The sequence below is a fragment of the Gammaproteobacteria bacterium genome (assembly GCA_035279405.1).
GTDB lineage: Bacteria > Pseudomonadota > Gammaproteobacteria > Natronospirales > REEB76 > REEB76.
The window spans coordinates 230,687-275,490 of sequence record DATEHU010000033.1; the positions used below are offsets into that span (position 1 = coordinate 230,687).

Consider the following 44,804-nt stretch of genomic DNA (forward strand, 5'->3'; position numbering starts at 1 on the left):
CCAGCAGGATGGAATGCACCGGGCGCCGGCCGTCCGCAATGTCGTCAATATTCAGGGAATCAATGCCGACCAGCGCGGCGCTTTTCTCATGGAGCCACTGCGCGGCCGCTTTGGTGAGAAACGGGTGGCCTTCGAAGTACCGGTCAGTGCCCCAGTGCCTGGCCCAGCCGGTGTGCACCAGAACGGCCTTGCCCTGTACATCCGCTCCCTTGAACAGGCTCGGCCCGATGGCGCGCATATCCTCCGCGGCATGGAATACCAGGCCTTCAAGATTCGCGAGTGACGCCAGCGGCAATTCGGACAAATCCTTGCCGTGCGCGTAGCGATGAAACGGCGCGTCCACGTAGGTACCGGTATTGGCCACCATCTCGATCTTGCCGATGTGAAAGCTGGTACCGTCACTGTAATGGCTCTGCGATGCTTCCCGCGACAGGTAATCGCAAATCACCGGCGCCGGCAGACCCTTGTAGGTGATCAGGCCGTGTTCGACACTGTGACTGAGATCGATTATGCGGGACATCGCATCGTCCACCGATCAGGATTTAATCAACATGGATTACGCCGGCCCGGACCATCACGGTTCCCGCTGCGGCGGCCCCGCGAAACTCCGGGCCTCCGCTATGGCGTCCACCCACGGCGGCCTGTACTCGGAATAAATGTTGACCGGCGCCGCCGGTCCTGGATGATTCCGCACGGCGCCGAGATACAGCATGGCCAGCCCGGGATACCTGACTGGGTTGGTATTGAACAGGGGCGTGCCGCAGGCGGAACAGTAATGTTTTACTGCCCCTTCCGTTACTTGGTAACGGGAGATTTTTTCCTGGCCCGTGTACACGGCAAGACCTTCCGGGGCAACCACCACATAGGTGGAAAATGCGCTGCCGTTAATTCCGCGACACAGATTGCAATGACAATTGACCACGCTTTTGATGCCCCCGGTTGCACGGTATCCCACCGCTGCGCAGCGGCATTGCCCGCTGATGCGGTTCAGATTAGTTACTTCCAGGCGATGGCCATGCGGTATTCAATAATCTCATTGCAACGTTTCACCATCGCCGGTTGATCTGGCGGCGGCGCGTTTATGCAGTTTCAGCAATATCCAGGCCCAGAGGCTGAGCACGCCGCTCAGCACGATCACCGCGGATGTGCTGATCGTGAACCACTTGTCCGACTCCAGTGTTCGCCAGTGGGTAATCAGTTCGAAAACATTCCAAAGGGCGAACAGGCCGAAAATCGCACCGCTGATCATCAAGTAGGCTTTCATAACAGTACTCCAAAATTGGATTTCATTGCTTGCGCTTCTTCGCGATGCGTAGCATCGCCTTCAATGACAATTCCACGTCATCGTCAGTAGTGGCGAAAGAGCATACGCTGATACGCATGGCTGTCCTGCCCTGCCAGACGGTGCCGCCGCACCAGCAAGTGCCGTCCGCCTGGATAGCGGCAATTACCTCGTTCGTCATTTGTGCATCTCCGAAGCTCACCAGCACCTGGTTAAGCACCACGTCGTTGAGGATCTCGTAGCCGGCAGCACGCAGGCCTTCGGCGAAGCGCCGCGCCTGGCGGCAGTTGCGCTCGACCAATTCAATCACACCCGCACGCCCCAGCGCGCGTAACGCAGCCCAGACCTCGACGCCGCGCGCCCGGCGCGAGAGTTCCGGCACGTAATCGGCGGGGTTGCGGAACATACTGCCGGTCGGCAGATATTCGGCGGTGATGGCCATGGCGGCACGCAAGGCCTCGGCGTCCCGGACCAGCGCCAGACCGCTGTCGAACGGCACGTTCAGCCACTTGTGGAAATCCGTCGCCCAGGAATCGGCCTGCGCGATACCCGTAACGAGCCGGCTCATCGCCGGAACCGCTGCGGCCCAGAGGCCGAAGGCTCCATCCACGTGCAACCAGGCGCCCGCGCGATGTGCCGCCTCGCCGATATCGCTCACCGGATCGAAAGCGCCGGTATTCACGTTGCCAACCTGCGTACACACGATGGTCGGGCCTGATATCCGCGGCAGCGCCGTGGCGCGCATGCGCCCCTGTGAATCAGTCGGCACACGGACGGCGCGGTTGCGGCCGAAGCCCAGCAAGCCCAGCGATTTCGTGACGGACGGGTGAGCTTCGTCGCTGATCACCAACGTCACCGGCGGCGCGCCGATGAGGCCGCTGGCTTCCACGTCCCAGCCGGCGCGCTTGAGCACCACATGACGTGCCGCCGCGAGCGCGCAGAAATTTGCCATCGTGCCGCCGGTGACAAACGCACCGCCGCAGGCCGCCGGCAAATCAAACAGCTCAAGTACCCAACGCAATGCGACCTGCTCGACATAGGACGTGGCCGGCATCGCCTGGTAATAGGCGCTGTTCTGATCCCAGGCGCTCGCAAGCCAGTTGGCGGCGAGTGCCACCGGCAGCGAACCGCCAATGACAAAACCGAAAAACCTCGGACCGGCCATCGCCATGGTGGCATCGGAGCAAGTCTCATCCAGCACCCGCAAAACCTCTTCGGGCCGGCTTGGCTGTTCCGGCAGGGGTTGATCCAGCCGCCCAAGTCCGGCCACCGCCTGCGGCAACGGCGCCACGCTTCTCGTCTGCACTCCGTCGAGATAATTCAAAGCACGGGCCGCCGCGTCATTCAAAAGATCCCGCATTCGCTGCTCCTCGTACAAAGCGCGGCACCGCGTCCAAACGTAATTGTGCCCGGCGCGCGGTTCATCCGCGTACCAGCTGTCTTGATTTGAAACGCCATTCGCCGAGTATCACGGCGGCCACTACCAGCGCGCCGCCAAAGAGTCCGCGCACACCCAGGGTTTCGTGCAGCCACAGCCAGGCGAACAGCGCGGCAAAAACCGGCTCCATGGTAAAAATCACTGCGGCCTTGTCCGGTGCGACGTGGCGCTGCCCGACCGCCTGCAAAAACAGCATGCCCGCGCTGGCGACCACGCCCAAATACACGAGCGAGGTCCAGATCGGCCGCGCATGCTCGCCCAACGTGATGAGCGCGGACCCCGACGGGTGGGTAATCAGGAGCCAGGCGGTACCAATGGCCGCCATGAGCACAATCTGGGTGGCCACGAGCGTGCGTGATTCATGGTGCTTGATGAACCGCGACAACACAATCACGTAAACCGCATAGGCAAATGCGCCGGCCACCGTCAGGCCGTCGCCCAAAAGATTGCTGCCGCCTTCCCAGGACATGAGACCAATGCCGATGCAGGCAAGCACCGCCGCACTCACGACCTGAGCGCTCAGGCGGCCGCCCCACAGCAGAGCCAGAAAAGGCACCATCAGCACGTTGAGGCTGGTGAGAAACGCGCTGCGATTGGCCGAAATATATTCCAGGCCGATTGCCTGCGTGGCGTAGGATGCCAGCGCCACTACGCCCAGCAGTGCGCCGTCGCGCCACGCCCTGCGCGAGGCCTTGACCGCGAACGGCAGCATGCACACGCCCGCGATCAGGAAACGCAGCGCCGTGATTTCCGCCCCGTTCAGATGCGCAGTGGCAGCCTGAATGACGGGAAAGGTCGTGCCCCAGACCAGGGTCACGAACAGCAGCACCAGTACGCTGGGATTCATCAGTTCTTCCTCAATTAGCAGCAGCGGCCTCTAATACGTCCATTTTCCCTGCGAGAGCGGTGCGCGATTTAATTCATCTTTCAACGTCCGCCAATACGAGAATGCGTTATCCATGAATTTCCGGAAGCATTCGTTGTGCCGTTGCTCCCGCAAATGCAGCAACTCACGCACGAACAAGTCACCGAGGTAACGGTAGCCCAGCACTTCGCGGAACAACGTTATCGCGCGGTACTGAGTCGAGCGCTCCGGTTTGTCCACTTCATTCATATCCTGGCTCGTGCTTTTTCGCGGGCACCTTAATTCCATGCGTACAGCCGGAGAGGCTACGGCACGCAGTCCGGGCTGCGGCCGCTACTTGGTTATACAACATTTGGTCAAAATGTTGTATAACTGGCCGTATGCTTTATACCGAGCTGCCCCTCACCGCCCAGACCACCTTTGCCCAGCTTCAGGACGTGGTCCTGGCCGAACATGTGTCGCGCAGCGTAGCGCAGTTGCGCGGGAATTTCGCCAGGAAATCCGTCAAGGGCCGCGACTACTGGTATTTCGTGTTCCGGGAAAGCGGCTACCATCGCCAGATCTACGTCGGCCCGGACGAGCCGCGTGTACGCGCGCTGGTAGAGAAAAAGCGCGACGCCAATTCCAGCCAAATTGCCGCGCTGGCGCGCGCCTATGTTGCTCAAGGCGCAACTACATTGCTCGCCAAGCACTTGCGCGTGATCGCGCGCTTGACCGATTTCGGATTTTTCCGCGCCGGCGGCGTACTGGCCGGCACGCACGCCTTTGCCGCGTTCGCCAATCTGCTGGGCGTCAGATGGACCGGCGGCGACCGTACCATGGACGTGGATGTGGCCATACCAGGCAAAAACGTCTCCATCGCCCTGCCGGATGCGCCGCAAGCCAATCTGCACGATGCGCTGAGCACGTTCGAGGCCGGGTTCATTCCTACGCAAACCTTCACCGGCGGCACCGGCCCGACCTATTCACTGCGCGGCGAACCGGACCTGCAGATCGACTTCCTGACCACGCTGCACCGCGGCGGTGAGGCGCCGCGCCGCATCGAAGCGCTCTCGGTCACCGCGCAGCCACTCAAGTTTCTGGACTACCTGCTGGAGGCGCCCACGCAAGGCGTGCTGCTGGACCGGACCGGGCATTGCACGGTCGCCAACCTACCGGAACCGGCGCGCTATTCCGTGCACAAACTTATCGTGCACGGTGAGCGTACGACCCGCCAGCGCACCAAAGCGCGCAAGGACCTGGAACAGTCCGCAGCACTGTTGCAGTGGCACGCCGCGCACGACGCAGAGCGGTTGATGCAGTCATGGAACGATGCGCTCGAGCGTGGGCCTGGTTGGCGCAGCCGCCTGCGTGCCGGCATCGCGGCGCTGTCAAAATACCGGCCGCTGGATGAAATCGGCTGGGTGCTGGGCAAAAGCTCAGCGCTGCGCCCCACATAAACAATTTGTACCCCGCTCGCACTGAACGAAGCGCCGACTACGCGAGGCCTTGACCGCGAACGGCAGCATGCACACGCCCGCAATCAGGAAACGCAGCGCCGTGATTTCCGCCCCGTTCAGATGCGCAGTGGCAGCCTGAATGACGGGAAACGTCGTGCCCCAGACCAGGGTCACGAACAGCAGCAGCAAGACACTCAGATTCACCGCCTTCTCCCAGGGAGCAGGCGGCGATTCTACAGCACCGAACAGATATTGCTGATCAAACTATAACCCGTGATCTCCGCCCTAAATATCCACGCGAGCGAATAGGCGGTACAACTACTTGCAGGCAACTACGTTGTCTTGGGCTGCAATAATCTGCCATTCCCCATCCCGCTGCAGCCAGGTGTCAGTCCATACCAAGCAGCGTTTCCATGTCTTGCCGTCCTTGTTTGTGACAAGGCTGCTCTCATTGCCATATGCCATCGCCAATGAGTCCCCAAAGAGATGAATCTTGATCTGTCCCGTCTGACAATCGCGTTGGCCATCAGATTCCAAGGCATGCAACCTGTCATAGCGTTGCCCATTCGGGGATGTGCCTTGGAAATCCTCTGCTATGGCAGCCCGGAGCGCTGGCTGTGTCGGACCGCAGTTTGCATCTGTCCACAGCGTCTCAATGGAGGTTATGTACTTGGCAGTGGCATCATCGGGCGAAGCCCATCGGGCCAACTGCTCCTTGGCGTGGGCAGTGCCAAGACCAACCAACATGGTCACCGCCATCACACAAGCCATTGCTCTCATTGGCGATCTCCTCAGTTCGTGAATCTGACAACGGATTCTCGCAATAAACCGGCTAAAACCACACCCGCGAATCACGGTCAGCCAGTCATTCCGGCTATTCGCGGCGGTAAATGTCCCCGCCCTGTTCCAGGAATTCTCGCGCCTTTTCCGCCATGCCCTTCGCGGCATACTCGCGCACATCCTGGGTGATTTTCATGGAGCAGAAATGCGGGCCGCACATGGAGCAGAAGTGCGCGGTTTTGGCGGCCTCTTTCGGTAAAGTCTCGTCATGGAATTCGCGTGCTTTCTCGGGATCCAGTCCCAAGTTGAACTGGTCCTCCCAGCGAAACTCGAAGCGCGCCTTCGAGAGCGCATTGTCACGCAACTGAGCGCCGGGGTGGCCTTTTGCCAGATCCGCCGCGTGGGCCGCAATCTTGTAGGCGATGATGCCGTCGCGCACGTCCTGTTTGTTGGGCAGGCCCAAGTGCTCCTTGGGCGTGACGTAGCACAGCATCGCCGTCCCGTACCAGCCGATCTGCGCGGCGCCGATGGCCGAGGTGATGTGGTCGTAGCCGGGCGCGATGTCGGTGGTCAGGGGCCCGAGCGTGTAGAACGGTGCTTCGAAGCATTCGGCCAGCTCCTTGTCCATGTTCTCCTTGATGAGCTGCATGGGCACGTGGCCGGGACCTTCGATCATCACCTGGCAGTCGTGCTCCCAGGCGATCTGGGTCAGCTCGCCCAACGTTCTCAACTCCGCGAACTGCGCCTCGTCGTTGGCGTCGGCGATGCAACCGGGGCGCAGGCCGTCACCCAGCGAGAACGACACATCGTAGGCGCGCATGATGTCGCAGATGTCCTCGAAGTGCGCATACAGGAACGACTCTCGATGGTGTGCGAGACACCATTTGGCCATGATCGAGCCGCCACGCGACACGATGCCGGTGACACGCGTCGCGGTCAGCGGCACGAACGGCAGGCGCACGCCGGCGTGGATGGTGAAATAGTCCACGCCCTGCTCGGCCTGCTCGATGAGCGTATCGCGGAACATCTCCCAGGTAAGTTCCTCGGCCCTCCCGTCCACTTTTTCCAGCGCCTGGTAAATCGGCACGGTGCCGATGGGCATGGGCGCATTGCGGATGATCCATTCGCGGGTCTCGTGGATGTTTTTGCCGGTGGACAGATCCATGAGTGTGTCGCCGCCCCAGCGCGCCGACCACACCATTTTCTCCACTTCCTCGGCGATCGAAGACGTCACGGCTGAATTGCCGATGTTGGTGTTGATCTTCACCAGAAAGTTGCGCCCGATGATCATGGGCTCGAGTTCCGGGTGATTGATGTTGGCCGGGATGATGGCGCGGCCGCGCGCGACTTCGGCGCGCACAAATTCCGGCGTGATCTCTTCCGGGATCGTCGCCCCAAAGGATTGGCCGCGATGCTGCTTTAGTAATTGTACGTAGCGTGGATCAATTCGCAGGTCGTTCAAGCGCAGATTCTCGCGGATGGCGATGTATTCCATCTCCGGCGTAATCATGCCTTGGCGCGCATAGTGCATCTGCGTCACGTTGGCACCGGCTTTGGCGCGGCGCGGCTTGGGCGGAGCGGGGAAACGGACGTCGGCGAGCTTGGGATCGCGGTTGCGGCGCCGCGTATATTCGGAAGTAAAATCGCCCAACTGTTCGGTATCGCTGCGCTCGGCGATCCACGCCGCACGCAGCGGCGGCAGGCCGGCGAGCAGGTCAATGTGCGCTGCCGGATCGGTGTACGGTCCGGAGGTGTCATATATAGGTATGGGCGGATTGGCCTCGGCACCGTGCAATGCCGGAGTGTCCGACTGCTGCACCTCGCGTATGCCGACTCTCAGATCGGTACGCGTACCGGACACGAAAATCTTGCGGGAGTTGGGATAAGGCCGCGTGGCGTCACTGGAAAGCTGCGCGGTGCGGCGGATGAATTCTTCGGGTACGGCGCTCATGTTCTGTCCTCACGGGACCGAGCGCAGGCATGAATGAGCGACGCGGCTGGACCGTCGGAGCATTCCCTGCGCCGGTACTAACCGGGTTCAGGTTCCAAGGGTTCAAATCATCGCGGCATCGCCGGATGCTTCAATCTCAGCCCCAGTAGGGGCACCCCCAGCTCGACGCGTGCAACTATAGCAGAAAGCGCCGCTGGCAGCGGCGCTTTTGGGTGAACTCAAACTTGGATTCGAAAGGTTTAAAGCGAGGCCGAGGCCAGAGCGTCGCGTGCCTGTTTGAATTCCGGATCGAGATTGAGCGCCGCCACGTATTGGGCCTTTTCATTGGCCTTGTCGCCGGCGACGGCGTAGAGCATGCCGAGTTCGTAATGCGCCTGCTTGTAGGTAGGCGTGCCGGGCAACCAGTCGTGCGGCATGGTCAGGAATTTCTGCAAATCCTGGATGCCTTTCTGCACGTCGATCTTGCCGAGCGCGGCGGCCTGGCCCATACCGTAATAATTGTTGCTGTTGGCGGGGTTCCTGTTGATGCCGTCTTCGAACGCGGCGATCGCATCCGCGTAACGATTCTGCTCAACCAGATACTGCCCCAGCCAGTAATCCCCGTCGCCGGTATTGTCGAGCTTGGCGGCGGTACGCAGGTAGGCTTCCGCCTGCGCCTGCTTCTTCTCATGTTCAGCCCAGGTGGCACGCACCGCCGCCGCCTGGACGGGATCTATCCTGTCGAGTGCGGCCAGCTGCGCGTCTGCTTTCTGAAAACTGCCGCCGGCGATGCCCGGCGCCAGGATGTAATACTTGGCGAGGCCGGCGCGCGCACGTGCATCCTGCGGATCCAGCTGCACTGCCTGCTGGAACGCGTCACGGACTTTGTATGCGACGCCCAGCTGGCTGAAGATGCTGACATCGTGCACGTACTGGCCGTACGCGACGCCCAGCAGCATGTGGTAAAGCGCGTCCGCAGGCGCCATGGCAATGGCCTTCTGCGCCCAATCCACACCCGCTTTGTTCTGATCCTGCGCGAGGCTGAGCAAGGCCATGCCGGCGGCGGCATCGGCGTCACCTGGATTCTGCTGCAACGTGGTTTCAAAGTACGCGCGTGCGCCCGTGTAGTTTTCCATTCCCAGCATCTGCATGCCCGGACCGTTCAGCCCCGCCGCATGCGCACCCAGACTGAAAAACAGAACCACGCTCGCCACCACCGCAATCAGCTTCGCTCTCATCAACTCGTTCTCCGTTGCCAAAATCCGACATCCAGCACACCGCACACATTCAGCGGCACGCACTTCACCGCCAGCCAACGCGCATGCACGCTGGCCATACACCTCTCCGGCCCTGCTCTCAGGGTTTCAGAGGCGCCTCCGCTAAATCCAGGGATTCTTGTTCTTGAAGGGGATAAAACCTGGGCGCAGGCATTATACCTAGGATGCCACTGAAACTCACGCGGCTCGGTCTCATCAGACCGACGGTGGAATCACGGCGACTGTCGGGGCTGATACCCCAGCCTGCGAAACATTTCGCATGCTCGCGCCCGGACCGAGCGCTTGTTTATGTGCGAACTAAAGACCGCAAGCCAGGCCCTGCGGTGCCGCCGACCCGATCCCGTTCCGAGGACACGCAGGTACTTGGGAAATGCCCGCGATCGGTGCTTCAGGTTTCCCGCAAGGCCTGCGCCACCGGCAGGCGTGCCGCGCGGATCGCCGGGAACAGGCCGCCAATGAAACCCATGAGGATCGCCAGAATCAACGCGCTCACGATCAACGCAGGCGTGACGGAGAAGCTGAATGCCATCATCGCGCCGTTGGTGTTGGTGCTGGCCTGATAGCCGTTGAACACCAAGTACGCGATGATCGCCGCGGCGATCCCGCCCGCCAGTCCCAACACGATGCCTTCAACAATTACCGCGAACAGGATCGGCAAGCGCGCAAAGCCCAGTGCGCGCAACGTGGCGATGTCCTGCATGCGGCTCGCGACGTTCGCATACATGATGTTGAGCGCGCCGAAAATCGCGCCGATGGCCATGAGCAACGTGACCAGCCCGCCAATCAAGGCAATCGGCGTGTCCAGCCCGTTGGCGTTCTGCTCCCAGCTCACATCCTCGCGCGTGGTGGTCACGTTCAACTGCGGATTGCTCTCCACCCATTTCTTGAACGCCGGGAAGGCATCGGGCGAAGTCAGGCGCACGTAGGCAATAGAATAACTGTTGGTGGCGTTATACGCGGCCTGCAACTGGTTGACGTCGGTCCAGATTTCCGATTCGCGGATGCCACCGCTCTTCGAGAAGATGCCCACGACTTTCCAGTGGTGATGGTTCCAGTCGAAGGTATCGCCGATACCCAGACCGGGAAACAGCCGCTCCGCCTGGCGGCCAACGACAATCTCGTCCACGCCGGTCTTGAACATGCGCCCCTGGATGATGTGGAAGTCCGGCCACACGCCGGTAATGTTCGTCGGTACGCCGCGCATGTTGACGCTGCCGAGCGTACCGCTGCTGCGCAGCGTGATCTGCGCGGTAGCCGCAAACACGCCCGCCACCAGCGGCCCGCCAGGGCCATGCGCCACGCCCGGCGCCTGGCCAATGACATTCAGTGCATTGTTATCGAGATTGGTATTGTTGCCGTTCACGTAAGCCACGTCCGGCGAGCCACTGTTGGTCATGACCGAGGCAAATCCCTGGCGGATGGACAGCACCGCCACGAATACGAGCACCACGCCGAAAAATCCGGCCACCGCCACGGCGGACGGCTTGAGCCGCCTGCCGAGGCTATGGAAATTCCAGATGCTGGTCGCCGCCGTTTGCCGCAATAGGTTTGACATGTCAGCTCCCCCGCAAGGCTTCGGCCACCTGCAGGCGCGCGATGCGCTGCATGGGTACCAAGGCCGCTAAAATTCCGAAGACGATGGCCAGCCCAATTCCCACAGCCGCGGAATTCCAGGTCATCTGGAAAGTCTGCAGGAGACTCCCGACGCTGGGATACAACGCGCGCGTCGCCAGCCACGCGAGGATCAATCCCGCGATGCCACCAGAGAAAATCAACAACAAGGCCTCTTGAAACACCAGCACAACGATCCAGCCGCGTGTGAAACCCAGCGCCCGGAACATGGCAAATTCCGCCGTGCGCTCGCGTACCGATTGGGCCAGCGTATTGCCCACGATCAACAGCAGGCTGAAGAACACCGCGATGCCGACGTAAATCACCATGGACGTGATATCGCCGAATTGGCGTATGAAACTCACCGCCTCCTCCACTTCCGACTGCGTCAGCGTCTGCGGCGATGAATTGGCAAACAGCGCGTCAATGGCATTGGCAATACGCGTGACATTGCGCGGATCGTCAATACGTTCGACGTACTGGAACACGACGTTCTGCGCCTGCTGATTCGCCACGCCCTCGTTGAAATACTGGTAATGCCCGATGAAGAAACTCTGATAGGCCGTGGGCAGGTCGGCGTGGTAAATCCCGCGCAGATGGAAATACCAGGTGGTACTGCCGTCTTTCTGCGGAACTTTGGACTGGATGGGAATGGTGTCGCCCACCTTCCAGCCCATGCGTTTCGCCAGATCCGGTCCGGCGATCACACCCTGCCGATCGGCCTGCCAGGCCTGCACCTGCTCCGGCGTTAATTTAGCTTCCGGATACACCTTCAAGAACATGGGTGAAAATGCCAGCACCTGGAAGGAGTTTTTGGGATCCTTGTAATAACCGTTGAAACCGGTCAGGTAAGCTACTGCCGTCACGCCCGGCACCGTGACGATCCTGTCGTAATAGCTCAGCGGCAGGGGACCTTGACCCTTGTTGTTCGTATCCAGGCGCTCCGCCACCGACACCGTCAACTGGCCCATCATGCCGTAGCGCACTGCCGCGAGAATCCCGAACAACACGAAGGCCACCACCACCGACAACCAGGTGAATATCGTGCGCGCCTTGCGGCGCTTGAGCGCGCTCCACACCAAAGTCATGTTGTTCATGCCAGAACTCCCTCGTTCAACTTGGGAGCAGTTGTATACACCGTGGGAGCGGCTCTAGCCGCGATTCCAAATCCTGTCGTGGCCGGGACGGCCACTCCCACAATACAATCGCTCATATAAAATCACACCGCTCTTTCGAAATCACGCTTCCCGCAGCGCGCGCGCCACCGGCAGACGTGCGGCGCGGATGGCGGGAAACAGGCCGCCGATCAGCCCCATGACCAGCGTGAGCGCCAATGCGGATACGATCAACCACGGCGAGACCGTGAATTGGAACGCCATCAGTTCATGGTTGCCCACGGTGCTGGCCTGATAGCCGTTGAAGCTGAAATAGGCAATCAGGATGGCGAACACGCCTCCGATCAGGCTCAGCAGGATAGCTTCCAGCAGCACGGCAAACAGCACAGGCAGACGCTGGAAGCCCAGCGTGCGCAGGGTGGCGACATCCCCCATGCGGTTGGCGATGTTGGAATACATGATTTTGACGGCGCCGAACACCGCGCCGATCGCCATGAGCAAGGTCACGATGCCGCCGACCTCGGTAATCAAGGTACTCAGGCCGTGAAAACTTTGCTGGAAATAGCTGCTTTCCTGTACCACCGACACCCCCAACTGGGGGTTGCTTTCCAACGCGTTCTTGAAGGCCGGGAAAGCGGCGGCGGATGTGAGCCGCACGTCGGCGCCCGAGTATTGATTGGCGGAGTTGTAGGCCGACTGCAATTGATTGACATCGGCCCAGATTTCCGATTCGCGGATGCCACCGTCCTTGGCAAACACGCCCACGACTTTCCATTGCCGGTGGTTCCAGTTGAAGCTGTCGCCCAACGCCAGGCCACGATAAAGCTGTTGCGCCTGCCGACCGACAATGATTTCATCCAGACCGGGCTTGAACATGCGACCCTGCACGATGCGAAACCCGGTCCAGACAGCGGGCATTCCCGCGCCCACACCGAGGAATTCCACGGTGCCGAGCAGGCCGTCCTTTTGCAGAGGAATGCGCGCGGAAGCTCCGAACGTGCCCATCACCAGCGGTCCATGAGCGCCTTGGGCCACGCCTGGCGCCTGGCCGATAGTGTGCAGGGCATTGCCATCCAGAGAACTGTTGTTGCTTTTCACCAGCGCGATTTCATTCGAACCGGTGTTGGCGAACACCCTGCTGATTCCCTGGCGGATGGACAGTACCACGACGAACACCAGCACCACGCCGAAAAAGCCCGTCACTGCCACCACAGAACGCCGCAGCCGCGCACGCATGTTGCGGAGATTCCAGGCGGTAAGAATCCAGCTTTGACGAATTGCATTTTTCATATCAAGCTTTCCGCAGCGCGTCGGCTACGCGCAGCCGCGTGACCCATTGCACCGGTATCAGCGACACCAGCAATCCGAACAACACGCTGAGGATCAGGCCGCCTGCAACCGCGTTCCAGCCCATGCCGAAAGTCTGCAAAAAATTGCTCGCGCCGGGCGTGAGCAGGCGCACGGCTTCAAGTCCCAGAATCAGGCCGGCGATGCCGCCCGCCACTACCGGCAGCAGAGTTTCCTGCATGACCAGCAGGCTCAAGCGCAGGCGCTTGAAACCCAGCGCTCGGAACATGGCGAATTCCGCGGTGCGCTCTTGCACCGATTCGATCAGGGAATTGCCGATGATGAGCAGCAGACTGAAAAATACAGCGATGCCCACATAAATCACCATGGCGGTGACATTACCGAATTGACGCGCATAATCCACCGCCTCGGCGGTTTCCGGTTCCGTCAGCGTCTGAATGGAGGCATTCGCGAACAATTTATCTATCGCATCTGAAACCTGCGTAACATCACGTGGATCGCCGACTCGTACGCTGTAGGTGTTCACTTGGTCCGGCAGCGTGCCGCCGATGCCTTCCTGGACATACTGATAATGTCCCAAGAACAGACTCTGGAAAGTCGCGGGCAAGTCGGCTTGGTAAATGCCATCCACGTGAAAATACCAAGTGGTGCTGCCATCCTTGTGAGGCAGCTTCGACTGGATGGGAACGGTGTCGCCCACTTTCCAGCCCATGCGCTTCGCCAATGTCGGGCCGACAATCACGCCCTGACGGTCAGCGAACCAGGCTTCTCTTTGCGCCGCTGGCAGTTGGTATTCCGGATACACCTTGAGATAGTCGCGCGCTTGGGTGACGATGACATGCACGGCGTTTTTCGGATCCCTGAAATGGCCGGGGAAACCGTTAAAGTAGTCGACCGCAACCACGCCCGGCACGCTCACAATCTTGTCGTAATAACTAAGAGGCATGGGCGCACCCGGGGACACTGCGCTCAGCGTGTTCAGTCTTCCCGCGCTGGCGATACTCATCTCCGAGGTACCTTGGCGCACCGCCGCCAGCACGCTGAACAATACAAACGCCACCACCACGGACAGGAAGGTGAACAGTGTTTGCGCCTTATGACGTTTAAGCGCGCTCCAGATCAGCGTGGCGATATTCACGCTTCCGGCTCCTGGCCGAGCACACCCTTGTTCATGAACAGCGTGCGCTGTGCCTTGGCGGCGGCATGCGGGTCGTGCGTCACCATGATGATGGTCTTGCCGTGTTCGGTGTTCAGCAGTTGCAGCAACTCCAGGATTTCATCGCCGGCCTTGCGGTCCAGATCACCGGTCGGCTCGTCGCAGAGCAGCAGCGTGGGATCGGTGACGATGGCGCGCGCGATACCGACGCGTTGTTCCTGTCCGCCGGAGAGTTCCGAAGGCTTGTGCTTGGCGCGCTCCTCGAGACCCACGAGCGTCAAGGCCGCGCGCGCGCGTTTCTTGCGCTCGCCGGCACCGAGATGCGTGAGCATCAGCGGCAGCGCCACGTTCTGCTCGGCGGTCAGTACCGGCAGCAGGTGATACAGCTGGAACACGAAGCCCACGTGACGCGCGCGCCAGGCGGAGAGCGCGCTGTCGCTCAGTTTGCCGATGTCCTGGCCGTCCACGATCACTTCGCCGGCGGTCGGACGGTCGAGACCGCCGAGCAGGTTCATGAGCGTGGTCTTGCCGGAGCCGGACGGCCCCATGAGCGCAAGGAAATCGCCGCGCGGCACTTCGAGATCGAGGCGCTTCAGCACCTCGACGGTTTCGGAACCGCGCTTATAGAGCTTGGTGACGCCGCGCAGGCTCACCACTGTATCGGATTCTGTCTTCTTGCCAGCCACCACTGCGTTCATAGCGTTCTCCTGAAAACATCGCCCAAAGGTTCAAACTTCAAAAGCAGGTACACCAAGGTTTGCTCGGGATGGAGTTCTGCCTGCTGCAAAAACTGCCGGGTGTGATGCAGCGCCTGCGATATCCGCGGGGAGCACAGTACCGGCAGACAATACCATGCGATCGCGACGCCCAGCGTCAGCACCATGCCATGGCGCGCTTCCGTGCTCATGGCAATTCACTGCGACGCCACGCGCACGGCTTCACCGTCGTGCAATGTGGAGGGCGCAGTGGTTACCAGAGTTTCCCCGCCATTCAGGCCGGACACCACCGTCACCTGGCCATTGGCGCCGGGCAGGGTTTTCACGCTCTGTTGCTTCACCTTGCCGTCCACCACCAGATACACGTACTGACCGGAGCCGCTGCCGTGCAGCGCGCTTTGCGGGATGGAAATCGTGGCGGTCTGCGCCTGCGCCTTGGTGTTGGGCTCGGCGTAGAACCACACCTGCACGCCCATCTGCGGCAGGATGCGCGGGTCGAGCTTGTCGAAGGCGATGCGCACCTTGACCGTGGCTTTCTCCTTGTTGGCGGTCGGCACCACGCTGATGACGTGCGCGGGAATGTGCCAGTTGGGGTAGGCATCGAGCACCGCGTCCACGCGCATGTTGTTGTGCACGCGCTGGATGTAGGCCTCGTTCACGTCCACGTCGATCTCGAGCGACGTCATGTCCACCAGCGTGCAGATGCCGGTCTGGGTAAAGCCGCCGACCGCGGCGGGCGAAATCATCTCGCCGGGGTGCGCGTATTTCTCGGTGACCACGCCGTTGAACGGTGCGCGAATCACGGTGTAACTCAGAGCAATCTGCGCCGCCTGCAGGTTGTCCCGATCCACCTTGACCTGACCTTCGGCGTGTGCCAGCGCGGCCTTGTCCATGTCCACCGCCGCCTGGGCATTGTCCAAGTCCGCCTGGCTCATGAGGTGTTGCCTGGCCAGCGCCTTGGTGCGCGCGAGATTCTGCCGGTCCTTGAGCAGCTGCGCCCGGTTCTGGGCCACGAGAGCCTGATCGGCCAGCAACACGCTTTGCGCGGCGGCCAATGCGGCGCGCATTCCACGGTCATCGAGTCGCGCCAGTACCTCGCCCTGCTTCACGCGCATGCCTTCCTGCGCATACACCTCGGTAATCATGCCGGTGATCTGTGAGGACACCGTAGCCTGCTGTTCCGCCACCACGTAGCCGGAGGCGTTCAGGATGCTGCCGGAATTGGAATCGCCGCCCTGCACCGCCACCGTCTGGGCCTGAACGGCCACGGTACGCGGATAGAAGATCCACCCGCCGGCCACGATCAGCAACACGACCAATACGGCAATGATGCCGCCCAGCCACCATCCACGGCCGCCGCGGCCGGGCGCCGGGGCCGCGTCGCGGTCAATTTTCAGGGCGTTCAAAGCATCTTTCTTGTCCAAGGGCAGCGGCCTCGTATAAACATGGCGCTAAATCTAGATAGATACGGCAAGTCTCACAATCGAATTGTGACGAACCGTGGCCGGCATGGGACGAAGTGCGGGTTCACCCAAACAGATGCAACAACGGATCCCCCTTCGGCAACGATGTGTTGCATTACGCCGTCCAGACCGGCCGCTTGGTGGCCAACCACGGCACATCGCGATAGGTGTCGGCCACGAGCCAAACGCCAGCAGCGATCAGGAACGAAATGATGAATGCAGTGGTTGCCGTCCGGCCGGTATAAAGATCAGGCGCCCAGTAGGCGACGGCGATGATGCCCAGCATGACAGCTTCCGTGGTCGCGGCAAGCCGTGGCCAGACCCCGAACAGCAATGCCAGACACGTCGCGATGCTTCCAACCCCGGTCAGGCAAGCCCAGGCCATCGGGTCGGGCAACCACTGTAACCACGGTTGCATGACCTTGTCGCCGGCCTTCACCGCATCCACGATGACCTCGACGCCGATCATGGGCAGCGCGACGACGAGCAACCAGCGCGCGTCGCGAGTGCCACCCGATCCGGCCGCGAAATCAAAGCTTCGCGTCCCCGCATGCTTGGCGAACAGACACCACGCTCCGGCCGTGATGATCGCGATCTCCCCGAAACTGCCCCAACTGCCTGCATCCCGCGGGAAATGCACCACGACCGGGACGACCAGCAGCACGAGCCAGAGCACCATATATGGGAACAACACGCGGCACGTCGGTGTCAGCGTGCGTTTGAAGAGCAAGCCGAGGCCCAATGCCAGCTCAATGATGGCGCAGGCATACGCAATGATGGCGCGTGCCGGCAGGTGATGAATCGGAACTCGCTGCCACGCGAGCGCGAAATCGCCGTTGACGAGGCCCGTGATGCCCAAGGCAATCATGGCTGCGGCAAACAACACACGGCTGGGCTGTAGCATCGTATTCACGTTGTCACCTCCTGGTTCGTGGCTGGGGTGGGACGGAATGCCGGGCCGGAACAGGCCGGCTACGGAGTTATCACACCGCACCCAGGGCGGCGCGGGCTTTTTCGCGGTAGGAACGGCTCATGGTCAATTTGGCGCCGTCGTGCAGGATCACCACGCGGTCGCCGTTGAACAGCGGCTGGATTTCGCGGATGGCCTCGATGCGCACCATGGTGGAGCGGTGGATGCGCACGAACTTCGCGGGGTCGAGTTGGGTTTCGAGCTGATTCATGGTTTCACGCACCACGTGGGTGTCCTTGCCGGCGTGCAGGCACACATAGTTGCCGGCGGTCTCCAGCCAGTCCACGCTCTCGGAATTCACGAACACCGTGCGGCCCACGGATTTGACCGCGATGCGGCTCAAAAAGGTCGGTGCCGGAGCGCTTTCAGGCGCCGGCACGGGCGCGGCCGGCGGTTGCAGGTGTCGCTCGGCAAGATACTCACGCACGCGCTTCAATACCTGCGTCAGGCGCTCGCGATCGAAGGGCTTGAGCAGGAAGTCCACCGCATGGGCCGCGAACGCCGGCACCGCAAATTCGTCGAACGCCGTCACGAACACTACCGCCGGACGGCGCGGCGCGGGAATCTTCTCCAGCAGGGCCAGGCCGGTCATGCCCGGCATCTGCACGTCCAGCAGCAGCAGATCCGGCGCGAGCCTGTCAATGGCCGCGAGCGTCTGCTCGCCGTCGGCGCACTCGCCCACGATCTCCACGTCCTCGACCTCGGCGAGGTAGCGGCGGGTACGCTCGCGCGACAGCGGCATGTCGTCAACGATCAGCGTGCGGATTTTCATCGAACGCATAAGCCTCGTGGAAGGGAATGTAGATACGCGCGGTCAAGCCCTCGCCCGGTTGGCTGTTCAATTCGAGCCCGGCCAATTCTCCATAAAGATAGCTCAGCCGCGCGCGCGTGTTGCCAATGCCGATGCCCTCGCGCCCACCGCGCGGCGCCGCGATCACCAGGCCCCAGCCATTGTCCTCGATTTCGATCACCAGGCGCTCGTCTTCGCGCTGCGCGCGCAACCGGATACTGCCGCCGCTGCTGCTGCGGCCGATGCCGTGGGTCACGGCATTTTCCACCAGCGGCTGCAGGATCATGCCCGGCACGCGCGCGTTCAATACGTTGTCGGCAACATCGAACTGGATCTGCATGCGCCCGCGTTGCAGGGTTTGCTGGATGTCGAGATAGCGGCGCAGGAAATCCAGCTCGTCGCGCAAGGCGATTTCCTGCTGATGGCTGTCATCCAGCGACTTGCGCAACAGCCCGCTCAACTGGGTGATGGTGCGGTCCGCGGCTTCGGGATCCGTATAGCCAAGTTCGGATATCGCATTCAGCGTATTGAACAGGAAATGCGGATTGAGCTGGGTGCGCAGGCGGCGCAGCTCGGCGCTCACCAGTTGCGCCTTGAGACGCGTGTAGCGGCGCCACGACCACCCAATCTGACATGCGCACCAGAGCGCGACATACAGCGCGAGGCCGCGTGGCCAGCCTGAGGCCAACGCCGCGGATAAATCCGGCATCTGCAACACGTCCGCGAGTCCCAGCACCGGCCAGCTCCACCAGCGGACCAAAAGCAGCAGTACCAGTATCAGCACCACGCCAAAGGCCAGATGGGTTGCCAGCCAGGCGACACCCTGCAACCGGCGGCGGTTCAGCCAGGCACTGAATACCAGCAACACAAGTGCGCACGCAGCCCAACCCAGACTGGCCACAAAGGCTGCGCCGAGCGCCGTGTCCACGTACGGCGTCTCTCCGGCCGCCGCGCTGCGCAGGTAAAACCCGGGTGCGCACAACAGCGACAGGATGATCCAGCCGAGGACGACATACGCCACGTAGCGCATCCTGAAGCCCTTGCCGTCAGTGGACACTCGCGCCTCGCTTTATCCAGCTGCCGCGGAACCTGACAATTGTCACACCATTGGATCGTTAAAGACGCCTGCCGCTGCGCCCGAAACCGGCGACTCGCCCCATGCCGGCCACACTTCATCACATTCCGGTAGCGGTCGCCGCACCCGTACACTAGAGTCGCCGCAGGCCCGGCAGACGGCGGCACATATTCCGACATACGGCCGCGCCTTGCCAAGCTGAACCGAAGTCCTTACGCTTGGCGGCTCTTTTCAGCCTGTTTTTCGCGGGAAACCTCATGGATACTGAACTCGCGCGCGCGCAAATGGTCAAGCAACAGGTGCGCGCCTGGGACGTGCTGGACCTGCGGGTGCTCGACCTGCTGGACGTGTTACCGCGCGATCAATTTGTGCCACCCGCCTACCGCAAGCTGGCCTATGCGGACATGCAGATACCCCTGGCGCACGGCGAGGTGATGATGGCGCCCAAGGTGGAAGGCCGGCTGCTGCAGGCGCTGGACCCGCAGGCCGACGAGAGCGTGCTCGAGATCGGCACCGGCAGCGGTTTCGTGACGGCGTGTCTGGCCAGACTGGCGGGCGAGGTATTGAGCCTGGACATTCATGCGGACTTCAACGCCGGGGCGGGCCGGCTGCTCGCGGATCTCGGTATCCGCAACGCGACCCTGGAAACCCGCGACGGCACGCGACTCGACGGCATGACCCGCCGTTTCGACCTGGTTGCAGTCACCGGCTCACTGCCGGCCTATGACGCACGCTACGCCGAGCGCCTGAATGTGGGCGGCCGGCTGTTTGTCATCGCCGGCCAGCCGCCGATCATGGAAGCCCTGCTGATCACGCGGGTGACGGAAACCGCGTGGGCACGTGAAAGCCTGTTCGAGACTTCACTGCCGCCGCTGGTGAACGCACCCGTGCCCGCGGCGTTCCATTTCTGAGGGCATGCACGTGCCGGTGCGCTCGTTGACGCCGCACGAGGTCGCGGAACTGCAAGCGAAATCCGGCGACAGGCTGACGCTGCTCGACGTGCGCGAACCCTGGGAATATGAACGCGTGCATCTGCCCGATTGCCTGCACATTCCCATGGATGAAGTGCGCGTACGGCTCGCCGAACTGGATCCGCAGCGAACCTATGTGGTGCTCTGCCATCATGGCAACCGCAGCCAGCAGGTGGCTGCGTTTCTGCAGGCGCACGGTTTCAGCCAGGTGATCAATCTGGCGGGCGGCATCGAAGCCTGGGCCACGGAGCTGGCACCGCAAATGCCGCGCTATTGATTGGCGGCACCGCCGGTGTGCGCACGCAGCGAGTGGAAACAGTTTTTGCGGTCTGGCCGGCGACCGTTGCGCGGCACACAATTTAAGTGTTATATATGACTAATACACCCAGGTGTACAGGAGTTCAGGTGAACGCATTACGCAGTCTAGTGGTCATCCTCGTGGTGGCCGGATTCGCCGCTGCCACGCAGGCGCGCGGCGCAGATTTGTGGGACGTCTATCAGCTTGCGCTCAAGAACGATCCCACCTTCCAGCAGGCCGAGGCCAATTACCAGGCCACGCTCGAGAACAAACCGATCGCGCGCGCCGGTTATCTGCCGAACCTGAGCCTGAACGCTTCGAAGTCCTGGTCCACGACGTACGGCACCTCGCTCAACCAGACGGGCACCACGCCGACCGGCCAGCCGATCTTGGGCAACGTCTATAACAGCACGCCGGGGCGCGACACGCAGTACGGCCTGCAATTGACCCAGCCGATTTTCAACTGGGCCGCGTGGGAAAACATCAAGCAGGCAGACGCCTCCGTGGCGCAGGCCGAAGCCCAGTACTTTGCGGCGCAACAGGATCTGATCGTGCGCACCGCGACCGCCTACTTCAGCGTGATCACCGCGCGCGACACCCTGTCCGCCGACCATGCCGCCACCGAGGCCAACGGCAAACAACTGGAACAGGCCAAGGCCCAATACAAAGTCGGCACTGTGGCCATCACCAACGTGGAACAGGCGCAGGCCGCCTATGATCAATCGGTGGCCAACGAAATCGGCGCGCGCCAGCAGGCCATCAACGCCGAGGAATCGCTGCGCGCCATCACCGGCGAACCGGTCGGCGAACTGCAGGAGCCCGCGCCTGACATGCCGTTGCACAGTCCGGATCCCACCAGTGCGCAGCAATGGGTGGACACGGCACTCAAACAGAATCCCAACCTCATGGCGGCACAGGCCGCGGCCGAAGTGGCCGCCCGCACGGTCTCCATCAAGCGTGCGGGCCACCTCCCGACTCTGGGCCTGACCGCGAGTTACGGGCGTGACAATGCGACCGGCACCATCTTCAACACCTTCCAGACCAACCAGAAGCAGCTCATGCTGAATTTCAGCATGCCGTTGTTCTCGGGCGGCGGTGTAAGCGCGCAGGTGAGCCAGGCGCAGCATCAATACGACGCCGCGCAGGATCAGGCACAACTGGTCACGCGCCAGACGGTCCAGCAGGCACGCACCGCCTACCTGAGCGTGCTCACCGGCATCTCCCAGGTGCAGGCCTTGCGCCAGTCGGTGAAATCCAACCAGACCTCGTTGCAGGCCACGGAAACCGGCCTGCGCGTCGGTACCCAGACCATCGTGAACGTGCTGTTGGCCGTGCAGAATCTGGCCACCGCGCAGACCAGCTTTGCCCAGAGCCGCGACAACTATCTGATGAGCGTGCTGACACTCAAGCAGGCGGCCGGCATCCTCACGCCCAAGGACCTGCAACAGCTCAATGCGCTGCTCGTAGTACCCGCGCCCACCCCGGACCTGAATAGCATGGATGTGCCCCCCGAGGCAGCGACTTCGGTGCCGCCGCTGGGTGGCGGCGGCTGACCGGAGCCCGGGTCCGGCAAGCCTGACACACGCTGCGCCCGGTCACGACCGGGCGAGTTGTTCTTCCACCAATTTCATGGTGCGGGCGAGCGTGCCGCGGTTGGCATTCACGCTTTGTTGCGCCGCCTGCCCGATATGCTTGCGCGTGACCGGGTTGGCCGCCAGCCACAGGAACGCCTGAGCGAGCGCGGGCGCATCGGGCACGACGATCAACCCTCCGGCAGCGCGCAAGAGTTCCGCGATGTCCGTCACATTGTCGAGATGCGGACCGGCCAGGACGGGCAGACCGAGAGCCGCCGGCTCCAATAGATTGTGGCCGCCCACCGGCACCAAGCTGCCGCCTACATAGGCGACATCCGCCGCCGCGTAAAACCGCAGCAGCTCCCCGAGCGTATCCAGCACCAGCACCTGACCAGCCTTGAGCGGCGCCGCGCCCGCGCTGCGCCGGTGGACAACCAGACCTGTCGCCTTGACCAACTCGGCCACCAAGGCCCCGCGCTCGGGATGGCGCGGCGCCAACACCAGCGTGCAATCCGGTTGTTTGGCGAGCAGCGTCTGAAAGGCCTGCAGCAACAGCGGCTCCTCCTGTTCGCGCGTGCTGCCCGCTACAATCACGGTGGCGGCCGGGAACAGCCCGGCGCGCAGTGCCTGACCTTCGCCCATCAGCGTGTCGGGAAATTGCAGATCAAACTTCAGATTGCCGCCCACGCACAGACGTTCGGGAACCGCACCGAGCTGGCGAAAACCCTCGGCGTCGCCCTCGGTCTGCGTCGCGATCATCGCCACCTGGCGTGTGGCGCGGCGCATGAGCCGGCGAAAACGCCGGTAGCGATCCAGCGCCCGCGGCGACAGGCGTGCGCTCACCATGAGCAGCGGCACGCCGCGGCGCGTGCAGGCCGCGAACAGGTTCGGCCAGATTTCGGTTTCCATGATGATGCCGAGTGTCGGGCGGATGCACTTGAGCCAGCGGTTCACGCAAAACGGCAGGTCGTAAGGCAGCAGCGCGATCAGCGCGCGCCCGCCGAACAACGCCTGCGCCTGGTCACGGCCGGCGGCGCTGAAACTCGTGATCAGCAACGCGTGCTGCGGATAACGCTGGTGCAGAGATTTCACCAGCGGTGCGGCTGCACGGATCTCACCCACCGACGCACCGTGTACCCAGATGAGCGGGTTGCCGGACAACTGCGGCGAGCTGCCGAGGCGTTCACCGAGTTTGTCGGCATGTCCGGTCTGGCGTAGGCTGCGCCACATGAGCCAGCCCAATGCGAACGGCAGGAGCAACAGCAGGGTCAGCGAGTACAGCAGGCGCACGGTTATTGCTTGAGCACTTCGATGATGCGCGAGGTGGAGCGGCCTTCGAGGAACGGCAGCACGCGCACCTCCCCGCCGTTCTTGGTGACGCACGCGTAGCCCGCGACCTGTTGTGGCCGGTAATCGCCGCCCTTGACCAGGACATCCGGCAACACCCGGCAGATCAGGCGTTCCGGCGTGTCTTCCGAAAACGGCACCACCCAGTCCACGCATCCGAGCGCCGACAGCACGCGCATGCGATCGGCGAGCGCATTCACCGGCCGTTGCGCGCCTTTCAGGCGCTTGACCGAGGCGTCGTCGTTCACCGCCACGATCAAACGGTTGCCGAGCGCGCGCGCCTGCTCGAGATAACTCACATGTCCGGCGTGCAGGATGTCGAACACTCCGTTGGTCATGACCACGCGTTCGCCCAGGCTGCGCGCGTGACTGACGGCGTCCATGATCGCCGCTTCATCCAACACCCCGCCGCCGTTGCGCGTGTGGGCCGCGAGACGCAGCTCCGCCGGCGTAACGGAAGCGGCGCCGAGCTTGGCCACCACCAGGCCGGCGGCAAAGTTGGCCAGTGCCGCGGCTTCGGCAAACCCAAGGCCCGCGCCCAACCCGGCCGCCAGCAGCGCAATTACGGTGTCGCCGGCGCCGGTAACGTCGGAGACCTCGAGTGCATCGGCCGGCAGATGCAGGGGCGCGCGGCTGGCTTCGAGCAGCGTCATGCCACGTTCGCCGCGCGTCACCAAAAGCGCCTGCAAACCGAGCTCGGCGCGCAGCTTGTCGCCTTTGCCGACAATGGCGGCGTCGTCCGGGCAGTCACCCACCACCGCCTCGAGTTCGGCCAGATTCGGCGTGATGGCACTGGCGCCGGCATACTTGCCGAACTCGTGTCCCTTGGGATCGACCAGCACCGGCTTGCCGGCTTTGCGCGCCGCGGAAATCAGCTCCTGCACGCCGCTCAGGCTGCCCTTGCCGTAATCGGACAGAATCACGACCGCGGCATCGGCGAGCGCGCGCTTGAATTCCGGCAATAGCGGTGCGCCCGCAAGCCCGCCGAAGCTCTCTTCGAAATCCAGACGGATCAACTGCTGATGACGCGATAACACACGCAGCTTGGTGATGGTCGCGGAATTCTTCAAGCGTGTAAGCCGGCAGCGCACGCCGCGCTGCTGCATGCTCTCGGTCAGGGCCGCGGCCGCGGCGTCGTCGCCGGTGATGCCGAGCAGCGTGCAGTGCGCACCCAGGCTCGCCAGGTTCACCGCTACGTTGCCGGCGCCGCCGGGGCGTTCTTCGATGTCGCGCACGTGCACCACCGGCACCGGCGCCTCGGGCGAGATGCGTGCGGTCGCGCCGAACCAATAACGGTCCAGCATCACGTCGCCCGCCACCAGCACGCGCACCTGGTCGAATTGCGGGATGCGGATGTTCATGCCTGCCCCAAGCGCCGTGGGAAAACGCGCCGCATCATAGCATGCGGCCGGTGGCAGTCCGGCCCCTGTACCCGGTGTGGCGCGTGCCGCTACACTGCACGCATCCCGGCAGTATTTCATCCGCATGTCCGAACACCGACTGCATCCGCGTTACTGGTCCACCTGGCTACTGTATGGCCTGCTGCGCACAGTGGTACATCTGCCCTACGCCGGACAGCGCTGGCTGGGTGCTGGCTTGGGCACCATCCTCAGGACCGTGTCGCCGCGGCGCCGGCGCATCGCACAACTCAACATCGCACGCTGTCTGCCGGAACTCGATGCACGCGCGCAACGCGCTCTCGTAAAAAAACATTTCCACGCGCTCGGGTTGTCGTTCCTGGAAACCGCGGACGCGTACTGGATGCCGCGCAGGCGACTGCGCGCACTCGTGGAGTTTTCCGGCCTGGAAAACCTGCACGCGGCGCTCGCGCTGCAACGTGGTCTGTTGATGCTGACCGCCCATTTCACCACGCTTGAGATCGGCGGCGCGCTCATCCATTTCGAAGTGCCGCGTCTGCATGCCGTGTACCGGCCCAACCGCAACGCGCTGCTGGATGCACTCATCAAGCGCGGGCGCGAGCGCGTCGCTGAGCGCGCCATCCCGCGCCACGATGTGCGCGGCATTCTCAAAAGCCTGAAAGATCACATCCCGCTGTGGTACGCGCCCGACCAGGGCTACCGCGGAGCGCAAAGCGCCATGATCTCGTTCTTCGGCCATCCCGCACCCACCACCACAGCAACCTCACGGCTGGCGCGCACCAGCGGTGCGCCGGTGCTGCCGTTCTTCGCCGAGCGCCTGCCCGGCAACCGCGGCTATCGCCTGTGGATCGAACCCATGCTTGCGGATTTCCCCAGCGACGACCCGGTGGCCGACACCGAACGCCTGCATCGCGTACTGGAGCGGCAGATCCGGCGCGCGCCCGAGCAATATCTGTGGAGCCACGACCGCTTCAAAATCCTGCCCAGAGCTTAACCGCCGCGGTAACCTTCCAGCAGTTTGTTCCAGACGTTGGTCTGGATCACGCTGGACGGCGCAAGCTTGCGCAGCGAACGCCGCAGCCTGCGCAGGTTGGCGTGCTGCCACGCGGCGGCCGGCGTGCGGCGCAGGCTCTTGTCGAAATCAATCAGAAAAACACGCTCATGGTCATCGAGCAGGATGTTGTGCGCATTCAGGTCAGCGTGCTGCACGCCGGCCGCATGGAAGCGCTGCAGGCATGCACCGATGGCGCTCCACGGGAGGCCTTCGATGCCGGAAGTTTGCAGGCGGTTCGCCAGCGAGCGGGTGTCCGGAATCCGGCGCGTGATCAAATCGCCGCGGTACAGGAATCCGTGACGCCGCACCTGGGCCGCGAGCGGCTGCGGCACCGGCAATCCCTCTCTATATAAGGAATACAGCAACCGCCATTCGCGCCACGGCCGGCTGCGCTCCAGCCCGGTCCACGCGTAGTAATCGGTACTGAGCTTGGCCGCCCAGCCGCCACGGCGGTAGTGGCGCAGCACCCAATCGCCGTCCGTGCCCGTGACCATCCAGGTGTCGCCGCGCCCGCCGCCGGCGCCGCCACGTAAACGGCGTTGCCGTGCCCAATGCTGCGCGGAAAACCAGTCTGCGCCCGCATGGCCCGCGAGCTCATCCTCGTATAGGATGAATCCCCGTTCCGTAACCAGCGTGCGTTCAGCCATCCCGCATGTCCCTTGACCTGTCCCTGCCCGCTTCGGTGTGCATCCTGCGGCTCTCAGCCGTGGGCGACGTGTGCCACACGCTGCCGGTGGTGCGCAGCCTGCAGCATGCCTGGCCGGATACGCGTTTCACCTGGATCATCGGCAAGCTCGAAGCCACGCTGCTCGGGGATATACCCGGCATCGAGTTTATCATCTTCGACAAAAGCCTAGGCTGGAAAGCGACGCGGCAACTGCGACGCACACTGCAGACGCGCCGGTTCGATCTGCTGCTGCACATGCAATTGTCGCTGCGCGCGAGTGTCGCGAGCCGCGGGGCGCACGCGCCGATCCGGCTCGGCTTCGACCGCCAGCGCGCGCACGACTGGCAGTGGCTGTTCACCAACCGGCGTATTCCTTATATACCGCGCCAGCACGTCATGGACAGCCTGTTTGGTTTTGCCGAGACCTGCGGCGTCAAACAAAGGGTGTTGCGCTGGGACATTCCGCTGCCGCCCGAAGCCCAGGCCTTTGCGCAGCTGCAGATTCCAGATGGAACCCCGGCACTGATCATCAGCCCCTGCGCCAATGCACGCTTCCGCAATTTTCGCAACTGGCGTGCAGAGCGCTACGCTGAGGTCGCGGATTACGCTGCAAAGAAACTGGGTCTGCGGGTAATCCTCACCGGCGGACCGAGTGCGGCGGAACGCGAGTACGGCGCGCACATCGAAGCGCGCATGCGCAGCGCGCCGCTCAACCTTATCGGTCAGACCAATCTCAAACAGTTGCTGGCCCTGCTGCAACGCGCCGCAGTCCTGGTGGCGCCGGACTCAGGGCCGGCGCATATGGCCACGGCCGTCGGCACGCCGGTCATCGGCCTGTACGCCAGCACCAACCCGGATCGCGCGGCACCCTACTTCAGCCGGCGCTGGTGTGTGAACCGTTATCCGGATGCCATGCGGGAATTCAATCGTCAGGACGTCGCAACCGCGCGCTGGGGCACGCGTGTGCGCGATCCACGCGCCATGGATTTGATTACGGTTTCAGATGTAACGGAACAGCTTAACGGGCTTTTGAAAGCACGTGCGCGCGGTGAAATGCTTGCCGGGACGGCATACTAATTCTTTCTCGTACAGTACGTAACAAAAAAACCTGGTTCCGGCAGTCCGACAGCGGTACATAGGCGTGACTTACGTGGCTGAACTTCACAGACCCATCCCTGGTGTGTTGACCAGCCCGGATATCCTATCCGGGCGTGAAGCCGGAGCAAACAGCCACCGGCTGTTTGCAAAAAGCACCGGCTTCACCCTCACCCCTCACCCCTTACTTCTTTTACCCGCGGCAATTCCAGCACGGCTTCCAGGCCGCCTTGTGGATGATTGCGCAGCGTGAGGCTGCCGCCGTGCAGTGCGGCAATGTTGCGCGCGATGCCGAGTCCAAGGCCGTTGCCGCCGAGCTCGCGGCTGCGCGAGTCGTCCAGGCGGTAATACGGCTCGAATGCCTTTTCCAGCTGCACCTCCGGAATTCCCGGACCTGCATCGCGCACGCGGATGATCACGTCCGCCGCGCCTTCCTCCACGCGGATGTCCGCACGCTTGCCGTAGCGCACCGCGTTGCCCACCAGATTTTCGAGGCAGCGGCGCAGCGCCTGCGGCCGAGCGTCGAAGTCGCCGTGCACGCGGCCGCTGACCGTCACCGTCTGGCCGATTTCTTCCGCGTCGGCCTGCACGCTCTCCAGCAGCGCCATTAAATCCATGGGTTGCGGCGCTTCGCTCACGTCCAGCCCGCGCAGGAAATCCAGCGTGGCGTTGGTCAAGTGCTCCATGTCGTGCAGGTCATGGATGAATTTGCCCTTGAGCTTCTCGTCTTCGAGCAATTCCGCGCGCAGACGCATGCGCGTGATCGGGGTTTTCAGATCATGTGAAATGGCGGTGAGCAGGCGCGTGCGGTCCTCGATGTAACCTACGAGCCGGGTCTGCATATCGTTGAAGGCGCGGGCCGCATGCCGCACTTCCGTGGGGCCAGTTTCCGGCAGCGGCGGCCGGCGGATGTCGCGGCCGAGTTCACTGGCCGCGTGCGACAAGGACGACAGCGGGCGCGTCACCCAGCGCACGGCGATCAGCGACAACAGTATGATCGCGATCAGCAGCACCGCGATATCCGCAAGCAGCGGATACGGCCAGCCGGCGAGCTGCAGCGGCCGCAGATAATCCATGCGCAGCCAGGCGCCATCCGCCAGCTGTACCAAAGTAATGCTGCGGGTGCGGTAACCCACCTCGAAGGGAGCGGTACGGCTGGCGCGCGGCACCGGTACGTGCAGCATGTAACCGCGAACCGTGTGACCCGGCAATTGATGGCGGAGTCTTGCCTGAAAGTCGGCGGCATCTGCGTCCGGTGACAGAGCGCCCGGCGGATCGTCACCCTGCGGCGTGAGTGTGACCGTAAGTCGCGGACCGGTGAGAATGCGTACCACCTGCTCACGGTCTGCGACCGGAAGATTTTCCATCAATCGCACGGTATCCACATCGCGCTGCACGAATTGCTCGTCGCTGAACGTCACCAACGCCTGATCACGCTCGTGCAGACTGAGGTAGGCAGCGGCGATCTGTGCCACGATCAAGCCGATGACCAGCACCAGCACCAGCCGCCCGAACAGCGAACGCGGCCACAGGCGTTTCATCTTTCCACTTCCACGGGCAGCGCGAACACATAACCCTGGCCGCGCACCGCGCGCACGATGCCGGGTTCGCGGCCGTCGTCGCGCAACCGCTGACGCAGGCGGCTCACCTGCACGTCGAGACTGCGGTCGAACGGCAAATTGTGCTCGCGGCCGTGCAGCAATTCGGTAAGCCGGTCGCGCGACAGTACGGTGCCTGGATAGCGCAGGAAGACGCTCAGCAGCCGGTATTCGGCGCCCGACAAGGGCACAGCCACGCCGTCGGCGGTCTGCAATTGACGCGTAGCGGTGATCAGGCGCCAGCCGCCGAAGCGGAACGTGCGTACGTCCTCGACCGCCAGATCCTGCGGCAGGCTGCGGGCGCGCCGCAGCACGCTTTTGATGCGCGCCAGCAGTTCGCGCGGATTGAAGGGTTTGGCGAGATAATCGTCTGCGCCGGTTTCCAGACCCGCGATGCGATCACCCTGTTCGCCACGCGCGGTGAGCATGATGACCGGAAGATTGGAATGCAGCCGCAGTTTGCGGCACACGCTGATGCCGTCTTCACCGGGCAACATCACATCCAGCACCACGAGATCGAAATGTGCGTCCTCCATGGCCTGTTCCATGGCCGGCCCGTCGGCCACCGCGGTCACGCGCAAACCCTGGCGCGACAGAAACTCTTCCAGCAATGCGCGGATTTCGCTGTCGTCATCCACCACCAGGATATGGTCAGGCGTACTCATGTGTGCCGTAATCGCAGGATCAGGCGCTGCGATTGTAGCCCGCCACGGCACGCCCTCTTTGTATCAAAGTGTAACAAGCCGCATGCCGCCGCCTGTGCATGGGAAAATAGCCTGCCGGTGAGCTGAACTAATGCGCGTACCGGGCGTCACAGCTTCACCACCCTTGCCGGGTTTGCACATTCCGCGGATACCACTACGTCATGTCCTGGCTTCGAACCCTTGGTTATCTGTCCATGACCACGCTGCTGAGCACCTGCCTCGCGGGCGCGGCGCTGGCCGCAGCGGATACCGGCACCGGACCCGCGCCGCAGTTCTCGCATCCTTTCACACTGGTGGAACTCACCGACATGGCGCTCAGCAACAATCCGCAGACCAAACTCGCCTGGGCCGAGATCCGCGCAAGCCAGGCGGGCGTGGAGCTGGCGCGCGCCGGCTACTGGCCGCAGATCAGCGCCGATTACAGCATCACGCGCAGCCGCACGGTGAATTTCTCCGGTGCGTCCAACAGCGCCCAAACCCGCTATTCGCCGAGCATCAGCCTGAGTTATCTGCTGTGGGACTTCGGCAACCGTTCCGGCTCGCTGGATGCCGCCCAATATGCTTTGACGGCCGCCGAATTGAGCAACAACCAGACCATGCAGGACGTGATCCTCGCGGTCGAACAGGATTACTACCAGGTGCTCGGCCTGCAGGCGCTCGAACAGGCCGATGAATCAAGCGTTAAGGACGCGGAAACCAGCCTGGATGCCGCACAGCAAAACCAGAAATCCGGCCTGGCCACGGTCGGCGACCTGTACCAGACAGAAGCCGCACTCGCCGGCGCGCAGCTCGCCTTGCAAACCGCGCAGGGACAACTCGCCGTGGCAATGGGCACGCTGGCCGTGGAAGTTGGTCTGCCGGCCAACACCGGCATCACGCTCGCGCCCTGGGACAAAACCGTGACGCCAGTGATGCCTACGCAAACCATCGAAGAACTGCTGGCGCAGGCGCGCCAGGCACGTCCCGAATTGCTGGCCTCCAAGGCGAGCGAACAGGCGGCCATCGGCAATCTGGAAGCCACCAAAGCCCGCGGACTGCCGACGCTGGCCTTGAGTGCGTCTGCCGGGCAGACGCGCACTGCGAGCGCCGGTTTCAGCCAGACTGCGAACAATTACAGCGCCGGCCTGACGCTCAGCATCCCGCTGTTCGCCGGCTTTGGCGACGAGGCCGCCAACAAGCAGGCGCAAGCTGCGGTGGACATCAGCCAGGCCACCACGGCGCAGTTGCAACAGACGGTGGAACTGGAAGTGTGGCAGGCATATCAAAACCTGCATACCGCCGCGGTGACACTGCGCACCACCGAGGTGCAGCTCAAGAGCGCGCAGCAAGCAGAAGCCGTGGAAACCGCGCGATACCACATCGGCCTGGATCCCATACTGAATCTGCTGACCGCACAGACCACGCTCGCGAGCGCGCGCGTCCAACAAGTGCAGGCGCGCCTCAACTGGTTCACGGCGCTGGCCGCACTCGGCCACGCCATCGGCGGATTGAATGCGCCCAGCGAAACCGCGACTCCGGAGTCACCTTGAACAAGAAAGCCAGAATCCTGACTGTCGGCGGACTGATCGTCGCCATCCTCATCGTGCTCGTGGCCTGGCGCGTGGTCAGCTACTCGCACGCGGGACGCAACAAACTCGATGATGCCCCACTCACGGTCGACACCGCCATCGTCACCCGCAAGCCCATGCCGGTTCAGTTGCAGGCCGTGGGCCAGGTGCAGTCGGAACACACGGTGAACATCCAGCCGCAGGTAAGCGGCGTGCTCAAGCAGGTGTTCTTCACCGAGGGCCAGTACGTGCACAAGGGCCAGCGGTTGTTCCAGATTGATCCCGCGCCGTTTGCAGCCGCGCTGGCATCCGCCAAATCCGCATATATGACCGCCAAAGCCCAGGCCGACCGCGAAGCGCCGCTCGCGGCCAAGGATTACATCTCGCCCCAGGACTACCAGAGCGCCGTGGCCACCGCCACCCAGGCGCAGGCCGCGCTGCAGCAGGCCGAGATCAACCTTTCCTACACCAGCATCGTGTCGCCGATTGACGGCCTGACCGGCAACCTCGCGGTCAAAGCCGGCAATGTGGTGTCGCCTACCGGCACCACGCCGCTCGTGACCATCAACCAGATGAAACCTATCCTGGTGCAGTTCAACATTCCGCAGAACTTCCTGCCGCAGGTGCGCCAGTACGACAGCGGACGCGGCATCCAGGTGTTCATCACGCGCGAGGACGGCACCAGCGACCTCGGCCAGGGCAAGCTGGTATTCATCGACAACACCGTCAACACCAGCACCGGCACGGTGATGCTCAAGGCCGAGGTGCCCAACAAAAACGTGCAGCTCTGGCCCGGCCAGTATGTGGGCGTGACCATGCAACTCACGGTGCAACCGAATGCGGTGGTGATACCGAGCACCGCGATCCAGTCCAGCGAGCAAGGTAATTTCGTTTATAAAGTGGTCGATGACACCGCGGTGGTGCAGCTGGTCACCGTCAATCGCCAGATCGGCGACCTCGTGGTCATCAACTCGGGCCTGAACGGCGGCGAACGCGTGATCACGCGCGTATCCCGCAATCTGCGGCCCAACATGAAAGTGAAGCCCAACACCACAGCCGCACCTGCCGCCGGGGCGCCGGGCATAGCACTGCCATGAAAGCCAATCTCTCGGCGCCGTTCATCCACCGGCCGGTGATGACCACGGTCATCATGTCGGCGCTGCTGATTTTCGGATTGGTGGCCTACTTCACTCTGCCGATCAGCGAACTGCCAAATGTGGATTTCCCCACCATCCAGGTGCGCGCCAGCCTGCCCGGTGCCGATCCCAAAACCATGGCCTCGTCCGTGGCTACGCCGTTGGAGAAGCAGTTCACCACCATCGCCGGCCTGCAGTCCATGAATTCGACCAGCAGCACCGGCTCCACCGAAATCACCCTGCAATTCGATCTGTCGCGCAACATAGATGCCGCCGCCCAGGACGTGCAGACCGCGATTTCTCAAGCGACCCGCCAGTTGCCGAACAACATGCCGACGCCACCGACGCTGCGCAAGGTGAATCCAGCGGATTACTCAGTGGTGTACTTGGGCCTGACTGCAGAGCATGTGCCACTCACGCAACTGGACGAATACGCCGAAACCATCGTGGCTGAGCGCCTCTCCATGGTCCCGGGCGTGGCCCAGGTGAACGTGTTCGGCTCACACAAGTACGCCGTGCGCCTGTACATGAACCCCTACGCACTCGCCGCACGCAACCTGTCACTCAACCAGGTGGTCACGGCGGTGCAGAACGGTAATACCAATCTGCCCTCGGGCACCATGTATGGCGCTACCAGCACTTACACGGTGCAGGCCTCGGGACAACTGACCAACGCCAACGCCTACAACAAGTTGATCGTGGCCTATCAAAACGGCGCGCCGGTGCACCTCGACGACGTTGGCCAGGCGGTCAACAGCATCCAGCAGGACAAACAGGTCACGTATTTCTTTGACAACACCCAGGGCAACCATCAATTGCAGCCGGCTATCGTCCTTGGCGTGCAGCGGCAGCCTGGTTCCAATACCGTGCAGATCGCCCAGGATATCAGCAAGCTGCTGCCAGACCTGACGGCGAATGCACCGGGCGACGCCAGCCTGCATCTGATATATAGCCGCGGCACCTATATCAGCGCCTCGATTCACGAGGTCAAGTTCACGCTGATCCTGGCCATTTTCCTCGTGGTCATCGTGATCTTCGTGTTCCTGCGCAACATTCGCGCCACGGTGATCTCGGCACTGGCGCTGCCGACCTCCATCATCGGCACCTTCGCGGTCATGAAGGCGCTCGGCTTCAGCCTCGACAACCTCTCGCTCATGGCGCTGGTGCTGGCGGTGGGCTTCGTCGTGGACGACGCCATCGTCATGCTCGAGAACATCGTACGCTACCGTGAGAAGGGCGAACCCACGCTGCGCGCCGCGCTCATCGGCAGCAAGGAGATCGGCTTCACGGTGCTGTCCATGACGCTGTCGCTGGTGGCGGTGTTCCTGCCAATCCTGCTCATGGGCGGCCTGCTGGGGCGTCTGTTCCGCGAGTTCGCCATCACGGTATCGGTCGCCATCCTGATTTCGGGGCTGGTATCGCTCACGCTCACACCCATGTTGTGCAGCCGCTTCCTCAAGGAGAGCGGAACGCACGGCAAGCTCTACGCCACGCTGGAAAAGGCCTTTGACAAATCCCGCGACTGGTACGTGAAGACGCTCAGCTGGTCGGTGGACCACTGGCGCAGCATGCTGGTGGTGGCGGCGGCCATGCTGGTGCTCACCTTCTATTTCTTCGCGGTAGTGCCCAAGGGCTTCATTCCTTCGGAAGACACCGGCCAGGTGTTCATGAGCACCGAGGCGCCGAGCGGCATCACCTTTGACGAGCTCAAGGCTTTGCAGACGCGCGTTACCAAAATCGTGCAGCAGAATCCCGGCGTAGCGAGCGCCATGTCGAGTGCCGGCCAGGGCCACGGCGCTTCGGCGAGCAGCTACGGCGGCTGGGGTATGATCGGTTTGAAACCCGAGAGCGAGCGGCGCTACAGCGCCGACCAAATCATCCAGCAGTTGCGCAAGGCGGTGGCGCCGGTGCACGACATGCAGGTGTACTTCCAGAATCCGCCCGCCATTCGCATTGGAGGTTTCTCCGGCAACGGCGATTTCACCTATATATTGCAAGGCTTGGACGTGGATTCCCTGGACCAGGCGGCCACAAAATTCCTGCCCAAACTGCAGGCGGTGCCGGGTCTGCAGGACGTGGATAGCGATCTGGTGCTCAATAATCCGCAGATCAATATCAACATCCTGCGCAATACCGCCTCCACCCTCGGTGTGAATGCCACCGCCATCCAGTCCACGCTCTACAACGCTTACGGTGGCAACGAGATCAGCACCATCTTCGGTTCCAGCGACGAGTTTTACGTGATGATGCAGTTGGCGCCGCAATACCAATCAGACATACAGGCGCTGAATGCCTTGTACGTGCCCTCGGACACCGGCAATCTGGTGCCGCTGCGCACGGTCGCCGATCTCACGCCCGGCGTGGGTCCGACGCAGGTGGACCATTACCAGCAGCTGCCGTCGGTGGCCTTCTCCTTCAACCTCGCGCCGGGAGTGTCGCTGGGTGAGGCCGCAAGCCGCGTGCAACAACTTGCCGCGAGCGCTCTACCCTCCGACATCACCGGCGTGTTCGCCGGCAACGCCGCCACCTTCCAGGATTCCCTGGTGCAACTTCCGATCCTGCTGATCATCACCGTGCTGGTGATCTACATGGTGCTGGCGATCCTCTACGAGCACTTCATCCACCCGATCACCATTCTCACCGCCCTGCCGCTCGCCATGGTGGGCGCGCTGCTCACGCTCATCCTGTTCGGCCAGCAGCTCGACATCTTCAGCTTCGTGGGCCTCATCATGCTGGTGGGGCTGGTGAAAAAGAACGGCATCATCATGGTGGACTTCGCCATCCAGATGAAACGCGACCACAATCTGAACGCCCGGGATGCAGTCATCGAGGCCTGCAAGGTGCGCTTCCGGCCCATCATGATGACCACCTTTGCCGCAATTCTCGGTGTGCTGCCGATCGCGGTGAGCACCGGCATGGGCACCGAAGCGCGCCGGCCGCTTGGCATCGCCGTGGTCGGCGGCCTGATCTTCTCGCAGGCGCTGACGCTCTACATCACCCCAGCCTTCTACGTGGCCATGGAGCATCTGTCGGAAAAGCTCCGCGGCCCCTCGCATACGCATCCGCCGATCGCCAAACCGCAGGAAGGCGTTTGATTTATTGTGGGAGCGGCGATATTCGCCGCGATTCTTGCGCTTCCGAAAGCGCGATCGGAATATTGACTCCGGCAGGAGGGCAACATGAGCGATTCCACCAACGTAAAAATCAACGCCAGCCTGGATGGCTACGCCGTGCACCCCAAGGGCAAGGGTCCGTTTCCCGGTCTGGTGGTCATGATGGAAGCCTACGGCATCACCGGCCACATAAAGGGCGTATGCGAGCGGCTGGCGAAATCTGGCTTCGTGGCCGTGGCACCGGATATCTTCCACGGCGAAGTCATCAGCTACACCGACACCGCCAGGATCATGGCGAAGATTCCGACGCTCAGTGACGCGCAGATACTGCAGGAAATCGGCGCAACCCTCGATTGGCTCAGCGCACAGAAGAACGTCAACCAGGACCGGCTCGGCACCATCGGCTTCTGCATGGGCGGCCGCCATGCCTTCCTGGCCAACTGTCGCTACCCGGACCGAGTCAAGGCGGCGGTGGGATTCTACGGCGGCGGCATCGCGGCGGAAGGTCCGAAAGATCGTTTCGGCCGCACTCCGCCAATTGGCGAGGCCGACAGAATGCAGGCACCGGTGTTTCTGGGCTACGGCGCCGACGACACCGGCATCCCGCCCGTGGAACACGCGCGCATCGCGGAGAAACTTTCCTCACTCAAAAAACGCTACACGCTCGCGGTGTATCCCGGCGCCGGTCACGCATTCCTGTGCGAGGAACGCGTCAACTATGCCCCGGCCGCAGCCGCGCGCGCCTGGTCGGAAGCTCTGGAATTTCTGCGTGTGGAACTCAAAAGCTGAAACAGCGGCACTGCTCAGGCGATACACTCGCTGAGCGGCCGCAAACTGTGGAAGTGATTGCCGATTACGCTGCGGGCGGCGTGGTGTACGACGCAGCCGAAGGCGGCGGCCCGGATGTTGGCGCAGATGGCGGAGGCGGCGCTGAGCCGGGCGGGGGCGGGGGTGGCACATAGGACGGCGCCGCATATCCCGGTATCTGATTGCCCTTGGCGTACATGCACTGCGCGTAGACGATGTTGTAGCGCCGCTGCAATCCATAAGTAGTCTCGCCGGCGGCGCCCGCGCCCGCGGCGGTCCCGAACAGCAATCCGGTGGCGGCGCCCGCGCCCGCGGCACTGCTGTTACCGCCCAGCAATGCACCCGCGGCGGCACCGATGGCCGCGCCCGCCACTGCGCCTCCCGCGACCTGATCACCTGCGACCTTGTTCGGATTCACGCCGAGTGCCTGCTGCGCGTATTGCTGGCACACGTAGTTGTCGCGCTGGAATACCTCGAAGGGCATCCCGGGCGCCGGCATCACGGCGATGGTCGGGCCCACCGGCATTTGTGCACAGCCTGCAATCGCTGCGGCCACAGCGGCGGCAAGCACACTTTTATGTATCAGCATGGAGAGCTCCTTTTATGATCCAGGGTGATTGGCCGCAGCCGGCGGCGTCACGGGTACAGGCTGCCAGCCGCCCGGACATTCCGCGACATAGGGATAGTAGGCTTTGGAAGCGGCACAGTAATACCAGTATTGTGCAGGTGCGGGACCGGGCGTGGCCGGCGTGGTGTTGATTACCACGGGTGGAACGTAGGGATTGGGATAGGGATAAACCGGCCCCGGGTAGTAGTACCAAGACGGCCCCACCACCCACCACCAGCCAAAACGCGGACCGTACCAGCCGTGATTCCAATGGCCGCCCGCCCAGACATGCACCGGATAGCGCGCAGGATAGCCGCCGCGCACGCCGATACCTACACGAACATGAACTTGGGGCGCCGCCTGCACCGGCAACGCCGGCAACATCATGAGCCCGGCTGCCAATGCACCGCTCCACGCCAACACCTGGATTCTGCCCATACACGCCTCCTGGCCGTCACCTGCCAGTCACACGAATGCGCAGCCGAGAGCCGTGCTGCCAAACAAGTCTAACGGATGACAGGCCCGGACGTTTACGCGCCCTGCCCGCCTGCTGCTTGGACCACGGGCCGGCCCGCGAGTTTCGCCGCGCCGGCTACGTACTAAGAGCACCAACAAAAGGACGGTTCGTGACAAATCCCCCTGCGCGCAGAGCGCGCTCCCCCCTTTATCAAAGGGGGGTCAAGGGGGGATTTCATGTGCGCCGGACTCACCCCCTCACGCTTTGTTCAACGCTCTGAAGAATCTTGCGGGACTTTTCTTATGCCTTCCGCTGGAAGACATTCGGGTACTGGGCGACATACGACAACAAAATCACCGGTACGCCGCGGAATCTGTCCTCCCGAAAGCGGGATCTGCTCACGGCCCTGCCCCTCACTCCCGCGTCGTCCGCAAGAGCGAGGGGCAAGGCCGGACGAGCCCGGATTCAGGGCTTGAGATAAATCGCCGGCAGACTGAGCGCCTGAATTTTGGCATTCAACGCCGGCAGCGCACCGGTTTTCACTGACTGCCAGTGCGCCAACTGCGTGTCGGTTTGCGCCTTCAGCTCCTCGTACACCGCCTGATCCTGGGCGGTGGGCCGTGAATTGCTGAACTCCACGCTGGTCAGCAGCGCCGCCAGCTTGTTGTTCAGGCGGATCGGATAATTCAGCACGTCTTCGCTGGCGTGGGCCTTGCTCTGGATGAGGGCATCTTCGATGGCGGTCAACTCAGCGAGCAGCGGCTGGGCATCCTCGCCGAGTGCCTTGGCCTGCGGCGACTTGGCGTAACGGCTCTCCACGTCGTTGATCTGCGAGCGCAGACTGCGCAGGCCGTTGATGGCCTTATTGGTCGCATCGAACTCGGCGTAAATCTGCATGAGCAGTGCCTGGCGCGCGGTCAGATCATCCGCGCTCATTTTCGAGCGTGGATCATTCAACACCGTGAGCGGCTGGCTGTAGGTCTGGCCGGCCACCGTGAGTTTCACCGTGTAGCTGCCCGGCAGCACGCGCGGGCCGCGCTGGCTGCCGAACCACAGCACTGCATCGGACACGTGCGTCACGTCGGGATAACTCAGGTTCCAGGCGAAGCGGTTCATGCCGGCCTTGTCCGGCAACTGGCCGGGTTGTGGCTTGCCGCTGGTGTGGAAGTCCGGCTCCGCTTTTACCGGCTCGCCGCTGGCGTTGGTCTTGCTGGTGTACTCGCGGATGAGTTTGCCGCCCGCGTCGTAGAAGGCGAGCTTGATCTCCTGGCCCGCGGCCGGCGCGGATTCCAGATTGTAGTAAATCACCGCGCCGTTGGGCGGATTCTGGCCTTCACCACCGCCGCCAAAACCGAAGCCGCCGTTCAACAGGTAAGCGTGCGCCGGCGCAAACACATGCGTCGCGCCTTTCTGAACGGACGCAAGCTGGCGCAAATAGCCGAGATCGTCCAGCGCCCAGAAGGCGCGCCCGTGAGTGGCAAGCACCAGCGTGCTCTCGCGCGGCTGGATGGTCATGTCCGAGACCTGCACCGCCGGCAGATTCAGTTGCAGCGATTGCCAGCGCGCGCCACCGTCGAACGATACGTAGGCGCCGCGCTGAGTGCCGGCGAACAGCAGGTTGGGATCCTGCGTGTCCTGGCGAACGGTAAACGTCGGTTCGTCCGCCGGAATGCCGTCGTCAATCGCCGTCCAGCTTTGGCCGTAATTCGTGGTCCTGAACAGATACGGATGGAAATCATCCTGCCGATAACGATAGGCGGCGAGATACACCGTGCCCGCATCGAAGTGCGAGGGCTCGATGATGGCCACCGTGCTCCATTCGGGCAGTCCCTTGGGCGTGACGTTCTGCCAGTGCGCGCCGTCGTCGGTGGACACGTGCACCAGGCCGTCGTCGGAGCCGGCCCACAGCACGCCCGCCTTCACCGGCGATTCCGCCAGCGCGAACACCGTGTCGTAGTACTCGACCGAGGTATTGTCCTTGGTAAGCGGGCCGCCCGCGGCGATCTGTTTGGCCTTGTCGTTGCGCGTGAGATCGGGGCTGATCTGCTGCCAGCTCATGCCGTCGTCGCGGCTGCGGAACACATATTGCGAACCGACATAAATAGTATGCGGCTCAATGGCCGGCACGAGAATCGGATAGGTCCATTGGAAGCGCTGTTTGAGGTCGGCCGCGGCGTGTCCCATGGGATTGTCCGGCCAGGGATCCAAGAGCCGCGACTGCCGCGTGCACTTGTCGAGTCGCTCGAGCAGGCCGCTGTAACCCCCGCCATATACCACGCAGGGATTTGCGGGATCGGGCACGATCCAGCCGCTTTCGCCGCCGGCCGACGGCTGCCAGTCGCTCGGGCCGATGCCGCCACCCTCGCCGCGGTTGGCGATGTCAATGCTGGAGTTGTCCTGTTGGGCGCCGTAGATATGGAACGGGAATTCATTGTCCACGGTGACGTGGTAAATCTGCGCGGTGGGCTGGTTGTCCTCGCTGCTCCAGCTCTTGCCGCCGTCGTAGCTCACGGTCGCGCCACCGTCATTGCCTTCCACCATGATCTGCGGATGCTGCGGATTGATCCACATTACATGATTGTCGCCGTGCGGCGTGTCCAGCGGCGTGAAGCTCGCACCGCCGTCCACCGACTTGAACAGGCCGTCCACTTGCGGCGCGTACACCACGTCGGCATTCTTGGGATCGGCGTAGATGCGCATGTAGTACCAAGCGCGCTGCGTCAGTTCCGCGCCGTGGAACTGCCGCTGCCAGGTCGCGCCGCCGTTGTCCGAGCGGAATACGCCACCCTCCTTGGCTTCGATGAGGGCGTAAATGCGGTTGGGATCGGCGCCGGATACCGACACGCCGATCTTGCCGAGGATGCCGGTCGGCAGGCCGGGGCTCGTGGAAATATTCTTCCAGGTTGCGCCGCCGTCGGTGGATTTGTACAGGCCGCTGCCCGCGCCGCCGCTTGAGAACGTCCACGGGCGCCGGTACGTCTGCCACATCGAGGCAAACAGGATGCGCGGATTGTGCGCATCGATGGCAATGTCCGCGCCGCCGGTTTCATCGTTCACGTACAGGACTTTCTTCCAGGTCTGGCCGCCGTCGATGGACTTGAATATGCCACGCTCCGGATTGGGGCCGAACACGTGGCCCAGCGCCGCGACGTACACGGTGTTCGCGTCGCGCGGATCCACCGCGATCTCGCTGATCACGTGGGTGTTCTCCAGCCCGATGTGCTCCCAGGTCTTGCCGGCGTCGGTGGATTTATACATGCCGTCGCCGGTGATCATGTCGCCGCGGATGAAGGACTCGCCCATGCCGGCGTAAATGACGTTGGCGTCCGAAGGCGCGACTGCGAGCGCGCCGACCGGCGCGGTCTTGAAGAACTTGTCGGACACGTTGTGCCAGGAAATTCCGCCGTCGGTGGTTTTCCACAGCCCGCCGCCGGTGGCGCCGAAGTAAAACGTTTGCTCCGCGCTCGCCACGCCTGCCACCGCCACCGAACGGCCGCCGCGGAACGGCCCGATCAGCCGCCATTGGAGAACGCTCAGATAGGGATCGACCTTGGGTGCCGGTGCCGCCGCATAGGCCGGAGCCAGCAGCAGCAGAATCAACAGCGGTAACAGCAAGCGGCGGGGCTGGCGCATGATGGTTCTCCAAACCGGCAACAAGGCCGGACAGCGAATGGGGATTGCGGAATCGGGGTGATACCCGAGCGGCGGCTAACTTAGCACAGATGCACGCCGGGGATATGGCCAAGGGAGACTATGTCTGCACACGCACCGGCTGGTCACCGGCATGGGAATGGTGTTACCGGGTAAGCGTGCGCGGCTGCCGCGTCCACGCCGGACCGCCCCGGGATCCGCAGGCTCAAATAATGCGGTTGAGACTCAAACGCACCAGCCGCTCCTGCAGGGCGGGCGCATCTTCGTTTAGCAGGTGGTCGGCCGCGCGGCTCCAGCCGAGCAACATGATCGCGGTCTTTTCGTTCACCAGCAGCAGGTCGCCGGCCTGGTCCGTGGGCACTTCCCAGCCGGGCGCTGCCAGCACCGCGCGCGCTTGCACCGGATGGTTGAGCAGGCGGCCGCAAAGTTCGGACAGCAGATGTGCGCCCTGTTCGACCTCCCCGGCGACATCCGGCAGGTTCAGTCCATCCTGGAATTCCAGTGTGCGGCCGTGCAAGCGTACGACGTTCAAGTTCCGCTTGGGTCTGCGCGCCACGGTGCGGATGACAAACAGGCCGCGCGGTCCCACCACGACGTGCTCGAAACGTTGCTTGCCCAGCGCCACATCGTGAAACACACGGTGTCCCTGCATCGCCAGCCGGTCGAGCGCGGCGCCGATGGCAACGTCAGCACGCGCTGCAAAGCGACAGACGTGCCAGCGCCGGAACCCACGCACCACAAACACCGCCCACACGACGATCAACACGCAGGCAATGATGAATGTCACCCACATCAGTACCGTGCCGACGCCCGGCTTGGCCAGCAGGGCGAGCGCCACGAATCCGCCCACCGCAGCGCAGGCGGCTGCGCCGAGCAGCAGCATGTTGCGCGCAGCGCGCGCCAGGTTTTCCCGTGCCAGCTCGCCGGCAGCGTTCAGCACCAGACCGCCAAACCCAAGCTGGAAACGCAGCAGCGGCGCAACGCGCACCAGCGCCTGCAACAGGAGCCAGCAGAGCACACCGCTCAACACACCGCCGGTAATCGCATTCAACAGATGGGAGACCTGCATAAGCTCTTTGTTATTGGTTGGGATGCGAAAATTCTAGCCGATTCGCGCGCCGTTTCGGATTTACAGTCCAGATTGTTACGACCAGTCATTTTATGTCGCACTGAAACTTGGCTCAGCTTTCCAGGATGACGCCCGCATCACTGTTCATGGCGCACACGGGCATGTGCTTGGAATTGCGTGCAAAGCCCGCGTGCCCTTCGCCATCCATCAGGATTAATCCGGCTTCGCCCCGGGTTTTCTCCTTGAAATACGCGAGCGCCTTGCGCGCGGCGGCCGCGGCATCCATGCCTTGTTCACATAGATAGGCGGCATGACGCGCCAGCGTAGTGCGCATGATGTCTTCGCCCAGACCCGTGCAGGACACCGCGGCATGCCCATCGGCGTAGGTGCCGCAACCGATGAGCGGAGAATCGCCCACGCGTCCTGGCAATTTGTCGAACACCCCGCCGGTAGAAGTAGCCGCGGCCAGATGTCCATGTACATCGAGCGCCACCGCACCGACAGTGCCGTGCTCCTTTTCCCAGTGCTCGCGCTGCGCCGGCACCACGAGGTCCTGCGGATCGCAGAGTTCAATGCCGTGCTGTAGGGCAAAGCGCTGCGCGCCCTCACCCATCAGCAACACGTGCGGGCTTGCCTCCATCACCGCACGCGCGAGCCTCACCGGATTGCGCACGCCGCTGACCGCAGCCACCGCGCCCGCCCTGAGTGTGGCGCCGTCCATGACCGCGGCGTCGGTTTCCACGCGCCCGTCGCGATTCAGGGTGGAGCCCCGCCCGGCGTTGAACAGCGGATTGTTTTCCAGTTCCACCACGGCCGCCTGCACCGCATCCAGCACACGGCCGTTGCCTTTCAGCACTGCGTAACCGGCTTCGGCCGCCGCGCGGCAACCCGCCAGGCGAGCGGGTATGCCCGCCGGGTCAATTTCACCTGCGCCGCCGTGGACAATGATGGCGAAGCTCATGCAGAGGATTCCTTGTCGGCTGAGTAATCCGAAGTGATCTCTATGTTGGAACGGCGATGCTGTGGGAGCGACGGTCCCGTGGGAGCGGTCGTCCCGACCGCGATAATTCTCGGAATCACGGCGAGTATCGCCGCTCCAACAATATCCGGATCATTCACCCTTGAAGATTTTCACTGTCACATGCCCGCGCGTGTCTATCCAGCCGCGGTACATGCCGGTGGTGTTGAACGCGGTCACGATGTTGCCCTTGCGGTCCAGCGCGATCAGGCCGCCGGAATTCTTGCCGCCGAATTTCACCAGCTTGTCGTAGATTTCGTAGTCCACGGCCTGCTTGAGCGACCAGCCCTTGTATTCCATGAGATCGGACACGTCCTTGGTGAGATTCAGGCGCATGTAAAGCTCACCGGTGCCGGTGCCGGACTCGCCGCAGGTGAGATTGTTGGCGTAGGTGCCGTCGCCCACGATGGGCGAATCGCCCACGCGCCCGTCCATCTTGTTGGTGAGCCCGCCCGTCGAGGTGCCCGCGGCGATGTTGCCGTAACGATCCAGCGCGACCGCGCCCACGGTACCGAAGCCGTGTGCCGTGGTGCCGGGATATTGCTCCTGCACCGCAGCGGTTTTGTCGCCTTCCTTCTTGAGAGCGCGCTGCAGCTCATCCCAGCGCTGTTTGGTATAGAAGTAACTTGCCGGCATCAATTCCATGCCCTGACTCAGCGCGAACTTTTCTGCGCCATCCGCCACCAGCAGCACGTGCGGCGTCTTCTCCATCACCAAGCGCGCGAGCGCGATGGGATTCTTGATGTGTTGCACGTCGGCCACCGCGCCGGCCCTGAGCGTGGCGCCGTCCATGATGGCGGCGTCCATCTCGTTCTTGCCGTCGTGGGTGAACACCGCGCCCTTGCCGGCGTTGAACAGCGGCGAGTTCTCCATGATCTCGATGGCCGCCTGCACCGCATCGAGACTCGTGCCACCCTTCTTGAGCACGCCGTAGCCCGTGTCCAGCGCCTTGCGCAGCATGAAGCGGTATTCGGTCTCGAGCGCCGGCGTCATGTCCTTGGGACTGATGGTGCCGGCGCCACCGTGAATCACGATGGCGATGGGATGGTTGTTGGGTGCGGGCGCACTCGCGGCCCACACCGCGCTGGTGCACAGCGCCGCCAGCAAGACCAGACTCAGGCTCAGGATGCGCATGGCGGGGATCCTCATGTTCCGGGGAATGTAACATCCTAAGACAATCCGTGCGGCTGCGCCGCAGCCTTTATCAAGATAGCGGGATTCCGTCCCGCAACCGGGTGACTTTCTTTGGACGTGCAAAGAAAGTCACCAAAGAAACACGCCCCGGGGATTCCGCGCCTGGCTGAAACCGCATGGAGGGACCATCCGGTTTCCGCCGCGTTCCCTCGCGACTCGCGTCCTCGGGGCCGCGCTCACGGCACCTCCCTGTGCCGGTCGCGCGGTCGGGGCGCTCCTTCGCCCCGACCTGCTTCGCAGGCTCTTCCCTGCGGGCGCTGCGCGCTCGGCGCAATCCACGGGGGCCTGAAGAGCAAGAGGCAC

General features: G+C 62.9%; 40 protein-coding genes and 1 riboswitch (1 of these 41 cut by a window edge). Of the genes, 10 read left to right on the forward strand and 30 right to left on the reverse strand.

The genetic code is table 11. From position 1 onward, the window contains the following. The 5 genes from VJR90_07655 to VJR90_07675 all read right to left on the reverse strand — a co-directional run. Nucleotides 1-520: the 5' portion of a cyclase family protein gene (locus tag VJR90_07655; GenBank protein HKV97342.1), read on the reverse strand. The gene continues 134 nt to the left of window position 1, outside the view; 520 of the gene's 654 nt are visible here — the first part of the coding sequence; the start codon lies at nucleotides 518-520; the stop codon falls past the left edge of the window. 513 nt (nucleotides 521-1,033) lie between these two features. Then, the gene (locus VJR90_07660; protein ID HKV97343.1) at nucleotides 1,034-1,264 is read right to left on the reverse strand and encodes a hypothetical protein; all 231 of its coding nucleotides are present in this window, start codon (nucleotides 1,262-1,264) and stop codon (nucleotides 1,034-1,036) included. A 22-nt stretch (nucleotides 1,265-1,286) separates the two neighbouring features. Next, nucleotides 1,287-2,642 carry a pyridoxal-dependent decarboxylase gene (locus VJR90_07665; GenBank protein HKV97344.1) on the reverse strand — a complete coding sequence of 452 codons (1,356 nt, stop codon included), beginning with the start codon at nucleotides 2,640-2,642 and terminating at the stop codon, nucleotides 1,287-1,289. Nucleotides 2,643-2,703: 61 nt separating this feature from the next. Continuing rightward, on the reverse strand, nucleotides 2,704-3,567 hold the full coding sequence (locus VJR90_07670; protein ID HKV97345.1) for a DMT family transporter: 864 nt from the start codon (nucleotides 3,565-3,567) through the stop codon (nucleotides 2,704-2,706). 30 nt (nucleotides 3,568-3,597) lie between these two features. Beyond that, nucleotides 3,598-3,834, reverse strand: a complete 237-nt coding sequence (locus tag VJR90_07675; protein ID HKV97346.1) for a hypothetical protein — start codon at nucleotides 3,832-3,834, stop codon at nucleotides 3,598-3,600. Nucleotides 3,835-3,965: 131 nt separating this feature from the next. On the opposite strand from VJR90_07675, the gene VJR90_07680 reads away from it, so the two are divergent. Further along, a complete protein-coding gene (locus tag VJR90_07680; protein HKV97347.1) occupies nucleotides 3,966-5,024 on the forward strand; it encodes a nucleotidyltransferase domain-containing protein in 1,059 nt (352 codons plus the stop codon). On the opposite strand, the gene VJR90_07685 is transcribed toward VJR90_07680, so the two are convergent. From VJR90_07685 to VJR90_07750, 14 genes are all read right to left on the reverse strand, one after another. After that, complete coding sequence (locus VJR90_07685) at nucleotides 5,004-5,228, reverse strand: EamA family transporter (protein ID HKV97348.1); 225 nt, start codon at nucleotides 5,226-5,228, stop codon at nucleotides 5,004-5,006. The two genes, VJR90_07680 and VJR90_07685, sit on opposite strands and share 21 nt — an antisense overlap. 114 nt (nucleotides 5,229-5,342) lie before the next feature. Continuing rightward, the gene (locus tag VJR90_07690) at nucleotides 5,343-5,804 is read right to left on the reverse strand and encodes a nuclear transport factor 2 family protein (protein ID HKV97349.1); all 462 of its coding nucleotides are present in this window, start codon (nucleotides 5,802-5,804) and stop codon (nucleotides 5,343-5,345) included. A 94-nt stretch (nucleotides 5,805-5,898) separates the two neighbouring features. Next, on the reverse strand, nucleotides 5,899-7,755 hold the full coding sequence (thiC, locus tag VJR90_07695) for a phosphomethylpyrimidine synthase ThiC (GenBank protein ID HKV97350.1): 1,857 nt from the start codon (nucleotides 7,753-7,755) through the stop codon (nucleotides 5,899-5,901). A gap of 45 nt (nucleotides 7,756-7,800) precedes the next feature. Further along, nucleotides 7,801-7,924: riboswitch (TPP riboswitch) on the reverse strand. 70 nt (nucleotides 7,925-7,994) lie between these two features. After that, a complete protein-coding gene (locus VJR90_07700; protein ID HKV97351.1) occupies nucleotides 7,995-8,972 on the reverse strand; it encodes a tetratricopeptide repeat protein in 978 nt (325 codons plus the stop codon). Between the two features lie 427 nt (nucleotides 8,973-9,399). Then, nucleotides 9,400-10,566 carry an ABC transporter permease gene (locus VJR90_07705; GenBank protein HKV97352.1) on the reverse strand — a complete coding sequence of 389 codons (1,167 nt, stop codon included), beginning with the start codon at nucleotides 10,564-10,566 and terminating at the stop codon, nucleotides 9,400-9,402. A gap of 1 nt (nucleotide 10,567) precedes the next feature. After that, a complete protein-coding gene (locus VJR90_07710; protein HKV97353.1) occupies nucleotides 10,568-11,719 on the reverse strand; it encodes an FtsX-like permease family protein in 1,152 nt (383 codons plus the stop codon). Nucleotides 11,720-11,860: 141 nt separating this feature from the next. Next, nucleotides 11,861-13,027, reverse strand: coding sequence for an ABC transporter permease (locus tag VJR90_07715; protein HKV97354.1), 1,167 nt, complete (start codon nucleotides 13,025-13,027; stop codon nucleotides 11,861-11,863). A 1-nt stretch (nucleotide 13,028) separates the two neighbouring features. Next, complete coding sequence (locus tag VJR90_07720; GenBank protein ID HKV97355.1) at nucleotides 13,029-14,183, reverse strand: FtsX-like permease family protein; 1,155 nt, start codon at nucleotides 14,181-14,183, stop codon at nucleotides 13,029-13,031. After that, nucleotides 14,180-14,899 (reverse strand): ABC transporter ATP-binding protein, encoded by a 720-nt coding sequence (locus tag VJR90_07725; protein ID HKV97356.1) that lies wholly within the window; start codon nucleotides 14,897-14,899, stop codon nucleotides 14,180-14,182. Before VJR90_07725 ends, VJR90_07720 begins: the two co-directional genes overlap by 4 nt. After that, the gene (locus VJR90_07730) at nucleotides 14,896-15,108 is read right to left on the reverse strand and encodes a hypothetical protein (protein HKV97357.1); all 213 of its coding nucleotides are present in this window, start codon (nucleotides 15,106-15,108) and stop codon (nucleotides 14,896-14,898) included. Before VJR90_07730 ends, VJR90_07725 begins: the two co-directional genes overlap by 4 nt. A 6-nt stretch (nucleotides 15,109-15,114) precedes the next feature. After that, on the reverse strand, nucleotides 15,115-16,341 hold the full coding sequence (locus tag VJR90_07735) for an efflux RND transporter periplasmic adaptor subunit (protein ID HKV97358.1): 1,227 nt from the start codon (nucleotides 16,339-16,341) through the stop codon (nucleotides 15,115-15,117). 154 nt (nucleotides 16,342-16,495) lie between these two features. Further along, nucleotides 16,496-17,293, reverse strand: coding sequence for a DoxX family protein (locus VJR90_07740; GenBank protein ID HKV97359.1), 798 nt, complete (start codon nucleotides 17,291-17,293; stop codon nucleotides 16,496-16,498). 70 nt (nucleotides 17,294-17,363) lie between these two features. Next, the gene (locus VJR90_07745; GenBank protein ID HKV97360.1) at nucleotides 17,364-18,122 is read right to left on the reverse strand and encodes a LytTR family DNA-binding domain-containing protein; all 759 of its coding nucleotides are present in this window, start codon (nucleotides 18,120-18,122) and stop codon (nucleotides 17,364-17,366) included. Continuing rightward, entirely contained in the window at nucleotides 18,097-19,197 is a 1,101-nt protein-coding gene (locus tag VJR90_07750) for a histidine kinase (protein ID HKV97361.1), read from the reverse strand. Before VJR90_07750 ends, VJR90_07745 begins: the two co-directional genes overlap by 26 nt. 275 nt (nucleotides 19,198-19,472) lie before the next feature. On the opposite strand from VJR90_07750, the gene VJR90_07755 reads away from it, so the two are divergent. From VJR90_07755 to VJR90_07765, 3 genes are all read left to right on the forward strand, one after another. After that, a complete protein-coding gene (locus VJR90_07755; protein ID HKV97362.1) occupies nucleotides 19,473-20,126 on the forward strand; it encodes a protein-L-isoaspartate O-methyltransferase in 654 nt (217 codons plus the stop codon). 4 nt (nucleotides 20,127-20,130) lie between these two features. Next, on the forward strand, nucleotides 20,131-20,463 hold the full coding sequence (locus tag VJR90_07760; GenBank protein HKV97363.1) for a rhodanese-like domain-containing protein: 333 nt from the start codon (nucleotides 20,131-20,133) through the stop codon (nucleotides 20,461-20,463). 128 nt (nucleotides 20,464-20,591) lie between these two features. Next, nucleotides 20,592-22,037, forward strand: a complete 1,446-nt coding sequence (locus VJR90_07765) for a TolC family outer membrane protein (protein HKV97364.1) — start codon at nucleotides 20,592-20,594, stop codon at nucleotides 22,035-22,037. A gap of 42 nt (nucleotides 22,038-22,079) precedes the next feature. On the opposite strand, the gene waaA is transcribed toward VJR90_07765, so the two are convergent. Both waaA and hldE read right to left on the reverse strand, forming a co-directional pair. Then, nucleotides 22,080-23,348 carry a lipid IV(A) 3-deoxy-D-manno-octulosonic acid transferase gene (waaA, locus tag VJR90_07770; GenBank protein ID HKV97365.1) on the reverse strand — a complete coding sequence of 423 codons (1,269 nt, stop codon included), beginning with the start codon at nucleotides 23,346-23,348 and terminating at the stop codon, nucleotides 22,080-22,082. A 2-nt stretch (nucleotides 23,349-23,350) separates the two neighbouring features. After that, nucleotides 23,351-24,766, reverse strand: coding sequence for a bifunctional D-glycero-beta-D-manno-heptose-7-phosphate kinase/D-glycero-beta-D-manno-heptose 1-phosphate adenylyltransferase HldE (gene hldE, locus VJR90_07775; GenBank protein HKV97366.1), 1,416 nt, complete (start codon nucleotides 24,764-24,766; stop codon nucleotides 23,351-23,353). A 124-nt stretch (nucleotides 24,767-24,890) separates the two neighbouring features. Between hldE and VJR90_07780 the strand changes: the two genes are divergently transcribed. Then, nucleotides 24,891-25,778, forward strand: coding sequence for a lipid A biosynthesis acyltransferase (locus VJR90_07780; protein ID HKV97367.1), 888 nt, complete (start codon nucleotides 24,891-24,893; stop codon nucleotides 25,776-25,778). On the opposite strand, the gene VJR90_07785 is transcribed toward VJR90_07780, so the two are convergent. After that, nucleotides 25,775-26,485, reverse strand: coding sequence for a 3-deoxy-D-manno-octulosonic acid kinase (locus tag VJR90_07785; GenBank protein ID HKV97368.1), 711 nt, complete (start codon nucleotides 26,483-26,485; stop codon nucleotides 25,775-25,777). The genes VJR90_07780 and VJR90_07785 overlap by 4 nt on opposite strands. A 5-nt stretch (nucleotides 26,486-26,490) precedes the next feature. Between VJR90_07785 and VJR90_07790 the strand changes: the two genes are divergently transcribed. Then, a complete protein-coding gene (locus VJR90_07790; GenBank protein ID HKV97369.1) occupies nucleotides 26,491-27,582 on the forward strand; it encodes a glycosyltransferase family 9 protein in 1,092 nt (363 codons plus the stop codon). Between the two features lie 188 nt (nucleotides 27,583-27,770). On the opposite strand, the gene VJR90_07795 is transcribed toward VJR90_07790, so the two are convergent. Together VJR90_07795 and VJR90_07800 are read right to left on the reverse strand one after the other, a co-directional pair. Further along, entirely contained in the window at nucleotides 27,771-29,141 is a 1,371-nt protein-coding gene (locus VJR90_07795) for an ATP-binding protein (GenBank protein ID HKV97370.1), read from the reverse strand. After that, nucleotides 29,138-29,863, reverse strand: coding sequence for a response regulator (locus tag VJR90_07800; protein HKV97371.1), 726 nt, complete (start codon nucleotides 29,861-29,863; stop codon nucleotides 29,138-29,140). The genes VJR90_07795 and VJR90_07800 overlap by 4 nt, the downstream gene beginning before the upstream one ends. Nucleotides 29,864-30,063: 200 nt before the next feature. Here VJR90_07800 and VJR90_07805 point away from each other — a divergent pair, with 200 nt between their 5' ends. The 4 genes from VJR90_07805 (at nucleotide 30,064) to VJR90_07820 (ending at nucleotide 36,487) form a co-directional block, all read left to right on the forward strand. After that, entirely contained in the window at nucleotides 30,064-31,431 is a 1,368-nt protein-coding gene (locus VJR90_07805) for a TolC family protein (GenBank protein HKV97372.1), read from the forward strand. Continuing rightward, nucleotides 31,428-32,546, forward strand: coding sequence for an efflux RND transporter periplasmic adaptor subunit (locus tag VJR90_07810; GenBank protein HKV97373.1), 1,119 nt, complete (start codon nucleotides 31,428-31,430; stop codon nucleotides 32,544-32,546). The genes VJR90_07805 and VJR90_07810 overlap by 4 nt, the downstream gene beginning before the upstream one ends. Beyond that, complete coding sequence (locus VJR90_07815) at nucleotides 32,543-35,680, forward strand: efflux RND transporter permease subunit (GenBank protein HKV97374.1); 3,138 nt, start codon at nucleotides 32,543-32,545, stop codon at nucleotides 35,678-35,680. Before VJR90_07810 ends, VJR90_07815 begins: the two co-directional genes overlap by 4 nt. Nucleotides 35,681-35,764: 84 nt before the next feature. Next, complete coding sequence (locus VJR90_07820) at nucleotides 35,765-36,487, forward strand: dienelactone hydrolase family protein (GenBank protein ID HKV97375.1); 723 nt, start codon at nucleotides 35,765-35,767, stop codon at nucleotides 36,485-36,487. A 64-nt stretch (nucleotides 36,488-36,551) separates the two neighbouring features. Here VJR90_07820 and VJR90_07825 read toward each other — a convergent pair whose 3' ends face one another. The 6 genes from VJR90_07825 to VJR90_07850 all read right to left on the reverse strand — a co-directional run bounded on the left by VJR90_07825 (nucleotide 36,552) and on the right by VJR90_07850 (nucleotide 44,441). Next, nucleotides 36,552-37,094: a hypothetical protein gene (locus VJR90_07825; GenBank protein HKV97376.1), complete on the reverse strand. Its 543-nt coding sequence runs from the start codon at nucleotides 37,092-37,094 to the stop codon at nucleotides 36,552-36,554. 12 nt (nucleotides 37,095-37,106) lie between these two features. Beyond that, nucleotides 37,107-37,550, reverse strand: coding sequence for a hypothetical protein (locus VJR90_07830; protein ID HKV97377.1), 444 nt, complete (start codon nucleotides 37,548-37,550; stop codon nucleotides 37,107-37,109). 484 nt (nucleotides 37,551-38,034) lie between these two features. Further along, entirely contained in the window at nucleotides 38,035-41,202 is a 3,168-nt protein-coding gene (locus VJR90_07835) for a glycosyl hydrolase (protein HKV97378.1), read from the reverse strand. Between the two features lie 223 nt (nucleotides 41,203-41,425). After that, nucleotides 41,426-42,289 carry a hypothetical protein gene (locus tag VJR90_07840; protein HKV97379.1) on the reverse strand — a complete coding sequence of 288 codons (864 nt, stop codon included), beginning with the start codon at nucleotides 42,287-42,289 and terminating at the stop codon, nucleotides 41,426-41,428. A 112-nt stretch (nucleotides 42,290-42,401) separates the two neighbouring features. Then, nucleotides 42,402-43,250, reverse strand: a complete 849-nt coding sequence (locus tag VJR90_07845; GenBank protein ID HKV97380.1) for an isoaspartyl peptidase/L-asparaginase — start codon at nucleotides 43,248-43,250, stop codon at nucleotides 42,402-42,404. A gap of 150 nt (nucleotides 43,251-43,400) precedes the next feature. Continuing rightward, nucleotides 43,401-44,441, reverse strand: coding sequence for an isoaspartyl peptidase/L-asparaginase (locus VJR90_07850; protein ID HKV97381.1), 1,041 nt, complete (start codon nucleotides 44,439-44,441; stop codon nucleotides 43,401-43,403). Nucleotides 44,442-44,804 lie beyond the last annotated feature (363 nt).

Excerpts from the sequence above, each read along its gene's own strand:
- VJR90_07660 (HKV97343.1), bottom strand. The coding sequence starts at position 1,264 with ATGAAAGCCTACTTGATGATCAGCGGTGCGATTTTCGGCCTGTTCGCC.
- VJR90_07665 (HKV97344.1), bottom strand. The coding sequence starts at position 2,642 with ATGCGGGATCTTTTGAATGACGCGGCGGCCCGTGCTTTGAATTATCTC.
- VJR90_07670 (HKV97345.1), bottom strand. The coding sequence starts at position 3,567 with ATGAATCCCAGCGTACTGGTGCTGCTGTTCGTGACCCTGGTCTGGGGC.
- VJR90_07675 (HKV97346.1), bottom strand. The coding sequence starts at position 3,834 with ATGAATGAAGTGGACAAACCGGAGCGCTCGACTCAGTACCGCGCGATA.
- VJR90_07680 (HKV97347.1), top strand. The coding sequence starts at position 3,966 with ATGCTTTATACCGAGCTGCCCCTCACCGCCCAGACCACCTTTGCCCAG.
- VJR90_07690 (HKV97349.1), bottom strand. The coding sequence starts at position 5,804 with ATGAGAGCAATGGCTTGTGTGATGGCGGTGACCATGTTGGTTGGTCTT.
- thiC (HKV97350.1), bottom strand. The coding sequence starts at position 7,755 with ATGAGCGCCGTACCCGAAGAATTCATCCGCCGCACCGCGCAGCTTTCC.
- VJR90_07700 (HKV97351.1), bottom strand. The coding sequence starts at position 8,972 with ATGAGAGCGAAGCTGATTGCGGTGGTGGCGAGCGTGGTTCTGTTTTTC.
- VJR90_07705 (HKV97352.1), bottom strand. The coding sequence starts at position 10,566 with ATGTCAAACCTATTGCGGCAAACGGCGGCGACCAGCATCTGGAATTTC.
- VJR90_07710 (HKV97353.1), bottom strand. The coding sequence starts at position 11,719 with ATGAACAACATGACTTTGGTGTGGAGCGCGCTCAAGCGCCGCAAGGCG.
- VJR90_07715 (HKV97354.1), bottom strand. The coding sequence starts at position 13,027 with ATGAAAAATGCAATTCGTCAAAGCTGGATTCTTACCGCCTGGAATCTC.
- VJR90_07725 (HKV97356.1), bottom strand. The coding sequence starts at position 14,899 with ATGAACGCAGTGGTGGCTGGCAAGAAGACAGAATCCGATACAGTGGTG.
- VJR90_07730 (HKV97357.1), bottom strand. The coding sequence starts at position 15,108 with ATGAGCACGGAAGCGCGCCATGGCATGGTGCTGACGCTGGGCGTCGCG.
- VJR90_07745 (HKV97360.1), bottom strand. The coding sequence starts at position 18,122 with ATGAAAATCCGCACGCTGATCGTTGACGACATGCCGCTGTCGCGCGAG.
- VJR90_07755 (HKV97362.1), top strand. The coding sequence starts at position 19,473 with ATGGATACTGAACTCGCGCGCGCGCAAATGGTCAAGCAACAGGTGCGC.
- VJR90_07760 (HKV97363.1), top strand. The coding sequence starts at position 20,131 with ATGCACGTGCCGGTGCGCTCGTTGACGCCGCACGAGGTCGCGGAACTG.
- hldE (HKV97366.1), bottom strand. The coding sequence starts at position 24,766 with ATGAACATCCGCATCCCGCAATTCGACCAGGTGCGCGTGCTGGTGGCG.
- VJR90_07780 (HKV97367.1), top strand. The coding sequence starts at position 24,891 with ATGTCCGAACACCGACTGCATCCGCGTTACTGGTCCACCTGGCTACTG.
- VJR90_07785 (HKV97368.1), bottom strand. The coding sequence starts at position 26,485 with ATGGCTGAACGCACGCTGGTTACGGAACGGGGATTCATCCTATACGAG.
- VJR90_07790 (HKV97369.1), top strand. The coding sequence starts at position 26,491 with ATGTCCCTTGACCTGTCCCTGCCCGCTTCGGTGTGCATCCTGCGGCTC.
- VJR90_07795 (HKV97370.1), bottom strand. The coding sequence starts at position 29,141 with ATGAAACGCCTGTGGCCGCGTTCGCTGTTCGGGCGGCTGGTGCTGGTG.
- VJR90_07800 (HKV97371.1), bottom strand. The coding sequence starts at position 29,863 with ATGAGTACGCCTGACCATATCCTGGTGGTGGATGACGACAGCGAAATC.
- VJR90_07805 (HKV97372.1), top strand. The coding sequence starts at position 30,064 with ATGTCCTGGCTTCGAACCCTTGGTTATCTGTCCATGACCACGCTGCTG.
- VJR90_07815 (HKV97374.1), top strand. The coding sequence starts at position 32,543 with ATGAAAGCCAATCTCTCGGCGCCGTTCATCCACCGGCCGGTGATGACC.
- VJR90_07820 (HKV97375.1), top strand. The coding sequence starts at position 35,765 with ATGAGCGATTCCACCAACGTAAAAATCAACGCCAGCCTGGATGGCTAC.
- VJR90_07825 (HKV97376.1), bottom strand. The coding sequence starts at position 37,094 with ATGCTGATACATAAAAGTGTGCTTGCCGCCGCTGTGGCCGCAGCGATT.
- VJR90_07830 (HKV97377.1), bottom strand. The coding sequence starts at position 37,550 with ATGGGCAGAATCCAGGTGTTGGCGTGGAGCGGTGCATTGGCAGCCGGG.
- VJR90_07835 (HKV97378.1), bottom strand. The coding sequence starts at position 41,202 with ATGCGCCAGCCCCGCCGCTTGCTGTTACCGCTGTTGATTCTGCTGCTG.
- VJR90_07840 (HKV97379.1), bottom strand. The coding sequence starts at position 42,289 with ATGCAGGTCTCCCATCTGTTGAATGCGATTACCGGCGGTGTGTTGAGC.
- VJR90_07845 (HKV97380.1), bottom strand. The coding sequence starts at position 43,250 with ATGAGCTTCGCCATCATTGTCCACGGCGGCGCAGGTGAAATTGACCCG.
- VJR90_07850 (HKV97381.1), bottom strand. The coding sequence starts at position 44,441 with ATGCGCATCCTGAGCCTGAGTCTGGTCTTGCTGGCGGCGCTGTGCACC.